Annotated in this window: 42 protein-coding genes and 4 pseudogenes; 29 read left to right on the forward strand and 17 right to left on the reverse strand. The window is 65.5% G+C overall.

Translation table 11 applies throughout. The features are described from left to right. Window positions 1-375 (reverse strand): annotated as a pseudogene (locus tag HWN72_RS21485) (hypothetical protein); the annotation flags it as partial. 589 nt (window positions 376-964) lie between these two features. Between HWN72_RS21485 and HWN72_RS21490 the strand changes: the two are divergent. From HWN72_RS21490 to HWN72_RS21530, 8 genes are all read left to right on the forward strand, one after another. Next, window positions 965-2,671 (forward strand): ShlB/FhaC/HecB family hemolysin secretion/activation protein, encoded by a 1,707-nt coding sequence (locus tag HWN72_RS21490; RefSeq protein ID WP_211151314.1) that lies wholly within the window; start codon window positions 965-967, stop codon window positions 2,669-2,671. Window positions 2,672-2,729: 58 nt separating this feature from the next. Next, the gene (locus HWN72_RS21495; RefSeq protein WP_036527898.1) at window positions 2,730-3,290 is read left to right on the forward strand and encodes a 2OG-Fe(II) oxygenase; all 561 of its coding nucleotides are present in this window, start codon (window positions 2,730-2,732) and stop codon (window positions 3,288-3,290) included. A gap of 364 nt (window positions 3,291-3,654) precedes the next feature. After that, window positions 3,655-4,890, forward strand: coding sequence for an autotransporter domain-containing protein (locus HWN72_RS21500; RefSeq protein ID WP_248006215.1), 1,236 nt, complete (start codon window positions 3,655-3,657; stop codon window positions 4,888-4,890). Between the two features lie 301 nt (window positions 4,891-5,191). After that, on the forward strand, window positions 5,192-6,037 hold the full coding sequence (locus HWN72_RS21505; RefSeq protein ID WP_289357285.1) for a ParB/RepB/Spo0J family partition protein: 846 nt from the start codon (window positions 5,192-5,194) through the stop codon (window positions 6,035-6,037). Window positions 6,038-6,401: 364 nt separating this feature from the next. Next, window positions 6,402-7,943 (forward strand): hypothetical protein, encoded by a 1,542-nt coding sequence (locus HWN72_RS21515; protein WP_248006216.1) that lies wholly within the window; start codon window positions 6,402-6,404, stop codon window positions 7,941-7,943. Between the two features lie 145 nt (window positions 7,944-8,088). Further along, the gene (locus HWN72_RS21520; RefSeq protein ID WP_211151318.1) at window positions 8,089-8,298 is read left to right on the forward strand and encodes a hypothetical protein; all 210 of its coding nucleotides are present in this window, start codon (window positions 8,089-8,091) and stop codon (window positions 8,296-8,298) included. A gap of 154 nt (window positions 8,299-8,452) precedes the next feature. Continuing rightward, window positions 8,453-8,869 carry a response regulator gene (locus HWN72_RS21525; protein WP_036527891.1) on the forward strand — a complete coding sequence of 139 codons (417 nt, stop codon included), beginning with the start codon at window positions 8,453-8,455 and terminating at the stop codon, window positions 8,867-8,869. Then, window positions 8,866-9,729 (forward strand): sensor histidine kinase, encoded by an 864-nt coding sequence (locus tag HWN72_RS21530; RefSeq protein WP_211151319.1) that lies wholly within the window; start codon window positions 8,866-8,868, stop codon window positions 9,727-9,729. Before HWN72_RS21525 ends, HWN72_RS21530 begins: the two co-directional genes overlap by 4 nt. 39 nt (window positions 9,730-9,768) lie before the next feature. Here HWN72_RS21530 and HWN72_RS21535 read toward each other — a convergent pair whose 3' ends face one another. Next, complete coding sequence (locus HWN72_RS21535) at window positions 9,769-11,058, reverse strand: hypothetical protein (RefSeq protein ID WP_231958295.1); 1,290 nt, start codon at window positions 11,056-11,058, stop codon at window positions 9,769-9,771. Between the two features lie 487 nt (window positions 11,059-11,545). On the opposite strand from HWN72_RS21535, the gene cpaB reads away from it, so the two are divergent. The 12 genes from cpaB to HWN72_RS21595 all read left to right on the forward strand — a co-directional run bounded on the left by cpaB (window position 11,546) and on the right by HWN72_RS21595 (window position 22,765). Further along, window positions 11,546-12,487, forward strand: coding sequence for a Flp pilus assembly protein CpaB (cpaB, locus tag HWN72_RS21540; RefSeq protein WP_211151320.1), 942 nt, complete (start codon window positions 11,546-11,548; stop codon window positions 12,485-12,487). Beyond that, window positions 12,484-13,701, forward strand: a complete 1,218-nt coding sequence (locus HWN72_RS21545; RefSeq protein ID WP_036527884.1) for a type II and III secretion system protein family protein — start codon at window positions 12,484-12,486, stop codon at window positions 13,699-13,701. Before cpaB ends, HWN72_RS21545 begins: the two co-directional genes overlap by 4 nt. 1 nt (window position 13,702) lies before the next feature. Beyond that, window positions 13,703-14,869, forward strand: a complete 1,167-nt coding sequence (locus tag HWN72_RS21550) for a hypothetical protein (RefSeq protein ID WP_036527881.1) — start codon at window positions 13,703-13,705, stop codon at window positions 14,867-14,869. Beyond that, window positions 14,866-16,218, forward strand: a complete 1,353-nt coding sequence (locus HWN72_RS21555) for a CpaF family protein (protein ID WP_036527879.1) — start codon at window positions 14,866-14,868, stop codon at window positions 16,216-16,218. The genes HWN72_RS21550 and HWN72_RS21555 overlap by 4 nt, the downstream gene beginning before the upstream one ends. Then, a complete protein-coding gene (locus HWN72_RS21560) occupies window positions 16,212-17,114 on the forward strand; it encodes a type II secretion system F family protein (RefSeq protein ID WP_036527876.1) in 903 nt (300 codons plus the stop codon). Before HWN72_RS21555 ends, HWN72_RS21560 begins: the two co-directional genes overlap by 7 nt. 20 nt (window positions 17,115-17,134) lie before the next feature. Beyond that, a complete protein-coding gene (locus HWN72_RS21565) occupies window positions 17,135-18,025 on the forward strand; it encodes a type II secretion system F family protein (protein WP_248006217.1) in 891 nt (296 codons plus the stop codon). Further along, window positions 18,022-18,705 (forward strand): tetratricopeptide repeat protein, encoded by a 684-nt coding sequence (locus tag HWN72_RS21570; protein WP_036527872.1) that lies wholly within the window; start codon window positions 18,022-18,024, stop codon window positions 18,703-18,705. The genes HWN72_RS21565 and HWN72_RS21570 overlap by 4 nt, the downstream gene beginning before the upstream one ends. Next, entirely contained in the window at window positions 18,702-20,537 is a 1,836-nt protein-coding gene (locus HWN72_RS21575) for a TadG family pilus assembly protein (protein ID WP_036527870.1), read from the forward strand. The genes HWN72_RS21570 and HWN72_RS21575 overlap by 4 nt, the downstream gene beginning before the upstream one ends. 84 nt (window positions 20,538-20,621) lie before the next feature. After that, window positions 20,622-20,798, forward strand: coding sequence for a Flp family type IVb pilin (locus tag HWN72_RS21580; RefSeq protein WP_036527985.1), 177 nt, complete (start codon window positions 20,622-20,624; stop codon window positions 20,796-20,798). A 10-nt stretch (window positions 20,799-20,808) separates the two neighbouring features. After that, a complete protein-coding gene (locus tag HWN72_RS21585; protein WP_036527869.1) occupies window positions 20,809-21,249 on the forward strand; it encodes a TadE/TadG family type IV pilus assembly protein in 441 nt (146 codons plus the stop codon). Between the two features lies 1 nt (window position 21,250). Continuing rightward, entirely contained in the window at window positions 21,251-21,712 is a 462-nt protein-coding gene (locus HWN72_RS21590) for a hypothetical protein (protein ID WP_008831498.1), read from the forward strand. Window positions 21,713-21,850: 138 nt separating this feature from the next. Then, window positions 21,851-22,765: a response regulator gene (locus HWN72_RS21595; protein ID WP_081799121.1), complete on the forward strand. Its 915-nt coding sequence runs from the start codon at window positions 21,851-21,853 to the stop codon at window positions 22,763-22,765. 26 nt (window positions 22,766-22,791) lie between these two features. Here HWN72_RS21595 and glgX read toward each other — a convergent pair whose 3' ends face one another. The 7 genes from glgX to HWN72_RS21630 form a co-directional block, all read right to left on the reverse strand. Next, on the reverse strand, window positions 22,792-24,591 hold the full coding sequence (gene glgX, locus HWN72_RS21600) for a glycogen debranching protein GlgX (RefSeq protein ID WP_211151321.1): 1,800 nt from the start codon (window positions 24,589-24,591) through the stop codon (window positions 22,792-22,794). Next, window positions 24,588-26,054 carry a glycogen synthase GlgA gene (gene glgA, locus HWN72_RS21605; protein WP_036527863.1) on the reverse strand — a complete coding sequence of 489 codons (1,467 nt, stop codon included), beginning with the start codon at window positions 26,052-26,054 and terminating at the stop codon, window positions 24,588-24,590. Before glgA ends, glgX begins: the two co-directional genes overlap by 4 nt. A 24-nt stretch (window positions 26,055-26,078) precedes the next feature. Next, window positions 26,079-27,341, reverse strand: coding sequence for a glucose-1-phosphate adenylyltransferase (glgC, locus tag HWN72_RS21610; RefSeq protein WP_211151322.1), 1,263 nt, complete (start codon window positions 27,339-27,341; stop codon window positions 26,079-26,081). Window positions 27,342-27,522: 181 nt separating this feature from the next. Next, the gene (gene glgB, locus HWN72_RS21615; protein ID WP_036527861.1) at window positions 27,523-29,697 is read right to left on the reverse strand and encodes a 1,4-alpha-glucan branching protein GlgB; all 2,175 of its coding nucleotides are present in this window, start codon (window positions 29,695-29,697) and stop codon (window positions 27,523-27,525) included. After that, entirely contained in the window at window positions 29,694-32,123 is a 2,430-nt protein-coding gene (locus HWN72_RS21620; protein WP_036527858.1) for a glycogen/starch/alpha-glucan phosphorylase, read from the reverse strand. The genes glgB and HWN72_RS21620 overlap by 4 nt, the downstream gene beginning before the upstream one ends. 219 nt (window positions 32,124-32,342) lie before the next feature. Next, window positions 32,343-33,065, reverse strand: a complete 723-nt coding sequence (locus HWN72_RS21625) for a 4-carboxy-4-hydroxy-2-oxoadipate aldolase/oxaloacetate decarboxylase (RefSeq protein ID WP_036527857.1) — start codon at window positions 33,063-33,065, stop codon at window positions 32,343-32,345. Beyond that, entirely contained in the window at window positions 33,062-34,024 is a 963-nt protein-coding gene (locus HWN72_RS21630; RefSeq protein ID WP_036527855.1) for a hydroxyacid dehydrogenase, read from the reverse strand. The genes HWN72_RS21625 and HWN72_RS21630 overlap by 4 nt, the downstream gene beginning before the upstream one ends. 150 nt (window positions 34,025-34,174) lie before the next feature. On the opposite strand from HWN72_RS21630, the gene HWN72_RS21635 reads away from it, so the two are divergent. Continuing rightward, a complete protein-coding gene (locus HWN72_RS21635) occupies window positions 34,175-35,098 on the forward strand; it encodes an SMP-30/gluconolactonase/LRE family protein (RefSeq protein ID WP_036527854.1) in 924 nt (307 codons plus the stop codon). Between the two features lie 131 nt (window positions 35,099-35,229). Here HWN72_RS21635 and HWN72_RS21640 read toward each other — a convergent pair whose 3' ends face one another. The 3 genes from HWN72_RS21640 to HWN72_RS21650 form a co-directional block, all read right to left on the reverse strand. Beyond that, entirely contained in the window at window positions 35,230-35,649 is a 420-nt protein-coding gene (locus HWN72_RS21640; protein ID WP_036527851.1) for a heme-binding protein, read from the reverse strand. Between the two features lie 87 nt (window positions 35,650-35,736). Beyond that, complete coding sequence (locus tag HWN72_RS21645; protein WP_036527849.1) at window positions 35,737-36,465, reverse strand: GntR family transcriptional regulator; 729 nt, start codon at window positions 36,463-36,465, stop codon at window positions 35,737-35,739. 331 nt (window positions 36,466-36,796) lie between these two features. Beyond that, window positions 36,797-38,356, reverse strand: coding sequence for a carbon-nitrogen hydrolase family protein (locus HWN72_RS21650; RefSeq protein ID WP_069709413.1), 1,560 nt, complete (start codon window positions 38,354-38,356; stop codon window positions 36,797-36,799). 132 nt (window positions 38,357-38,488) lie between these two features. Between HWN72_RS21650 and HWN72_RS21655 the strand changes: the two genes are divergently transcribed. Continuing rightward, entirely contained in the window at window positions 38,489-38,761 is a 273-nt protein-coding gene (locus HWN72_RS21655; RefSeq protein ID WP_008832353.1) for a hypothetical protein, read from the forward strand. A 106-nt stretch (window positions 38,762-38,867) separates the two neighbouring features. Here HWN72_RS21655 and queF read toward each other — a convergent pair whose 3' ends face one another. After that, window positions 38,868-39,326: a preQ(1) synthase gene (gene queF / locus HWN72_RS21660; RefSeq protein ID WP_036527844.1), complete on the reverse strand. Its 459-nt coding sequence runs from the start codon at window positions 39,324-39,326 to the stop codon at window positions 38,868-38,870. Window positions 39,327-39,482: 156 nt separating this feature from the next. On the opposite strand from queF, the gene HWN72_RS21665 reads away from it, so the two are divergent. The 5 genes from HWN72_RS21665 (at window position 39,483) to HWN72_RS21685 (ending at window position 44,358) form a co-directional block, all read left to right on the forward strand. Beyond that, window positions 39,483-40,730: a hypothetical protein gene (locus tag HWN72_RS21665; protein WP_197524487.1), complete on the forward strand. Its 1,248-nt coding sequence runs from the start codon at window positions 39,483-39,485 to the stop codon at window positions 40,728-40,730. Window positions 40,731-40,882: 152 nt separating this feature from the next. Further along, window positions 40,883-42,097, forward strand: coding sequence for a cystathionine beta-lyase (gene metC, locus HWN72_RS21670; RefSeq protein ID WP_375154538.1), 1,215 nt, complete (start codon window positions 40,883-40,885; stop codon window positions 42,095-42,097). Continuing rightward, a complete protein-coding gene (locus HWN72_RS21675) occupies window positions 42,094-43,137 on the forward strand; it encodes a mechanosensitive ion channel family protein (protein ID WP_036527980.1) in 1,044 nt (347 codons plus the stop codon). The genes metC and HWN72_RS21675 overlap by 4 nt, the downstream gene beginning before the upstream one ends. Before the next feature lie 95 nt (window positions 43,138-43,232). Further along, window positions 43,233-43,682 (forward strand): hypothetical protein, encoded by a 450-nt coding sequence (locus tag HWN72_RS21680; RefSeq protein ID WP_155986366.1) that lies wholly within the window; start codon window positions 43,233-43,235, stop codon window positions 43,680-43,682. Between the two features lie 7 nt (window positions 43,683-43,689). Beyond that, on the forward strand, window positions 43,690-44,358 hold the full coding sequence (locus tag HWN72_RS21685; protein WP_256434607.1) for a tyrosine-type recombinase/integrase: 669 nt from the start codon (window positions 43,690-43,692) through the stop codon (window positions 44,356-44,358). 72 nt (window positions 44,359-44,430) lie between these two features. Here HWN72_RS21685 and HWN72_RS21690 read toward each other — a convergent pair whose 3' ends face one another. Beyond that, window positions 44,431-44,631: an AlpA family transcriptional regulator gene (locus tag HWN72_RS21690; RefSeq protein WP_081799119.1), complete on the reverse strand. Its 201-nt coding sequence runs from the start codon at window positions 44,629-44,631 to the stop codon at window positions 44,431-44,433. A gap of 367 nt (window positions 44,632-44,998) precedes the next feature. Further along, window positions 44,999-45,208, reverse strand: coding sequence for a hypothetical protein (locus HWN72_RS31890; RefSeq protein ID WP_155986364.1), 210 nt, complete (start codon window positions 45,206-45,208; stop codon window positions 44,999-45,001). Window positions 45,209-45,491: 283 nt separating this feature from the next. Between HWN72_RS31890 and HWN72_RS31245 the strand changes: the two are divergent. Together HWN72_RS31245 and HWN72_RS31250 are read left to right on the forward strand one after the other, a co-directional pair. Beyond that, window positions 45,492-45,659, forward strand: a pseudogene (locus HWN72_RS31245) (IS30 family transposase); the annotation flags it as partial. Between the two features lie 58 nt (window positions 45,660-45,717). After that, the gene (locus tag HWN72_RS31250; RefSeq protein ID WP_236727412.1) at window positions 45,718-46,218 is read left to right on the forward strand and encodes a hypothetical protein; all 501 of its coding nucleotides are present in this window, start codon (window positions 45,718-45,720) and stop codon (window positions 46,216-46,218) included. Window positions 46,219-46,306: 88 nt separating this feature from the next. Here HWN72_RS31250 and HWN72_RS21705 read toward each other — a convergent pair. Both HWN72_RS21705 and HWN72_RS21710 read right to left on the reverse strand, forming a co-directional pair. Continuing rightward, window positions 46,307-46,479: pseudogene (locus HWN72_RS21705) on the reverse strand (IS5/IS1182 family transposase); the annotation flags it as partial. Window positions 46,480-46,492: 13 nt separating this feature from the next. After that, a pseudogene (locus tag HWN72_RS21710) lies at window positions 46,493-46,888 on the reverse strand (AsmA family protein); the annotation flags it as partial.

Genomic DNA, 46,888 nt, shown 5'->3' on the forward strand with positions numbered 1-46,888 from the left:
GATGGCCGCCATGCCCGGATTGGTCGCATAGAGGAACCAGGCTGCGCTGGAGATGCCGACGATGCCGGAGAAAAAGAAAGCGGTTATCGGCGCCGAGGTCGCGCGAAGTGCCGAGGCTGCCATCATCACCGCGAGCACCGCCCACAGTTGCGTCGCCGCTTCCGTACCGATCTGCAATCCGAAAGCCCACAAGGGAAAGACCCATGCCAATGCCGCAAGCACGGCGCCGAGGTAGAACGACGGCAAGCTCGAAGATAGCTCGTGCCGCGAGCGTTCCAGCCGGGCGGCGTAAAACTGGGCGAGTGCGACTGCGGCAAGCCATGCGACGATCACCGCAGGCGCGGCTTCCCCCGCCAGCAGAATAGCGACGGCCATTGCCGCGAAAGCGTGCATGACCGCGTCCCTTATGATCGGCGCAGAACCGGTCGGGGCTCCGGTAACGGGGTCCGACGCGGTCGCGGTGATCGTCAGTGGGGGATCCTCAGGCAGCATCTTGTTTGCTTCATGCCTTTCTCGTGCTTTCCTTCTAAGCGATAGGATCGTAAAAGTTAGCGGCACGTAAATGCTTGTTAGCGCGATGAATTGATGCGCATCGAAGATGGCGTTCCGAAGAGAATTCGGCAGTAATATTGATGGGGTTTCTGTCTTCCTAGCCCGATCCACCGGGCATCCCGTGCGGTATCGCAACCGATCCGACGCTACCCCTCTGCCCCTGTTCTGCCTGCGATTTTGTATTCCCTGGCCCCGTTTGCGTAACGATCGAGACGGTTTTCCAAGGGTCGCGCCTTTCTTGCTTGCGGGACGGACGGGATTCTGGCGAGCGGCGGCTTTTTGCCAATGTGGATTGCGTGCTCGATACCCTCGAAGCGGCTGCGATTGGACGTGAACGGCTGGCATCGCTTCGTAACCTGCAGGCGGGCAACTTCCGCATCGCAAAGCGGCACAAGGCAGGCAGCCGAAGATCATGAGGGCAATTCCCGAACGCGCGCGGCACGGCGCGAAGTGCAGACCTGCAATCTCCGGAGCGATCCGGCGTGGTCTGCTTGCCGTGGGGGCGGCTTTGACGCTTGTTGCTCCGCATGCGCTGGCGCAGGGCTCGACCGTGCTCAACCAGTCACCGACCATCGATCGCGACAGGCTCGACCGTCAGGACCCGGCGCTCCCGCGCGCCGCGCCGCCGACGGAACTTCCATCCGCCCCCGTGAGCGTGGATACTGCAGCCTCTACCGTCGCGTTGAAGGAGGTACGCTATCTTGGCTCCACGCTCGATCGCAAGGTGCTGGACGCGGCGACCGATCCCTTCATTGGCGGCCCGCTGGACCGGGACACACTGCAGAAACTGGCGAACGCGGTCAGCGGGGCCTATGCCAAGAGCGACATCGCATTCTATGCAGTGAGCATCCCGGCGCAATCGGCGTCCGGCGGTGTGCTGACGGTGCGGGTGCTCGAAGGACGGATCGTGCAATATGCTCTGGCGGGCGAGACCAGCAGCACGCCGAAGCGGCTCATCGACGCGCATATAAAGCGCCTGATGCGTGAGACGCCGACGCACAAGTCCACGATCGAGCGGACACTGTCCCTGCTGCGGGACATTCCGGGGCAAACCGTACAGGCCAAGCTGCGCGGCACGGCGACACCCGGCGAACTTGCGCTGGACCTGGACGTGAGCCGCAAGCAGGTCGAGATCACCGTCAATCTCAACAACCGGGGCGTCTTCAACGTGACCACCGGGGCGCAGGCCCAGGTCGGGGTGGCATTCAATGGCCTGCTCCGCGAAGGCGACAGCACCCGTCTGTCAGGCTACGTTCCGTTGCAGCCACGGCGCTACCAGCTCTACTCGGCAAGTCACCAGACGCCGATCGGATCGAGCGGCACCACGATAGGTGTGAGCGGTGCCTACGTGCGCACCCGGACCCGCGATCTCGACATATTGGGAGAAGCCAAGCAGGTCGGCATCGTCGTCAGCCATCCGCTGGTCCGCAGCTATCAGCGCAACCTTACGCTGACCGCCTCGCTGGACGGGACCAACAGCGACAACTATTATCTCGACACCGCTTTTGGCGGTTTCCGTACGCGTGCCGCCCGTCTGGGCGCAAGCTGGTCGGCGATCGGGAAGACGAGCGGCTACGGCATCTCGCTATCGCTTAGCCATGGCTTGAGCGGACTGGGCGCGCAGGCGATCGAGGGATATTCGCGCACGGCGTTTCGAAAGGCGAACGTTCAGGCCACCTTCGTAACGGAACTCGATTCCAGACTTGCCGCGAAAGTTAACTTGCGAGGCCAGTACAGTCCCGATCGCCTGCCCACGACCGAGCGCTTCGTTTTGGGCGGCGAGGGGGCCGGCCTTGCCTACCGTGACGGGTTCCTGACTGCGGACAAGGCTGTGGCCGGAGGCGCAGAGCTATCATGGCGTGCGCTCGGCGGCAAGTCGAGCGCGAGAGCGCTAACATTATTCACGTACGTCGATGGCGCGCTCGCGCATTCGCGGGCACGTCCGGTTTATGGTTTGATCAGCCAGGACTACTCGCTGGCGTCCGCCGGCGGAGGCATCCGCATTACTCCGCTCAAGGGCTGGACGGCGACCGGACAAGTTGCCGTTCCGGTCAAGAAGCCCTTCGATGGAATGAGCAGCAAGGCGCGGTTCTTCTTCAGTGTGTCGCGGACACTCTAACCTCCGGTTTTGCGTATACGCAAAAATTGCGCACAAGCAGAAATACAGGGGCTCATTCATGCAGAACGTGTGGGAAGCATGGTCCGGCGCGCTGTCGCCGGCCGAATGCGACAAGATCCTTGCGCGCGCCAGGAAATATCCGGAAGCGGATGCGACGATCGGTTTCTCCGATACCTTGCGCAGCGATCTTGGGTATCGCAGCTCGACGATCCGTTGGCTCGACGCGATTCAGGAGCGCGACATCGTGGCGCGCCTCATGACCCTGGTGCGTTCTTCGAACCGAACCAACTTCGGCGTGGACATAGATCTACCTTACGAAATCCAATTCACCGAATACCGGGCCACCAACAACGGGCATTATGACTGGCATCAGGATGTCTGGCTGGAATCCACCCGTCCTTACGCACGCAAGCTATCCGTCGTGGTGCAGTTGTCGGCACCGAATGAGTACAAGGGCGGCGAATTCGAGTTCTTCGGTATCCAGAGCCCCGGCGAGACTTTTGCCGGAAGGGGCAGCGTCCTGATCTTCCCGTCTTTCCTGCAGCATAGGGTGCTGCCGGTAACCGAAGGGTTGCGCCGCAGCCTCGTAACCTGGGTCGAAGGCCCGAACTGGCGCTGACTCCGGGCGGTGCGCAGGAAGGGCGTGCAAGAAGGGCGTGCTCTCGCTCCATATTTCCTTCCATCGACCATTGGCCTTCCTTCGATTGCCTGCCGTTACTGGCACCGATGTGATCCCTTTTGTTCGGGTAGCCCGCAAAAGCGCAAAACGGCATGCGACGAGCGCTCGGGAAGGCTGGGGTCGCGAGCCCAGCCGGGGGGCGAGGCGCGCAAATCCAGTGTCGATGTATGGAAAAGGGATCGAGACAGGCTTTTGCGGGAAGGTCCCGTAGCGAGGGCAGTTCGACTGGCCAGGTGTACGCACCGACTTAAGATCATGGGCAAAGTTCAAGGCGATTCAGAGCCTTGCAGCAACAGCGGAGGAAATGAACTTGCGCCACGTAATTCCCGGCTCGGCGACGCGCCTTGCAATCGGCCTCGCGGCATGCGCTGTCACTTTCGGCATTCAATCCGGATCGGCCTTCGCGCAGAACTACGAAGCCGATGCGACCACGCCCGGCCAGGCGGCAGTGGGCGGCGCGCTGGACGCGGTCGCTCCTTCCGCGGCGAGCGGCTACGCAAGCATTCTCGATGCCATCGACGCTTTGCCGAACGCGGCTGCGCGGGCCGAGGCGCTGGGGCAGCTTGGTGCGGCGGCCTATCGTTTGATGCCGCGACTCTCGATCCAGTCGATGGACGCCACCGATCGTGAAATCCGGGGCTATCTTGCCCAGCGCCGCGAACTGGCGCTCGATGCCTCGCCGGGCGTGCCAGCAAGCGGTGATCGCACCATCAACGTGATGGTCAGTTACGGGCTCAAGCAGGGCGACTATCACGCCAGGCCGGACCGGCCCCGCGCCAATTTCGATAGCCGTTCCATCCGGGCCGGCTTCGACATCTCGCCGGTGCCGGGCCTGATCCTGGGTACGTCGATCGGCATCGACGGCATCGACGCCAACCTCGACCGCAGCCAGCGGCCACGCAGCACGCTCTTCAATGCGAACATCACGCCTTACGCCAGCTATACCAGCGGTCGCTATTACGTGGATGCGACCGCGGGCTATACCCGCAGCTGGTATCAGCTGCGTCGGCAGGTCGGCTTCACCGGTTTCAGCGACCAGCTTCAGTCCGGGCCGAACGGCGATAACGCCGCGGCCACGGTCGAGGGCGGTGGCATCGTCAAGCTCGGCGTCCTTCGGGCGCAATCTTTCGCCGGGCTTCACTACCGTTACGCGGACCTCGGCGGCTTCGTCGAAAGCGGCGGCGCGGCTTCGCTGGCGGTCGCCAAGTTCAAGACGGAATCGGTACGCACCAGTCTGGGCCTGAGGGCGTCGGCATCGCTGACCAGGGGCGCGTGGACCTTGCGGCCCAGCGTGGAAGCACAGTGGCAGCGCGAATTGCGCTCGCGGCCGGAAAGCCGGATCGAGGCGATCTTCCTTCAGGGCGGCACGCCGATCTTCACGCTGCCGTCCACGCGCTACGATCGTGACGGTGCGGTCGTCGGGGCGGGCATCAGCGCAGTGCATGGCGAGCGGACGGCGCTGCGCCTGTCCTATTCGGGCGAGTTCGCAAACGACCGCCGGATCCACGGCTTCGCGGTCACGGCCAACCATCGCTTCTGAGGCGAAAGGTTTTCGCGGCGAAATGGAGCCGATCTGAACCTAGTTCGCCGGGCGGCGGAGCCAATCCTTTCGCTATGTAAGGCCCGGGTTCGGCCCGATCGGATCATAGCAGAGAAGGGGACGCACGGTGGGGAGCTTTGTTCGCGATATCTTGACGACGCTGTCGTACGAGCCGGAACCGGCGGAGGCCTTGCGCTTCGAGAGCGAGGAGCTTTCGCGCCTGGACCAGCGGCTGGCTGGCGTCGCGCAGGGAGGTGGCAGGGGACGGACGGCGATTTCGATCCGTCCGTCGGATTGTTCGGTGTGGGACGGTAATCCGCGCGACGTCCCGGGCCTTTCGGCCGAAAGTTGCCGTTCCTTGATAGAATCTATCGCGCAGGAGGATGGCAACCGCATTCCGGTGCTGGTCCGCCATAATGCGCCGGGGGCGGATTGTCCTTATGAGCTGCTGGTCGGCAGTCGGCGGCGTTTTTGTGTCGAATGGCTGAACAACAACGGGCGGCCTGAAATCCGCCTCAACGCGATGATTGTCGATCTTACCGACGAGGAAGCGTTTCGCCTTGCCGACATCGAGAACCGCGAACGTGAGGACATCACCGAACTCGACCGTGCGCGCAGCTATCAGAGCGCCGTCGATCGCTTCTATGGCGGCGTACAATCCCGCATGGCAGAGGCGCTGAACCTGTCTAACAGCCAGCTCAGCCGGCTGTTGTCCCTGGCACAGATGCCGGACGAGGTCGTCGACGCCTTTGCCACGCGTGAGGAACTGCGCGTCCGCCATTCCGAAGTGCTGACGCCGCTGCTTCGCCGCGCCGAGCAGCGGGAGCGCGTGCTGGTTGCGGCTCGGGCGATCGGTCAGGAACAGCAGCGTTTCGCCACGGCGGGCGAGAAGATGATTTCCGCCGCGACCGTCCTGTCCCGCCTGAAGCATGCGGCGGGCGAAGGGGTTTCCTCACACGGTAGCGAAACGGTGCTGATGGTGGGAGATGCGCGGGTAGGGCGCGTCCGCTCCGTCAAGGACGGCTTGTCGGTGGAGCTGACCCTGTCGCTCGACGCGGACATCGATCAGGCGCTGGCTATCGTCCGCGAAGCCGTTCTGGACAGCCGGGCGCGACTCGCCCGGGAGATCGACGCGGCCGCGGATTGAATCGCAGCGGCCCGGCGTCTGAAAACCAGCAGGCACGGATATAAATAGCCTTCATTCCGGCTGCATCTTCCAGCCCGCGCGCAAATTGGGGTTTGCACGCGGGCTGTCGTTTTTTGCGGGTTCTTGCCGGAGTTGAAGCGCAGGATTTCGTCCGATGAGAGCCTTGCGCAAGGTTTTGCGCGGCGCCCGGCGCGGTTTGCGAAGCGCCCCGAACGCGCCGTGCGGCGATGTTTCCTTCCTCGCGCCGGGGCGGCTTCTTCTGGACGCGATGTCTTTCCCGACAGTGTCTTAGCCTTTGCGGACTGGGCATTTCATGGAGGACAACAAGATGCCGCGAAACAAGCCGCGCAAATCCACAAGGCACATGTTGCTTTGTGCGAGCGCAATTCCCCTTCTCCTGCTTGGCGCCTGCGCCGACGGCGTAGGCTTCCGCGTGGGTGCCGGCGGCGGAGGCACCCCGTCAGGCCCCGAGCGGCCCAAGCGGCCCTCCGGTCCGACTGGCCCTGGCGGTCCGACTGGCCCTGGCGGCCCGACTGGCCCCGGCGGTCCGACTGGCCCCGGCGGTCCGACTGGACCCACCGGTCCGACTGGTAGCTACACCGGTCCTGTGGCCGGCGTCGGGATCGGCGGCACGCCCATCCTGGGGCCGAGCGGGTCCGGCACGCTCATCGACGTGAACGTGGCGCCGAACGCCGCCACGGGCAACGGCGGCACTATCGCCGTCGATGTGCTCACTGGCGATGGCCATGTCGTCAACGTCGCTCTGCCGACGACCCCGCAGCAGACGCAGGAGGCTCTTGCTCCTGTCGGTTCGCTGGTCGGGTCCCTGCTCGGCGAACAGATCGGCTCGACCGTCACGCAAGTCACCAACGGGCTCTCCCCGACGGTGTCGGTGGTGACCTCGACCGTCAGCCAGGTGACGACGCCGGTACTCGGTACCGTCGATGCGATACTGGCACCGGTGGTGGGACAAGGCGGCGTCCTTGGTCCGCTCACCGGACAACTGGGCGGCCTGCTCGGCGGCGTCACCGGCAACTTGCCCGGCGGCGGTTCCGGCACGGCACCGACCTATACCGGACCGTTGGTCGGGCTGGACCTTGGCAACAATGTCCTGACCGGACCGAGCACGAGCGGCACCCTGGCCGGTGTCAACGTGCTGTCCAACGCTCCGGGGCTGGTGTCCGGGCAGCTGGTGACGGCCGACGTGCTGGCGGATGGGAACGTCCTTGACGTGACCCTTCCGACGACGGCGGCAGGCGTGGCACAGGGGCTTGCCCCGGTAGGCAACCTCGCCGGCGCGGTGCTGGGAGCACAAGTCGGCTCCACGGTGACGCAGGTTACCAACGGACTTGCTCCGGTGGTGGCTCCGGTCACGAGCGCGGTGGATAGCATCGTATCGCCGGTGCTCGACACCCTGAACGGCACCCTTGGCCAAGCCATTGGCGGCGTGGGTTCGGGCCAGACCGGTGGGACGGTCCTTGCTCCGGTAACCGGCGTTGTCGGCGGTCTGCTCGGCGGTGTCACCGGCGGCAGCGGAGGCACGGGCGACGTCCTTGCTCCGGTAACCGGCGTTGTCGGCGGTCTGCTCGGCGGTGTCACCGGCGGCAGCGGAGGCACGGGCGACGTCCTTGCTCCTGTAACCGGCGTTGTCGGCGGTCTGCTCGGCGGCGTCACCGGCGGTAGCGGAGGCACGGGTAACGTCCTTGCTCCGGTGACCGGCGTTGTCGGCGGTCTGCTCGGCGGTACGGGGCCGGGTTCCGGTGCAGCAGGCCTGCTCGCTCCCGTCACCGGGGCGGTGAGCGGCGTGCTGGGCGCAGCCGGCTCCGGCACAGGCACTGGCAATGTCCTCGCACCGGTCTCCGGACTGGTCGGGGGATTGCTGGGGGCGGCACGGGCAACTGACTGAGGCCGGCGTGTCCACCGCCTTGTTGCCCTCCCCCTGGTTGGACACGCCGCAGCCCGACCTCGGATAACGAGGTGGGGGGAGGGGACGGCCCTTGCCGTGGGTCGTCCCCTCTAACTGCCGGGCAAATAGAAAGGATTTTCCGATGATGACTACCGGATCCCAATCTGCAGGTGACCTGCTTCGTACCGCGCATCGACTGCTTGAGGACGAGCAGGCGTTCACCGCCGCCGCCATGGTCTGCGGAGCCATCGATCTTCTCGAAGGCGGCCTTTCCAGACCGATCGTCATGCGATCCGCGGCACGTCGCTTCGGGCACGCGCCCGTCAGGTCGAGCGCCTATCGAAGCTGCGCCTGAGAGGGCAACGGATAGCCCGGTACGGGTCTGGTGATAACTGATCGATTTCTACGGATATATATGGGGCGTTATTGATTTGGAAACGTAATGCCACCTAAGTGAATGCAACTAGCACCGGATCGACGAAGTTCGGGCAGTGGGAGTGACAAGCTGGATGGGCAACGATCAGGCTTTGGTACTGTTGATTGATGACATTGACGCGATCGTCGAGGAACTTCTGACGTTCATGGCGCTGCATGATATCTGCGCCGTTGGTGTACCCGATCTCGATCAGGCGATGGCCATGCTCGAGCAGCACGCGTCGATCCGCGTTCTCGCCTGCGATGTGCGGCTTGGCGGTGAATCGGGTTTGTCGATCGTTTCTCGCATCCGGGATCACGTCGGGCTTCGCGAGCGGGACTTTCGCTATCTTTTCATTACCGGCGACCAGCTCCGGCCGGATCCCGACCTGGACTTGCCTGCCCACCTGGTGCTCACCAAGCCGGTGCAACCGCAATTGCTGATCAATACGCTGAACATGATGCTTGGCGACTTCGACGAAGTGTACGCAAACGAGGAAGGCCTCGAATGAAACCGAACGAGATCACCCAGCGCGATGTCGAGACCTGGGGGCGCTGCACGCCTGCCAACCAGCTCTGTCGACCTGCCGATCGCTCGGCGGTTCAGGACAGCTGCGATATCGATCAGGCCGAGATTCAGCACTTGTTCGAGGGGATGGCGGCGAAAGCCCGTCTCGCCGATCTGGGCGAGCAGAGTTCCGAACTGGCACACGAACTGCGTCAACCGCTGTTCTCCATTGCCATCGCCAACGAGAACCTGCGGCTCCTGCTCGAGCGCGGGGATGCGATGCACCCTCAACTCGGCAAGGCGATCGAACGGATAGCCGAACAGGTGCAGCGCGCGCAAACGATCATCGATCACACGCTGGCCTATGCCTCGGGGAACAGCCGCGGGGTGGTGAGTGCCGATTTCGGCTGCGCGGCCCGGGATGCCGTGCGGTTTCTCGCGCCGTTGTTCGACAAGACCGACATCGAGGTCGAACAATGCCGCACGCCCGTGCCCGCCAATGTCGGCCTCTGTCAGATCGAAGCGGAACAGGTGCTCGTCAATATCCTGCGCAATGCCGCCGAAAGCATCGAGGCGCGCCGGGAGACCGGCTGGCAGGGCAGGGGGCATATCGCGATCCGTCTCGATATCGCGGAAAACACACTGCGCTGCGTCATTTCGGACAACGGCGCCGGGCTCTCCGGAGATCTGGCGCGGGTGGCGTTCCAGCAGTTCTTCACCACCAAGCCGCGCAACGGCACGGGGCTCGGCCTGCATATCTGCCGACAGGTCCTGGCCAAGATCGGCGGTACGGTGGAGCTTTCGCCCGGTGAGGTCGAGGGTGCCCGGGTGACGATCGAACTGCCGTTGCTCGGCGGGAGCTGACACTCCCGCCCTTCAAGGCCCGCCTTTCAAGACCGGCGTTCAGATGTCGTCGCGGCCGAGCCGGATGACGAACCGCAGCGGCTTGTGGTTGCGCAGGACGCAGCGGAACTCCCCGGATGCCTCCTGCGCGACCTGCTCCACCAGCCAGAGCGTGGCGCCGTCGATCGGACGGGCGGGCATCGGGTTGCCGTCCTCGTCGATGCAATCGACGGTGATCACGACATGGGCCGGGGTGAGGCTGGCATTCAGCAGGACCTCGCCCTTGTGCTTCCTGCCGTCCTTGCCCAGAAAACTGGAGAAGGCGCTGAGCAGGGCCGCCACCGCCATCATTTGTAATGCGCCGTACTGACCGGGCACGAGGTGGGTCAGGGCGGCGCCGCGTACATGTATCGCCACGCCGTGGTGCCGCACGTTGGAGCGGGTCGTGGCGATCGCGCAGTCCAGCGCGCTATGGACGGTCAACGGCGCGTCACCTTCGCGGCCGTCCCGGCCGAACCAGCGGAACAGGCTGAGAATATGCGCCGCGCCTTCGGTATGGGTGGCGATGCGCCCGACACGCTCCTGGATCTGCTGGCGGCTCGCTTCGTCCATGTCGAGGTGGCTGACGATGTAGTCCATGTTGGCATTGGCCATCGAAATCACGTTCAGCGGCTGTGCCAGGTCGTGCAGCATACCGCTGGCGATGCGGCCGAGCAGGAGGTCGCGGGTGACTTCGGCCATGCCGCCGTCGCCCCACGCCAGCAGCCGGGCATCGACCATGGCGAGATGGCGGGCGATCCCGGCGCCGATGAATGCCGCACAAAGCGAGGCGACGATGCCCAGGATCGGACCGACGATTGGCCCGGCAAGGAAATAGAGGAACAGGCACAAGGCTCCGGTCGTCATGGCGGCAGGCCACGACCAGCGGGGAACACGCAGCAGCATGGTCGTAAAGTGCCGGGGCAGCAGCGCAGTCCCGCAAAGGAGCACGAGATCGATCCAGAACATCGACGACGTCACCGCCGCAGGAACCGGAATGGCTCCGAGCCCCAACAGCCCGGCGGCGGCGAGAGACAGGCGCGGGCGATGCAGGACGTAGAGCGCTCCCGACGACGCGGCCGAGATTGCTCCGGCGCCCGGTGAATAGGGCGCGACCAGGCCCAGCACCATCGCGGCTAGCGCGGTTGTCACGGCATAGAGGTGAGTGCCGTCGCTCCATCCACGCCCCTTGCGGGAACGCCTGGGCTCCCGGATTGCCGCCGGAACTTCCGCATTGTCGCCGATCGCTTCCTGGACGGGGATCACTGCCCGTCCCTCATTGATGCTGCATTCGTCAAGGTCGTGCCTCATCGTCAAATCGAGGGCCGGGAACCGCGATCGGCGTTCCGGTTCCTGCCCCTCTGGGCAAGCAAGCCTAGGCTTGCATTGGAGAATTCCTCAGAAGATTCCCGGAATGTCCGTGTCGATGGTGCAGCGGTGCAGGGTCGGTCGGGACGTTCTGGGGCATAGTGTTCTTATTGCCTCGGCTATCGGCGCAAGTCACGAAAAGAACCGAAGTGGGGGTTACTTTTCGTTAATTCCGTAAGGCTCGCATCGCGAATTACGGGCATGTTACGCTTTACACCGATCTACCGGTCCACGCCGCGTAGCAGGCAGCGGGAATCGGCCGCTACGTATCCCCTCGTATCGGCTCCTTCTCCATGAGGGCGGGAATCCAGTCCGGGTTACCATTCACGAATGGAAACGAACCTGTCCCGGCAAGGAACGGTTCGGGTTTTTCCGCGGAGTGCAGGGGCAGCACTCCGTTTGCGTAAGCGCAATGGCAAAGGGGAATTGCATGCGCCTGGGTTCAAAAGCGAAGCTGACGATCACTGTCGGGCTCGTTGCGGCCGCAACGTTCGGCTTCCTGGGCATCAGGGAGCTGGGACGTTCGGCCACGCCGCGCGCCGTGCCGGTATCGGGCATGGCAGCCGGGACTTCGCAGGTCGAGGGGGCCATCCTCGCCGTCGCCACGCGCGACGTGAAGATCGGGGAGACGATCACGGCGGACATGATCCGCAATGCTTCCCTCGATCCCGCACGCGTCCCCGGTGCCGCGACGCCGGCCGAAGTCGTCGGCCGCGTCGCCACCCGCGACATTCGCGCCAACACGCCGATCCCGCGCGAAGCTCTGCAACAGGAGGGCAAGCTGGCCATCCGGGTGCCGGTCGGCATGCGCGCGATCAGCATCGACACCACGGCGGAGATCGCGGTGGCCGGGCTCGTGCGTCCGGGCGACCGTGTCGATGTGCAGGTGGTCTATCCCGGCGAGGATGCGATCGGAGGAGCGCGCGGCAACGGGCGCAGCCGGTCCACCACGCTGCTGCAGATGGTCCCGGTGCTGGCGGTCGGCGAAGTCGTCGTCGGCGAGCCGGTCAAGGACGGCGTGACGGGCGCGGTATCCGCGCCGCCGCCTCCCGCGCGCAACCTGACGCTGGCCCTCGATCCGCAGCAGGTGTCCGAACTCTCGCTCGCGAAGAGCACCGGCGCGCTCTACCTCTCGCTGCGCAATCCCGAGGACAAGCAGGAAGTCGCGACGGCGCAGGTCGCATCCATTCTCGAGGCTCCCTCGGCGGCGGCAAGGCCGACGCCGGCGTTTGCCGCCGCGCCTCCCCCTCGCGCGACGGCAGCGCCTCCCGTCAGGACGGCCCAGCCTCGCCGCGCTCCCGCCCCCCATGCGATCGAACTGGTGGTCGGCGGCAATCGCGAAACGATTTATTCGGGGAGTGGCGCGCAATGAAGCCGCCGTATTCAACTGCACTGCTCGCCTGCGTCGCCGTTCTGGCGCCGGGTGTCGCTCATGCGCAGGATCAGCGCACACTCCAGGTGGACGAGGCGGAGACGCTGCGCTTCACGCGCTCGATCGCCCGCATCGAGGTGAACCGGGACAACGTGATCGCCGTCTCGGCGCCGACCTCGCAGTCGCTGCGGGTCAGCGGGCAGGGAGCGGGCGAAGCGACCCTCGCGGTCTATGCGGCGGACGGCTCGATCATCGGACAGACGCAGTTCCACGTCGATCCGCCTGCGCCGACTTATGCGACTGCAAACGGGCCGCTGCGCGCGGGCGAGAAAGTGGTCGCCGTCGACGTGCAGTTCGCGGCGGTGTCCTCTTCGACGCTCAAGGCGCTGGGCTTCAGCTTCGCCAAGCTGTCGGGCGACATCCAGGGCGCTCTCGTGCCGTCGAGCAGCCTCAACGGCTATTCGTTCAATGGTTCGGGCAGCGGCGGCACTTCGACGCCCGGTCTCAACATCGACGCCTCGGCGCCTATTCAGAGCGCCTTCAACCTGTTCCTGAGCAGCCGCAATCGCGGCATCGGTGCCGTCCTCTCGGCGCTGTCCTCGAACGGCCTCTCGCAGCTCCTCGCGCAGCCGACGCTGCTGGTGCGCTCCGGTGAAAAGGCGAGCTTCCTGGCGGGCGGCGAATTTCCCGTGCCGGTTCCGCAGTCGACCGGGGGCAACGGCAACACGATCTCGATCCAGTACAAGGAATTCGGCGTGCGCCTGTCGGTGACGCCTTATGTGCTGAACGAGAACAGCATCGTCCTGAAGCTGGCCCCCGAAGTCAGCGAGCTGGACTACAACAACGGCGTCCAGCTTCAGGGCTACACGGTGCCCGGCATTCGCCGCCGCTCGACCGAGACGACGGTGGAACTGGGCAGCGGCCAGAGCTTCGTGATTGCGGGGCTCAACTATTCGAACAGCTCGGTCACCAAGGACAAGGTGCCGTTCCTCGGCGACCTGCCCGTGCTCGGGGCCTTCTTCAAGCGGCAGCAGAACCAGAAGGAGCGGCAGGAGCTGATCATCGTCGCAACGCCCCGGCTCGTCGAGCCCGAGGCCGTGAAGCCCATGCTGGCGACCGCCAACAAGTCGGTCGATCCCACCATCGGACAGATGATCGTCGGCAACGACGGGGTCGAGCAAGGCATCCGGACCTTTGGCGTGGTGAGGCGCTGACATGGCACGCATTCATCTTCTTTCGATCGACCGCGCCTTGGCGCAGCGCATCTCCGACGCGATGGGCGCGCACGTGGCGGTCGAGATGGTGCAGTCGCTTGACGGCGCCGAATTCGACGGACCGGGCATCGTCGTCATCGACCATGCGTCGATCCCGGCCGAGCGCGCCATGGCCTCGGTCATCACCGAAGTCTCGCAGGCGGCGGGCGGACGCTCGATCGTGCTGGCGACCGAGGACATGTATGCAGGCCACGTCCTGCAGGCGATCCGCGCCGGTGCGACCGACGTGATGCCGCGCGGCGCAGTGGCTGCGGAAGTCAGCGAAATCCTCTCGCGCGTGCTCAACACCTCGCTGGCGAGCCATGGGCGGCTCGGCCGCTTCACGCTGGTTCTGGGCACCGATCGCGACGCGACGGCGGTGATCGCGACCGACATGGCGCTGGCCCACTGCCTCGACGGCACCTCGACGCTGCTGATCGACTGCACCCTGCCGTCCAGCACGGCCGAGGCCTATCTCGACCTCAAGGTGGACTACGGCCTGGCCTCGGCCATTTCCGACATCGATCGTATGGATGCCAGCCTGCTCGGCGATGCGCTGGCCCATCACGATCGCTCGGGGCTGTCGCTGCTGACGCTTGATGGCGGCACCGGCACGGAGCCGGTCGGCATCGGCCCTGCCGATATCGTGGGATTGATCCAGCTGCTGCGCACGAGTTGCGGCCACGTCGTGCTTTGCGGCGGCTCGCTGCGCAATGGCGGGCTGCTGCGCGAACTGGCCTCGCAGGCGCAGAGCGTCGAAGTGGTCTGCAGCCAGTCGATCCGTGAACTCGACGCGACCCGTCGCCTGCTAGACCGCGTGGCGATGGACACCGCCAGCGCGCAGCGGCTGCGGCTGCTGGTGTGGGAGCATGATCCGCGCATCCTGCTCGACGGTCGCCGTATCGCCGATGCGCTCGACATCGACACCGTGCTCGGCGTGCCGGTTGACCACGTGCAGCAGCGCAACGCGCTCAACGCGGGCCGGCCGCTGATGATGGAGCGCGACGCGGGCAGCTATGCCCAGGCGATCCGCCGCGCCTGCGGCATCGCCACGCAGTCCAAGAGCACGAACTTCGGCATCGACCGGATGCGCCGCGCCATCCTGCGTTCGGTGGAGCGTAGCGCATGAGCCTGCTCACCAACGATTTCGTCCCCGAGGAGGCGCTGTCCGAACCCAAGCGCAAGGCGCCGATCGCCCAGCCTGCGGCCCAGCGGATGAGCGACAGCTACCAGGCGGTCAAGGCGCTGACCTGCGCCCAGGTCATCGAACAACTCGAGACGCAGGGCATCACTGCCGAGGCGCTGGATCGACGCACGCTGCGCCAGGAGATCGAGCAGGTCATCAGCAGCCGCAGCCGCCGCGGCCAGCTTGCGCTCAACAGCGCCGAGCGGTTGCTGCTGATCGAGGATATCGAGGACGAGGTGGTCGGTCTCGGCCCGCTCGCGCCTTTGCTGCGCGATGCGAGCATCGACGACATCATCGTCAACGGCGCCAACACCATCTACGCCGAGCGTGCGGGCATACTGGAGCGGGTCGAGACCCGTTTTCGCGACGACGCGCACCTCATGAACATCATCCAGCGCATCGTCGGCCCGATCGGCCGCCGCGTGGACGAGGCGACGCCTTTCGTCGATGCGCGCCTTGCCGATGGTTCGCGCGTCAACATCGTCATTCCGCCGATCGCGCTCGACGGCCCGCTGGTTTCGATCCGCAAGTTCCGGCTCCAGGCGCTGAGCATTGAGGACTGCGTCGCGGGCGGCGTGATGAGCCCGGCGATGGCCGCGTTCCTGACCAGCGCCGTGCGCTCGCGGCTCAACATCCTGATTTGCGGCGGCACCGGCGCGGGCAAGTCGACCCTCCTCAACGTGCTGTCGAGCTGCATCAGCAACAAGGAACGCCTCGTCACCATCGAGGACGCGGCCGAACTTCAGCTGCGGCAGGATCACGTCGTTCGCCTTGAAACTCGCCCCCCCAACGTCGATGGCAGCCGCGAGGTCAGCGCACGCGACCTCGTGCGCAATGCGCTGCGCATGCGTCCCGACCGCATCATCCTGGGCGAAGTGCGCGGGGTAGAGGCGGTGGAAATGCTGCAGGCGATGTCCACCGGCCACGACGGCTCGATGGCGACGCTGCACGCTAACACCCCGCGCGATGCGCTCTCCCGTCTGGAGATGCTGCTCGGCTTCGCCGGGCAGCAGAACGACGTACGCGCAGTGCGCCGTTTCGTCGCCAATTCGATCCACGCGATCGTCAACATCCAGCGCCTCGCCAACGGTTCGCGCCGGATCACCTCGGTCGCCGAAGTGACCGGCGTGGAGGGCGAGGCCTATACGCTCAACGAACTGTTCCATTTCGAGGAGCAGCCGCCGATGTCGGGCGAGGGGTTGCACCGCACCTTGTCGCCGCGCCCCTACCATGCCGCGCGGCTCAAGGACTACGCCAGCCCGGTCGTGGACAAGGATGGCCCCGCATGGTGAAGGGCGGCGCCTATCTCCTGCTGGCGCTGCTGATCGTTGGCGCCGTGGCGTGGCAGTGGTTTTCCCAGCGCATGCGGGACCGCGTGACGCTCGACCGCCGGTTGGAGGCCATCGCTTCGCCGGGGAAGATAACCGTCCGGCCGCTGGTGGCGGTGACCGTGCCCGAACGCATCGCGCCGCTGCTCGCGCAGGCGCAGGTCGAACTGACGGTGCCTGCGCTCCAGACCCTGATCGGCGTCATGCTGGTACTCACGCTCATCGTGCTCTTGCTGTTCGGCCCGGCCGCTGCCGTGGTGCTGGTGGTCGGCGTGCCGATGGCTGCACTGTCCTGGCTGCAGGGCCGCGCGCGCAAGCGGGTGGACGCGCTGACCGAAGCGCTGCCGCTCTACCTTGACGGGGTGCGCCAGCTCCAGTCGGTGGGCAATTCGCTCTCGCAGGCCCTGACGCGCGCGCTGGCGGATGCGCCCGAGGCGGTGGCCAGCTACTTCGCGCCGGTCGGCCGCCGCCTGGCGATGGGCGCTCCGGTGGCCGAAAGCGTGCAGCAGCTGGCCGACCGGCTGCAGATTCCGGAAGTCTCGATGATCGCCGCCGCCATTCGCACCAACCTGCGCTACGGCGGCTCGATCGCCACGGTGTTCGGCAACCTCGCCAATATCCTGCGTGAGCGCGTGCGCATCCGCCGCGACCTGCAGGCCGCGACGTCGGAGGCGAAAGTCAGCGCGCGGGTGCTGATCGCGATGCCGCTGCTGGCGATGACGCTGCTGGTCGCGATGAACCGCGCCTATATCGACTTCTTCATCTCCGACCCGCGTGGCCGCAACATGTCGATGGTCGCGATCGGGCTGGAGGTCATCGGCATCATGATCATCCGCCGCATGATGAGGCTGGCGTTCTGATGGCCGGGTTTGTCGCCTCCATGTCGATCTTTGCCGCCCTATCGGGCCTCGCCGTGGCGCTGGTCGGGCTGCGCTGGCTGCAGACCGACGCGCGGCTGCGGGCGCGGGTCGATGGCCGGGCGACGTCCGAAGCGTCGGGTAGCGCCAGTGCGGCACGCAGCTGGCGCACCATGCGCGCACCCCGCGCGCTGCTGGCGCAGGGACGCGACAAGGCCGAGATCGAGAAGCGCCTGCGCGCGGCCGGCTACTTCGATCCGGGCGCGCTCGATATGTTCGTGGCGCTGCGACTGGGTGCGACGCTGGCGGTGATGGCCGCATCGATGGCGACCTGCTTCGTGGTCACCGGCAACCCGCTCAAGCCGATCTTCCCGACTTTTGCCCTCACCGGCCTCACCTACATCGGCGCCAAGTACGCGCTGCAGATGCGCGCGGCATCTCGTGAGCGGGTGCTGACGGCCGAGTTTCCGTTCCTCCTCGATCTCATGCTGATGATGCTGGAAAGCGGCGTCTCGCTCGACCAGTGCTTCCGCGGCATCGCCCGCGACGAGCAGGTGGCAGTGCCCAATCACGCGCGGCTGGTGGCGATGCTGGTCGATGATCTCGACCGCGGGCAGGACTACCAGGTCGCGTTCGACCGCTGGGCCGTGCGCGTCGGCGTCAGCGGCGCGCGCGAACTGGCGGCGCTGTTCCGCCAGTCGCTGTTCCAGGGCATGGAACTGGTGCCTGCCCTGCGCGAATACATCCGCGAATTCTCGCAGCGCCGGGTCGCCCGCGCCCGCGAGGCCATCGGCAAGATCACCGTGCGCATGGTCGTGCTCATGCTGGTGTTCTTCATGCCTGCGCTTTTCATCGTCCTGGCGGGGCCGCCGGTCGCCGCCATCCTCGACACGCTGCGGAGTACCGGGAAATGATCCGTCATCTGCTGCCCGCGACTGTGCTCCTGTTCGCCGCCGGTCCGGCTTTTGCTGCCGATCGTACCGCCGAAGTGCAGGAGGAGACCTCTACCCGCACCTTGTACCTGACGTTGATCCAACAAGCGCGCGCCGATGGCCGTGCCCGCGCTGCGCTGGCCTATCTCGACGATTTCGACCGCAAGCATCCCGACGATCCGCAGGCTCGCGTGCTGCGCGTCAACTGCCTGCTCGACCTCGGGCAAGTCGATGCCGCACGTACGGCACTGGGCCACATCCCGGGCAACGATCGCAGCGGCGCCGCGCTTGCCGTGCGGGGCCATGTGCTAGCCGCCGAGGGGCAATGGGCTCAGGCGGCGACGCAATACGCGGCGGCGTCGCAGGCCAGCCCGGCTGACGCCTTCATCACCAATGCGCTGGGCTATGCGCGCCTGCGGGCAGGACAGACCGCCGAGGCGGTCGAGACGCTGCGGGCCGCGCACGACCTGGCACCGGGCGATGAAGTGGTGCGCAACAACCTGGTCCTCGCGCTCACTCTCAACGGGCGGCTGGGCGAGGCCGACGCGCTGCTCTCCGGCATGACGGACGCCAAGGCGAAGTCGCAGCTGCGCCAGCAGGTAGCGGGCGAAGCCGCGCGGATCGCGGCGGCAGGCAGCGGCATCAAGGTGGCCGGGTCATGAGCCGCCTGAGGGCAACCATCCGCCGCCTGCGGCGGGACGAGCGGGGCGTCGTGGCTCCGGCCGTGGCTGTGCTGGGCGTGCCCCTGCTTCTCTCCGCCGGGCTCGCACTCGATGTGGCGCTCTACTACAGCGGCAACCGCGAACTGCGCATCGCAACGGAGGCAGCGGCGCTTGCGGCTTCGATGCGGCCGACTGACGCCCGCTCGCTGGCCGAGACTTACCTTCAGCACAACGGTTACGACCCTTCGGTAATTCGCAACGTTGAAATCGGTTACTACTGCGCGAACGACGACAGAAAAGCGGCGGACAACGCCGGTTCGCGCTTTTTCCTTCCCGGCGCCCTGCCCGCCGATTGCGCCGGCAGCGCGGTGCGCCCCAATGCGGTCCGCGTGACCACGGGCAAGGGCAGCCGACGGTTCCTGACCGGCGTGCTCGGGGACATGAGCCCTATCCCGGACCTCGCCGCCACCGCCAGCGCGGCGCGTATCGACGAGGCCGGGATTTCCGCCACGTCCGGCCTGCTCGACGTCAGCACCATGGGGGTCGGCGGGCTCCTCCACGCAGTCAACGGCGTGCTTGGCGGGTTGCTTGGTGTTTCGCTGAACTTGTCCGCATCGCAGATCGAGGCGCTGCTCGGCGGCAATGTCGATGCCGGGCTGTTCTTCGACGAACTGGCGGAGCGTTCCGGCTTCACCGGGACTTACGGCGATCTTATCAAGGGTTCCTACGACTTGCGCGATATCGTCGCGGCCGCCGCGCAGGCAGCAGGTCCGGGCGACACCCGCAATGCGCTGAACGCTTTCAACAGCTTCGTACCGGGCGGGCATCGGGTGCCGCTGCGGGGACTGTTCAAGGTCGGTGTGTGGCGCAACATGAAAGTGGGCGAAGCCGACGTGGCGCCTGCGCTGCGCGCGGGCCTCAACGCCTACCAGCTGATCAGCTACGCGGTGCAGGACGATCCGGTTGCGGTCGATCTCTCGCAGGTTATCGCCGCGGTATCTCCGCCGCCGCTGCTGACCGGCAGCCAGGTCGTAATCGCCGCCGCCGCCTCCGGGCCGGTCAACCGTCCGCGTTTCTCGTTCGGTCCGGCAGGCGAGACCGAGGTGGGCACCTCGATGCTGCGGCTCAAGGTACAGGTGACGCTGCTCAACCTGCCCCTCGGCGTCGCGCGGGCGAATGTCCCGGTGATCATCGACATCCAGTCGGCCGATGGGTCGATCTCCAGCATCGACTGCGCGCCGGGAGTGGACCAGCAGACCAACACCACGGTACGCGTCGTCGGCCATTCTTCGCTGGTCAGCGCCTACATCGGCGACATGCCGAGCTGGGCGATGGACAAGCCGCTGCTGCCGATCAAGGCGGCGGACATCACCAAGACCGAAATCCTTCACGTCGGTGTCCCGCTGCCTCTGTTGGCCCAATTGGTCAACGTCACCCTTAAGGGGAGGGCGGTGGCCGAGCCGGTGCTTGGCGGCGAAGTTCGCGGAAACACGCTGGTCTTCGGGCCGGGCACAATAGGCGGCCCTACCCGTTCGGGCACGCCGCAGTCGGTGCTCAACCAAGCGCGTATCGGCAATACCGTGCAGGGTCTCGTCAACAGCCTTACCGGGCCGGGAGGCCTGGAGCTGGATTGCCCGCTGCTGTGCGCGCTGGTCCAGCCCGTGGTCAACGGCAGCGGGCTGATCCCGGCGGTAACCCAGCCCGTAACGGGAATCGTAACCGCCGTCGTGGATCCATTGCTCACCAATGTCCTCGTGGCCCTGGGTATTCAGCTGGGGCACGGAACCTTCTGGGTCGGCGGCGTGCGCTGCGGAGTGCCGGTGCTGATCTAGTTTCAAAATATGGCGCTGCGGGAGCCCCTTCGGCCCGCATCCGCCTCTCTCGACCATGGAGGGATTTGGGGAGTGTAAGTCATGATGAATTCGATACTTAATCTCGTTGCGCGCCTTCGCACGGATGAGCGCGGCCTTACCGCAGTGGAGTACGCGGTGCTGGGCGGCATCGTTGTGGCGGCATTGGTAGCGGTCGGTACACAGTTCGACACTGATCTCCGAGGTGCGTTCACCAGCCTGTTCAACCAGACGCCGGGTTAAGGATCCGGCCGTGCGCATATCGGCAAGGGCACCGCTCCGATTGCTGAAGTGCGATAGGGGGCTCGCAGCGCTGGAGTTCGCCCTGCTGGCTCCAGCGCTGCTGGCCCTCGTGTTCTCGGTTATCGTCTATTCCATCTACTTCACGGCCCAGATCGGCGTGAGGCAGGCGGCGGCCGAAGGGGCGAGGGCAGCAGTCGCCGGTCTGTCCATCGGCGAGCGCGTCACGCTCGCACAGGAGCGGGCACAAGCGGTGATCGACAACTACGGCTCGCTGCTCGGCGGGAAATCGCAGCCGCAGATCACGGCGGGTGCAGGCGACACCAGCGGCACTTTCCGGGTCGAGGTGCGCTACGACATGAGCGGCAGTCCGATCATGAAGTACGGGGCCTTCGTGCCACTTCCCGACAGCAACGTCGCAGCCAGCGTGACGGTGACCAACGGAGGATACTGACATGGAAGCTGCAGGATATTTCTATCTTGCCTTTCTTCTGCTCGTGCTCATCCCGGTCGTGGTTCTGCCCTGGGAGGGCCGGACCACCCCGGATTGGCTGTACATGGTGCTCGCCGCGTCTGGGCTTCTCGGCGCGGCGCTGCTGAGCGGTGTTCCGGGGCTGATCCGGGCCTGCGTGGCGGGCGCGGGGAGCCTTGCCATCGCTGGCCTTGCCGTGGCGCTGCTTCGGGCGCACACTGGCGCCCGCGTGCTGACCGGCGGTCAGATCAAGCTGCTGGCCGCGGGAGCGACCTGGCTGGGTTTCAGCGGAACGTTCGCCATGGTGGCGGTAGCGCTGCTGACCCTGTTCGCGCTGGCTGCGTTCCAGAAAGCGGGCGCTGTACGGCGGCGTCCAGATGCTTCGGCGATTTTAGCGGTAGCAATCGTGTCGGTTGCCATGCAACAACATCTACCGGGAATGTGACGGGGCATTCTTAGAATATAACTGGAATGGGAAGACGCGATGCCGAAGAATTGGCGGTCACGCATTGGGGCGCTTCTTGGTCCACAGAATGCCGATGAAGAAGACAACGGAGCGGAGATCTCACAGGGAGCAACGCGAATGTCTGAAATTCCCTCGGCAATGGAAGCCGGTGTATTTCGTCAGGTGGCGCCGGTGCTTGTCGTTGACGACGACACCGACTGGGGCATGGAATGTGCCTTCGCCCTGCGGCAGATGGGATACGAGCCTTTCGTCGCATCGAACGCGGACGAGGCGCAGGCGCTGTTCCGCACGCACGACATTTCCATTGCGATCGTCGATTACAACTTGCCCGGCCTTGATGGCATCGCCCTGATTCGTGAGTTGTCGCGCTATGCCGACGAGCACGAGCGCCAGCTTCGCTTCATCATCGCGACCGGACATGCCACCAAGGATATCGCGATCGATGCCATGCGCGCATCGGCTGCGGACTTCCTTGAAAAGCCGATCAGCCCCGTCGATCTGCGCCGCGCCTTGCAACGCGTGCAGGGCCTCCCCGAAGCGGTGGGTGAGCGCAAGGTGCTGCTCGACAGAATGTCGCAACTGAGCGGAGAATTGCAGCGTCTGGCGGGCCTGATCGATGAGCCCGTGCCCTCGGCCCATCTCGGCCGACCGGCGGAAATCGCGCCGGTACTTCCGGGCGGAGAGGTCGATTCCGCGCAATTGCGAAAGTTCATCAAGGACTTGCTGCGCAAGGAAAGCAAGCGACGGGAAATCGGCGGTGGCGAACTCTTCGGCGATCCGACATGGGCGATGCTGCTCGATCTGCTGCTCGCGAAGATCGAGGCGAGGCGGGTCTCGGTGTCGAGCGCCTGCATTGCATCCGGCGCGCCGATGAGCACTGCGCTCAGACTGGTCCGCCGTCTCGTCGATGAGGATGTGCTATGTCGGCTGCCGGACGAGCAGGACAAGCGGCGGCATTTCCTGGTTATCAACCCGAAGTTCGAACAGCCGCTCATGGTTTATCTGACGGAGCAACTGCACAGCGGCGGATAAAGCTGGCCATCGGCCGCTTCGAGCGATCAAGATGGCCTGATCAGCACCTGCCGGGCCGCACGATCGATTGCGAAGCCGAACTCATCTGCATTGGCGCTGCAACTTAGCCAGTGGGCGCCCGGATGCTCCCAGTCGGCGACGGTCATCGGTTCGCCCTCGCGGTTCTGCCAGGTTACCGGTTCGGGAAACCGCTCGAACAGCGGAAGTCTCGCCGCCCTTGCGGCCGAAAGCGCGCAGGTATGCTCTTCCAGCGCCGTATCGCGTGTTGCCCAGTCGATCCAGCCTATTTCGTTGTCCTGGCAATAGGCGTTGTTGTTACCACGCTGCGTGCGCCCGAACTCGTCTCCGGCGGTCAGCATGATCGTGCCGGTCGAGGCGAACAGGGTGCCGAGCAGGGCTTCAAGATCGCGGTGCCGGGCCGCTGCCACGGCCGGGTCGTCGCTCGGGCCTTCGATGCCGTTGTTCCAGCTGAAGTTCTCGCCATGACCGTCGCGATTGTCCTCGCCGTTGGCCTGGTTGTGGCGCTGCTCGTAGGATACCGTGTCGGCAAGCGTGAAACCGTCGTGCGCGGCGAGGAAGTTTACCGAGCGGCAGCCCTCAGGCGGTGATTGCGAGCCGAAGATGTCGGTCGATCCGGCAAGGCGCGTGGCCAGCGTGCCGATATTGCCCTCGCCTTTCCAGAAGTGGCGGCCGTCGTCGCGGAAACGGTCGTTCCATTCGAGCCAGTTGGCGGGGAACTGGCCGAGTTGATAGCCTCCCGGCCCGATGTCCCATGGCTCGGCGATCAGGACCCGGTCCGCCAGCACGGCATCGGCGGCGATCTCGGCGAAGATCGGTGCATCCGAAGCGAAGCCCGGGCCGCGCGCCATGATCGGGGCAAGGTCGAACCGGAACCCGTCGATGCCGCACTGGACGACGAAATGGCGCATTGCGTGGAGTGTCAGTTCGCGGACGGCGGGATTGGCGAAGTCCAGCGTATTGCCGCACCCTGTGTCGTTGATCAGTTGTCCGTTCGGCGCATGTGCATACATCGCATTGTCAAGACCGCGCAGCGAAAGGACGCCGCCCTGCACGTCGCTTTCGCCCGAATGGTTGAACACCATGTCGAGCAGGACGCCCATCCCCGCATCATGGAGGGCGGCGACGGCCCGGCGCAGTTCCTCGACGCCGCCGGGGCACAGGCCGGGGTCCAGCGCCATCATCGCCACCGGATTGTAGCCCCACGAATTCACCAGCCCCAGCGGGGGCAGGTGCCTTTCGTCGATCCACGCCACGATCGGCATCAACTCGACGGCGGAAACATGCAGGCGGGTAAGGTGGTCCAGTACGGCTGGATGCGCCAGCGCCGCCACGGTGCCGCGCAGGGCCTCGGGGACGTCGGGGTGGAGCATGGTAAAGGCCCGCACGTTGAGTTCGTAGACCAGCCCGCCGCGCGCGAAGCGGCGCGGTTTAATCGGGGCGACCTTGATGGGTGCGGCAACGATCGATCGCGGGATGATATCGGCGGTATCGTTTCCAAAAGCAGCGAGGCGCGGGCTCTGGATAAAGCGGCGATCCAGTTCGACGGCGTAAGGGTCCACCAGCAGCTTGGACGCATCGAACCAGTGCCCCTCGGCGGGTTCCCAGCGCCCTTCCGCGCGATACCCGTAGCCTGCCCCGGAGAGGTCGGCAGGGAGGCTCAGGGTCCAGTTGTCGCCCTCGCGCTCCATCGGGTGGCGGGTTTCCTCTTCGCCGTCGAAGAGGCACAGCCACATCGCTTCGGCGCGGGGGGAGCGTACCGCGAAGCGGGTCCAGCCCGCCTCCACTCTGGCGCCGAGGCTCGTCACGCCGTCAGCGTGCGATAGAGGTCGGCGTAGGCCTTGCCGCTCGCTTCCCAGGAGAAGTCGCTTTTCATCGCGTTTTTCTGGAGGCGCTCCCAGACATCGGGCTGGGCGTGAAGCTGGACCGTACGGGTGATAGCCGCCGCCAGATCGTCGTAAGTGACGCCGTCGAACTGGACGCCGGTGGCACAGCCTGCGGCCAGGGCGGCCGGATTTGCGTCGATTACCGTGTCCGCCAGCCCTCCGGTACGCGCGACGACGGGCAGGCAGCCATAGGCAAGGCCGTAGAGCTGCGTCAGGCCACAAGGCTCGAAGCGCGAGGGGATGAGGATCGCGTCGCCGCCCGCCTGCATGCGGTGGGACAGCGCCTCGTCGTAGCCGATGCGGATGCCGACGCGGCCGGGATGGCGGGCGGCGCCTTCGATCAGGGCGCGCTCCAGCGCAGCGTCGCCGGAGCCCAGAAGTGCCAGTCTTCCGCCGATTCCGACGAGGTGGTCGAGGACGTCCGGGAGGACGTCCATACCCTTCTGCCAGGTCAGGCGGGTGACGACGATGAAGATCGGGCCGTCGCTTTCGTCGAGGCCGAATTCGGCCTCCAGGGCGCGCTTGTTGGCGCGGCGTTTGTCCAGCGTGCGGTGGCTGTAAGGGGCCGCCAAAGCCGCGTCGGAGGCCGGATTCCACACGTTTGCGTCGATGCCGTTGAGGATGCCGTGAACCGCCGCGCCGCGCTCCACGATCAGGCCTTCGAGGCCCATTCCGAACACGGTGGAGCGGATTTCGCGGGCATATGTCGGGCTGACGGTGGTGATCGCATCGGCGCTGGAGAGGCCCGCTTTCAGCATTCCCACGCCGCCGTGGTATTCGACCCCGTCGAGTGCCCATGCGCTTGAAGGAAGTTCAATTCGATCAAAGACTTCGGGAGCAAACCAGCCCTGAAAAGCCATGTTGTGGATGGTGATGACCGAACGGCACCCAGCGGCACCCAGCGGCACGTAACGCAGGTATGCGGGGGCCATGGCGGCCTGCCAGTCGTGCGCATGGAGCACATCGAAGCCCTGTGGCTTGCCCCGCTTGATGATCACCCCGCCTGCAATCTCGGCAGCGGCTTTTCCGAGAGCGGCGAAGCGCTGCCAGTTGTCGGCCCAGTCGATCCCGGCAGCGTCGGAGTAAGGGCCCCCCTCCCGTGTATAGAGAGCGGGGGCATCGAGCACCAGCAGCGGGTGGCCATCGGGCAAGGTGCCCGCCAGCAGCCGCGCCGGGGTGCCGAGCAGCGAGTCCCATGCGTGAACCACCTTGGGCCGCCGTCCCAACGCCGCCAGCACCGAGGGGTAGCCGGGCAGCAGCGTGGTCATCTCCACCCCGTGCGGGGCGAGGGCGCCGGGCAGCGCGCCCGCGACGTCGGCAAGGCCGCCGGTCTTGACCAGCGGCACCGCCTCGGAGGCAACGGACAGGACTTTCAGCGAGGTCACGGTTTCACCATCACAGTTTCACCATCACAGGCCCAGCCGGTCGATCATCGGCTTGGTGATCAGGCATACGCCGTTCTCGGTGCGGCGGAAGCGGCGGGCGTCGAGTTCGGGGTCCTCGCCGACGACCAGCCCCTCGGGGATGCGCACGCCGGAATCGACGATCACGCGCTTGAGCTGGGCGCTGCGGCCGATGTTGCAGTAGGGCAGGATCACGCCCTCTTCCACACTGGAGAAGCTGCCCATCTTCACGCCCGTCATCAGCAGAGAGCGCCGGGCCAGAGCACCCGAGACGATGCAGTCGTTCGAGATCAGCGACGAGATCGCATGGCCCCGCCGCCCGTCTTCGTCATGGACGAACTTGGCCGGCGCGGCGACCACCGAGTCCGACCAGATCGGCCATTCGCGGTCGTACATGTCGAGCTTGGGCACGGTGTCCGTCAGGTCGAGGTTGGCGTCGAAATAGGCGTCGAGCGTGCCCGCGTCGCGCCAGTATTCCTCGATCTCCTCGGCCGCACGGATGCAACTGTTGGTGAAGCGGTGGGCCTGTGCCTTGCCGTTCTTGACGATGTAGGGGATGATGTCGCCGCCGAAATCGCGCTTGCTGTCGGGGTCGGCGGCGTCGCGGCGCAGCTGCTCGAACAGGAAATCCGTGTTGAACACGTAGATGCCCATGGAAGCCAGCGCCATGTCCTCCTGTCCCGGAATGCCCGGCGGATCGGCGGGTTTCTCGACGAAGGCGGTGATGCGGTCCTCGGCATCGACGTGCATGACGCCGAAGGCCACCGCCTCCATGCGCGGCACCACGAGGCAGCCGACGGTCACGTCCGCGCCTGAGTTGACGTGCTCCTGCAACATCAACTCGTAGTCCATCTTGTAGACGTGGTCGCCCGCCAGGATCACCATGTACTTGGGCGCGTGCGGCTGGATGATGTCGATGTTCTGGTAGACCGCATCCGCCGTGCCCTCGTACCACAGCAGCTCGGAAATGCGCTGGCTGGCGGGGAGGATGTCGAAGCTCTCGTTACGCTCGGGGCGCATGAAGTTCCACGCGCGCTGCATGTGGCGGATCAGGCTATGCGCCTTGTACTGCGTGGCGACGCCGATGCGGCGGATGCCCGAGTTGATCGCGTTCGACAGCGCGAAGTCGATGATCCGGGCCTTGCCGCCGAAGTAGACGGCGGGCTTGGCGCGGTTGTCGGTCAGCTCCCTCAGGCGGCTGCCTCGTCCGCCGGCCAGGACATAGGCCATGGCATCGCGCGCGAGCGGCGAGCCGGAAGCTGGTCTCATTTTATGTCTCTCCGTAGTTATGCGTATGATTGGAAACTTGATGAGGTAATTCAGGGTATTCCCGCATCAGCCCCCTCGTTCGTCATTGCGAGCGCAGCGAAGCAATCCAGGGCGGCGTAAAACGGCCCTGGATTGCTTCGCTGCGCTCGCAATGACGAACAGGTGAGGCGGGTTCATCGTCTTATCCGGCGTATTCGAGCATGATCGTGGCCAATGGCGGCAAAGTTACCGTCGCCTGCCCGTCCAACGCCTTCACCTGACCGAGGTTGCCCTTGCCGGTGCCCCCGTAGTGGACGGAATCGCTGTTGAGCACTTCGCTCCACTTGCCGTCGATCGGCAGGGGGATGCGATACTCGACGCGCATCGTGGGCGTCATGTTGGCGATCACCGCGACAGGCTTCGCCCCCGGTGCCTTGCGCAGCCAGGCGAAGACGCAGTTCTCCTTGTCGTCGACGATCAGCCACTCGAAGCCCTCGGGATCGCAATCCCCCGCGTGAAGCGCGGGCTTGGTGCGATAGAGGCGGTTGAGATCCTTCACCAGATTGCGCACGCCTTCGTGCGCGGGGGCATCGCGCAAATCCCAGTCGAGCGCGCGCTCCTCGCTCCATTCGCGGCGCTGGGCGAATTCCTGCCCCATGAACAGCAGCTTCTTGCCCGGATAGGCCCACATGAAGGCGTAGTAGGCGCGCAGGTTCGCGAACTTCTGCCAGTCGTCGCCGCTCATCTTGCCCAGCAACGAGCCCTTGCCGTGAACCACTTCGTCATGGCTGAGCGGCAGGACGTAGTTTTCCGAGAAGGCGTAGACGAGGCCGAAGGTCAGGTCTTCATGGTGATACTTCCGATGCACGGAATCGCGCGCCATGTAGCGCAGCGTGTCGTGCATGAAGCCCATGTTCCACTTGAACCCGAAGCCCAGCGCGGTCTCGCGCCCCTTGCCGTCGCCTTCGTAGGCGGGCTGGGTGACGCCGGGCCATGCCGTCGATTCCTCGGCGATGGTCATGAAGCCGGGGTGCTCGCGGTAGACGGCGCGGTTGACTTCGCGCAGGAATTCCACCGCCTCCCAGTTCTCGCGGCCACCGTCCTGATTGGCGATCCACTCGCCCGCCTTGCGCGAGTAGTCGCGGTAGAGCATCGAGGCGACGGCATCCACGCGCAGCCCGTCGACGTGGTAGCGCTCGGCCCAGAACAGCGCGTTGTTGAGCAGGAAGCTGGCGACCTCGCGGCGGCCGAAGTTGTAGATCAGCGTGCCCCAGTCGGGCTGCTGGCCCAGCTTCGGGTCCGCATGTTCGTAAAGCGCGGTGCCGTCGAAGCGGCAGAGGCCGTGCTCGTCCTTGGGGAAGTGCGCGGGCACCCAGTCGAGCAGGACGCCGATGCCCGCCCGGTGCGCGCCGTCGACGAAGCGGGCGAAGCCGGCAGGTTCCCCGAAGCGCGAAGTCGGGGCGTAGAGGCCGGTCGTCTGGTAACCCCACGAAGGATCGTAGGGGTGCTCGCTGATCGGCAGGAACTCGATATGGGTAAAGCCCATCTCGACCACGTAGGGGATCAGTTCGTCGGCCAGCGCATCCCAGTCGAGGAACCAGTTCCAGCGGTCGCGCTTCCACGAACCGGGGTGGACCTCGTAGATCGAGACCGGCACCTTGCGGGCGTCGACGGTGGCCCAGTGCTCGCGGTGGGCCTTGTCGCCCCAGTCGAGCTTGGCCGGAACGGCGGTGACCGAGGCGTTGTCCGGCCGGATTTCCGACATGAAGGCGAAGGGATCGGCTTTCAGCGGCTGCACCATGCCGTCGGCGCCGACCACGTGGTACTTGTAGGCGCGGTAATCGCCGATGTCGGGGATGAAGATTTCCCACACGCCGATATCGGCGCGGGCGCGCATGACGTGGCGCTTGGCGTCCCAGTCGTTGAAGTCGCCCACCACGCTGACCTGCCGGGCGTTGGGCGCCCAGACCGCGAAGTGGACGCCGTGTGCGCCCTCATGCTCGATCAGGTGCGCGCCCAGCTTGTCGAAAAGGCGGTAATGCGTGCCTTGCGCGATCAGCAGGTCGTCCACCGGGCCGAGGACCGGGCCGAAGGTATATGGGTCGGTTACAAGCCAGTCATGCCCGTGCGCTGTGCAGCGGTAGCGGATCGGCTGCGGCTTGATACGTAGCCGTCCTTCGAACAGGTAGCGCGGATCGACCTTGTCGAGCTTGCCGAGCCAGTGCCCGTCGAGGCTGAACGCCTCGACAGTCTCGGCGCCCGGAAGGATCGCCCTCAGGTGCGTCCCGTCCGGCCCGGCATGGGTGCCGAGCAGCGAGAACGGATCTGCGTTGGTTCCTAGAAGCAGGGATTCGAGAGCGCTTTCCGTTGGCTTCACAGAACTTTCCAGATGTCCTTGGCGTACTCGGAGATAGTACGGTCCGAGGAGAACCAACCGACGTTGGCGATGTTCCGGATTGCCGAGGCGCGCCAGCCCGCCTTGTTCTCCCACCGCGCGTCGACTTCGCGCTGGGCGGCGGTGTAGCTGTCGAAATCGGCGGCGCACATGAACCAGTCATGCTCGTAGATGCCGTTGACCAGCCCTTCGTAGCGGTGCGGATCGTCGTGCGAGAACACGCCCGAGGCGATGGCCGACAGGGCCTGCCCCAGCTCGCGCGATTCCTCGATGATGGCGCGGGGGTTGTAGCCCTCGGCGCGCTTGGCGGCGACTTCCTCGGCGGTGAGGCCGAAGATGACGATGTTCTCGTCTCCGACGTGTTCCTTGATCTCGACGTTGGCGCCGTCGAGCGTGCCGATCGTCAGCGCGCCGTTGAGGGCGAATTTCATGTTGCCCGTGCCCGAGGCTTCCATGCCCGCGGTCGAGATCTGCTCCGACAGGTCGGCGGCGGGGATGATCCGCTCGGCCAGGCTGACATTGTAGTTGGGCACGTAGACGACCTTGAGCAGCCCGCCCACCGAGGGGTCGGAATTGACGCGCCGGGCGATGTCGTTGGCCAGCTTTATGATGAGCTTGGCGTTGTGGTAGCTCGACGCCGCCTTGCCGCCGAAGATCTTGACGCGCGGCACCCAGTCGCGCTCGGGATGGCTGCGGATCTGGTCGTAGAGCGCGACCGTCTCGATCAGGTTGAGCAGTTGGCGCTTATATTCGTGGATGCGCTTGATCTGGACGTCGAACATCGCGTCGGGATCGAGGCGGATGCCCATCGTGCGCTTGATGTAGTCCGCCAGCGCGACCTTGTTCGATCGCTTGACCTCGGCGATGCGCTCACCAAGCGCGGCGTCGTCCGCCAGCGCGTTGAGGTCGGACAGCTTCGCCGCGTCGTCCAGGAATTCAGGGCCGATGGCGTCCCTGATGACCTTGGTGAGCCCCGGATTGCACTGCTGCAGCCAGCGGCGCGGGGTGACGCCGTTGGTCTTGTTGTTGATCCGGCTCGGGTAGAGCGCGTGGAGATCGGCGAAGACCGTCTCCTTCATCAGGTCGGTATGCAGCGCGGCGACGCCGTTGATCGAGTGCGCGCCCACGAACGCGAGGTTCGCCATGCGCACGCGGCGCTCCCCGCTCTCGTCGATGAGGCTGATCGCGGCGATCTGCGCGTCGGTCAGGCCCGCCTTACGCGCTTCGCGCAGGACGCGGCTGTTGATCGCGTAGATGATCTGCATGTGGCGCGGCAGCAGGCGCTCGAACAGCGGCAGCGGCCAGGTTTCCAGCGCCTCGGGCAGAAGGGTGTGGTTGGTGTAGGAGATGGTCTTCTTGGTGACCTCCCACGCCTCGTTGAACTCCAGCCCTTCGAGGTCGACCAGAACGCGCATCAGTTCGGCGACGGCGACCGAGGGATGCGTGTCGTTGAGCTGGATCGCGGCCTTGTCCGGCAGGGTGCGGATATCGCCCTCGTACTGGACGTGGCGGCGCACGATGTCCTGGATCGAGGCGGCGGTGAAGAAATACTCCTGCCGCAGCCGCAGTTCCTGGCCCGCCGGGCTGGAGTCGGCCGGATAGAGCACGCGCACCAGCGCCTCGGCCCGCACCTTCTCCGCCAGCGCGCCGAAGTGGTCGCCGGCGTTAAAGGCGTCGAGCTTCAGCGGGTCGATCGGGTTGGCGGTCCACAGCCGCAGCGTGTTGACGCGCTTGCCGCGCCAGCCGACCACCGGGGTATCGACGGCGGTGGCGTCCACTTCCTCGGCCGCGTTCCACATGACACCGTCGCCCTTGGCGATTACCTCACCGCCGAAGCCGATGCGGTAGGTGCTCTCCAGCCGCTCGAACTCCCACGGGTTGCCGTGAGCGAGCCATGTCTCGGGCAGTTCGACCTGCCAGCCGTCGTCGATGCGCTGGCGGAACATGCCGTTCACGTAGCGGATGCCGTAGCCGTAAGCCGGAATGTCGAGCGTCGCGAGGCTCTCCATGAAGCACGCCGCCAGACGCCCGAGGCCGCCGTTGCCGAGCGCCGCGTCGGGCTCCAGCTCCTCCAGTTCGGCAAGGTCGAGGCCGAAGGAAGCGAGGGCCTTCTCCATGTCGCGCGTGACGCCCAGGTTCGAGAGCGCGTCGCGCAGCAGGCGACCGATCAGGAACTCCATCGAGAGGTAGTAGACGCGCTTGCCGCCCGCTTCGTACGTCCGCTGGGTCGATTCGATCCATGCGTCGATGATGTGATCGCGCAAGGTCAGGATCGAGGATGCGTACCAGTCATGCTGCTTGGCCGCGCGCTGATCCTTGCCGATGCGGCGACGCAGGACGCGCAGGATGTCCTTTTCCATCTGCGAGACGGCGTCTTGCTTGATGTCGGACACGGGTTCGCTGGCCATGAGCACACTCCATAGCAGGCCATGCCGACGTACCGAATACGGCTCGACGGGACGGGCCGGTTGATGCCAGGACGAAGGCGACGCCCCCTTCCCGTTCCTAAGGAGTAATGGCTAGCACAGGCTTGCGATGCGGCAAGAGAGATTGTGCAGTGCGGCAATGATTTTCCTGCCCGGGAAAGACCGGAGCCGCGCAAGGCAGCCCCGGCCTCCTGCATGGACCTAGCGGTCCTCCTCCCAGGTGCAGTCCTTGATCTCGATGCCGAGGTCGGCGACCAGCTTGCGCATGCCGAGGACGTCGAACAGCACTTCGCCCTCGCCGATACGGCGGCGGAACTCGACCTCGTTGGCTGCGCGGGCCTCGGCATTCGTGACGGCCAGTTCCAGCAGCGCGCGCGGGATCACCAGAACGCCGTCCGAATCGCCGACGATCAGGTCGCCCGGCTCCACCAGCACGCCATCGACCACGATCGGCACGTTGACCGCAGCCGGGCCGCGCTTCTTGGGGTGTTCGGGAGAGACGGCGGTAGACCAGACCGGATAGCCGAGGTCCCGGATCGCATCGACGTCGCGCGTGGCGCCATGGACGACGGTGCCGACGAGGCCCTTCTTCTGCGCGAACGTGCAAGCGACGTCGCCCCACAGCGCGCCTTGATGCCCGCCACCGTTGGTCAGGACCAGCACGTCACCCGCCTCGGCGGTATAGAGTGCGGCATGGATGGCGAGGTTATCGCCCGGGAAGTTCCACGCCGTCACCGCTGGGCCGCAGACCTTCTGGCCGGGCGCGATGGGGACCATGGCCGGGCTCATCAGGCACATGCGCCCGGCGATCTCGCCAAGGCCTTCGTGCAAGTCGGCGATGCCGAACTTCGCGGCGCGGGCGATGAGCGCCGGGTCGGGGCGGTGCACCCTGGCATAGATCACGGACTTGGTGGGCACGGTCACGGCAGAACCTCCGGGTTGAGCAGGGTGGCGGGGACTTCGCCCCGGCTGACGGTGTCGATGACGGCGGCGACATGAAGCGCCATGTCCTTCATCCCCGCCTCGGTCACGCCCGCGACGTGGGGCGAGAGCAGGCAGTTGGAGAGGCCGAACAACGGGTGGTCGGCAGCGGGCGGTTCGTCGGCGAAGACGTCGATTCCCGCTCCGGCGATCTGGCCGCAGCGTAGCGCCTCGGCCAGCGCCGCCTCGTTGACGATCCCTCCGCGAGAGCAGTTCACCAGCAGCGCGTGCGGCTTCATCATGCCCAGTTCGACGGTATCGATGAGGTTGCGGGTGCCCTCGGTCAGGGGCACGTGAATGGATACGATGTCGCAGCCGAGCACGCCCGTCAGGTCTGCCGGTTCGACACCTGCGGCGCGCACTTCAGCATCGGACACCACAGGATCAAAGGCCAGCACCTCACACCCGAACCCGGCGCCGCAGATCTTGGCGACTTGCCGGGCGATCCGGCCGAAGCCGATCAGACCGACGCGGGCACCGGTGAGGTCGCCGAGGCGGATGCCCCAACGTTCGTCCCAGCGCCCCTCGCGCACGAGGGCATCCATATCGCGCGTGCGGCGCAGTAGGCCGAGCATCAGCGCCACCGCGCCTTCCGCGACAGCGGTGGAGTTGTTGCCGCCCGGCGTGTTGGCGACCATCACCCCTTGCTGGGTAGCGGCGGGAATGGCGATGTTGTCCACGCCGGCACCGTGCTTCACGATGGCTTTGAGGCTGTGCATCGCCCCGAAGATTTCTGGCCCCAGCGGGCTGGTGCGGATGACGAGCACGGTCGTTTCGGCCACTCTGGGATCGTCGAGTCCGATGACGTCATGCGCCGCCGCGATGCGCTCCACTCCTGACGGATGGATCGGGTCGACGATGCAGACGCGCTCTCGGAAGGGGGTGGGGGTATCCTTGGACATTGTTGTTGATGTATACCATCGGGACGATTTCGGATGGCCTGACGGTGAAAGGCCTTTGCCGCAGGGTCAAGCTGCAATACGGTTGACGGCCCATAACATGTATCCGATCCCGGCACTTCCCGTCCGGGCGATCAATCGAAGGAGAGGACAATGTTCGCCGCCCCGCCCGCCGTCACCGCGGAAGTGTTCTGCCGTATTCCCGACAAGTTCCGCCGCTTCGGCGAAAGTACGCAGTGGGCGCAGGTCCAGCTTCACGGCGCCGCCGCACCTGTGTTCCTCGAAGGTCCGGTCTTCGATGCGGCGGGCAACCTGTGGGTCACCGACATTCCCTGGGGCCGACTGTTCCGGATCAGCCCGGATGGGACATGCGAGGTGGGTTTCGAATACGACGGCCAGCCCAACGGCATGAAATTCCTGAGCGACGGCCGCCTGCTGGTGGCCGACCACCACAAGGGCATGGTCATCTGCGACCCCGCCACCGGCCGGTCGGAGACGTGGTTCGATCGCTATCTGCTCGAACCGTTCCTGGGCTGCAACGACCTGACGATCGCGAAGAACGGCGACATCTGGTTCACCGACCAGGGCCAGTCCGGCTGGCAGAACCCCAAGGGCCGCCTGTTTCGCGTCCGCGCCGGGACCGGGCGGCTGGAATTGATGCTGGACGGCATTCCCAGCCCCAACGGCCTCGTGCTCAACAAGGCGGAGACCGCGCTTTACCTTGCCGTGACGCGCGCCAATGCGGTGTGGCGTTGTCCTCTCGTCAATGGCGGCGAGGTGATCTCCAAGGTCGGGACCTATATCCAGCTTTCCGGCGGCTCCGGTCCGGACGGGCTGACCATCGACGAGAACGACAACCTCGTCGTCTGCCATGTCGGCTTCGGCGCGGTGTGGCTGTTCTCCGACCGGGGTGAGCCGATGCTGCGGATCGACGTGCCGGAAGGGCGCTACACCACCAACGCGGCCTATGGCGGGCCGGGGAACAGGTGGCTGTTCTTTACGGAATCGAGCACCGGGACGGTCTACAAGGTCGAGATGCCGGTGGCCGGTCGGGCGATCCACGCGGCAACGATCTAAAGTTCCTCACCGAGCTTGCTCGGGGAGGGGGACCGGCGACGTAGTCGGTGGTGGAGGGGGAGAGTTCGAACAATTCCCCCTCCGTCAGCCCTGACGGGCTGCCACCTCCCCGAGACAAGCTCGGAGAGGAATTAGGCGGCTGTCAGGCCTGCCGCCGCAATCCCCGCGAAGGCCGCTTCCTCGTCCTTGTCCGAGAGGTCACCGCTGACGCCGACCGCGCCGAGCAGCACGCCCGCCTCGTCACGCACCAGCACGCCGCCTGCCGCCGGGATCAGCTTGCCGTGCCACGCGGCCGACAGCGCCGCCATGAATTGCGGGCGTTCCGCCGCCATGTCGCCGAGCTTGCGGCTGGACACGCCCATCGCCAGCGCGCCCGCCGCCTTGCCTGCGGCAATGTCCGGGCGGCCATAGCCTGAGCCGTCCTCGCGCTCCATGGCGACGAGGTGGCCGCCGGCGTCGAGCACCACCACGGTCAGCGGATTGAGCCCCATCTCGCGGCCCCTTGCACGGGTAGCGGTGATCAGGCTGCGGGATTGTTCAAGGGTAATCATGCGCACGGGTTCTCCGGAATCAGAGGGCGAACCTTGGGAAAGGCGGCACTTGCCTGCCCATCCAGTGCGGATTTTACAAGCGCCCGCTCACTCCGCCGTGAGCGGTATCGCCCCCCCGTCGCCGATCATGTGCCCGTAGCGCAGCAGGCTGGTGCGGGTGCGGCGGATGTGCATGACGAGGGCGGCCTGCGCGGTCTCGACCTCGCGCTTGGCGATAGCGTCGTAGAGCAGCTGGTGCTCCAGATCGTGCGTGCGTCCAGACGGGCTTTTCGTTCCCGGCGTGGGGCTTGCCGCTGCCCCTGACATCGCCAGCTTCATGTAGGCGCGGCGATAGCTTTGCGTCGTGTCCCAGACCCGCTCGACGATCTGCGCGAGCAGCGGGGTCGAATGACGGCGATAGGTGATCCAGTGGAATTCGCGGCCCAGCGCGATCGCCTCGTCGATGTCGGCGGTCTGCTCGTTGCGCTCCATGACGTCGCGCAGGTCGGCAAGGTCGGCTTCGGTCAGGTGCGGCACGCTGTCGGCGAGCAGCAGCGGCTCGATCCGCTCGCGGATTTCGTAGGACACCTCGAGGTCGCGCCGCGTGAGGCTGGTGACGCGCGCTCCGGCATTGGCGCGCATGGTGACGAGACCGCGCGCTTCGAGGATGCGCAGGGCATCGCGCACCGGGATGCGGCTGGTGGAGAGTTCGTCCGCCAGTTCGTCCTGTTTGATCCGCGCGCCGGGGGGGAGGGCGCCCGATAGGATACGTTCGGCGAGGATGTCAGCGACGCGCTGGCTGGCGACGCCCTGGGGTACGGCAAGGTCTTTGGTCATGGCGTCGCTTCGCGTTTTGGATACGATCCGGGGCATAGACCGTTATGAAGGGGTGCGCAAACGGGTACTTAACGGCACCCAAGGGTGCTCTAAGCGTGTCCCAAGGGGCACTCAACGGCACCTAGGAGTACTCTAAGGGCGGCCTATGCAGGCGATCCGGCATGCCTGAGCCACCGAGTCATCGCACATCCGTCATCCCGGACTTGGTCCCGGGACCGTCGAGTGCTCTGGAGACGAGAACTGGCGACTGGAGCCTGCAAAGCCGCGCCATCTATCGAGTTCACGCGGCTCTGCCAGCGATCCCGGCTTTCGCCGGGATGACGATCTCCGCTCAGTGCTGCGCCCACTCCACGCGGTAGAGATCGAAGCGGCGGTCCTTGAGGTTCTGCACCGCGCCCGACTGACGCGCCGTCAGCAGGGCATCGAGGCTGAGATCGGCGATCGCGATCGTCTCGGTATTGGCCGCCGCTTCCGCCGCCACGCCATCGCGCGAGAACGGGAAGTCGCTCGGCGTCAGGATCGCGCTTTCGGCATAGTGGACGTCCATGTTCTCGACGTTGGGCAGGTTGCCCACCACGCCCGAGGTGACGACGTAGCACTGGTTCTCCACCGCGCGGGCCTGCGCGCAGTAGCGCACGCGCAGGTAGCCGCGCCGCTCGTCGGTGCAGAACGGCACGAACAGCATCAGCGCGCCCTGGTTGACGAGGTGGCGGGCCAGTTCGGGGAACTCGCTGTCGTAGCAGATCATCACTCCGATCGGCCCGCAGTCGGTGGGGATCACATTGGCGCCGTAGCCGCCCTTGATGTTCCACCAGCGCCGTTCCGAAGGGGTGGGGTGCAGTTTCTGCGTCTCGTGCACCGCGCCGTCGCGCAGGAAGGTATAGGCGATGTTGCGGATCTCGCTCTTGCCGCCCTTTAGCTTCACGCGGGTGGGGTGCGAGCCGCCGATGATGTTGATGTTGTAGCTGACCGCCATGCGCGCCATGAACTCGACGAAGCGCTCGGTGTATTCGGCGATCTTCTCGATCGCCTCGACCGGCTGCAGCTTTGTCTCCTCGATGGACAGCAGTTCGAGGGTGAACAGTTCGGGGAACACCACGAAGTCGCTCTCGTAATCGGCGGCCACGTCGATCCAGTATTCCACCTGGGCCTCAAACTCGTCGATGGTGGCGATCTTGCGCATCTGGAACTGCACGGTGGCGACGCGCACGCTGGAAGGCACGCGCTCCTTGAGGCCGGGCACCGACTTGCCGGTGTCCAGCGGGGCGAGCGGGTTGGTCCAGTACATCAGCACCGCATTGCCGCCGCTCTCGCGGTCGGTGGGGATGTAGTCGGGCAGGATGCCGCGCGGCTCGTAGCCCTCGTTCATCTGGAAGTTGATGACCTGGTCGCGGATCTTCTTGTCGCGCACCGCCTGCACGTAGTCGGCCGGATCGGGATAGGCGCGCTTGCGGCGGTAGTAGCCGGGCATGCGGCCGGCGAAGGCGATGCCCTTCAGCTCGAAATACTGGCAGACCTCGCGGCGCTTGCGGTAGAGGCGCTGGCCGATGCGCAGGCGGCGGTAGTCGGGATCGACGCAGACCTCGAAGCCGTAGAGTACGTCGCCTTCGGGCGCAGGCGGGCGGCCGTAGCCGCCGTTGCTGATCTCTTCCCAGGTATGCGGCTTGAAGGCGAGGTCGGAGGTGACGATCATCGTCGCGCAGTGGCCGACGACCTTGCCTTCGTACTCGGCCACGAACTGGCCTTCGGGGAAATTGATGACCTGCCCGCGGATTTCGGCGCGGGTGAAGGCATCGGCCTTGCCGTAGACCTTGACGGAGAGACGGGCGATCGCGGCGGCGTCCGCGACGGTCGCTTCGCGGATGATGAGCTTGGCTTTGGTCTGGTCCATGAGCGCTGTTCTACGCATTGCGGCGCGGAAGGTTCCAGTCCGTAATCCTCTGGAGCGGATTCATTTTTTCTCAGGCGACGCGGGATACATGGGGCGCCCGGGCCGTTGTCTTCCCTGAAAGGAGACTGCCCCATGAGTGCAACCCTTTACGCTCTCGCACTGTTCGCCTGTTCGGACGACGGCACCGCCTGCCAGCGGCTGGAGACGCCGGTGCGGACTTACGAGACGCGCGGTTCCTGCGATGCCGGTATCGACAGTGCGCTCGATACCGAAGCCGCCCGCAAGGCCGAGGCGCCCACCGTCTACGCGCAGTGCCTGACGAGCAGGCAGATGGCCTCGATCGGCAAGGGCACCATCGACCTCACGCGGGTCAATGGCGCGCGATTTGCCAGCGCCGGGTTCTAAGGCCGGTTCTTTTCCCAACTCGTCATTGCGAGCGAAGCGAAGCAATCCAGGGCCGCGTAGACCGCCCTGGATTGCTTCGCTTCGCTCGCAATCACGAAACTGAGGATCACCCCCGGCCGCGATAACCCGGTACACCCTGATCGGGCACCCAGAGCCCGGCGGGCGGTGCGTCCGATTGCCAGAACACGTCGATCGGGATACCGCCGCGCGGATACCAGTAACCGCCAATGCGCAGCCACAGCGGCTTCATCTCGTTGAACAGGCGCTGGCCGATGCCGACGGTTACGTCCTCGTGGAAGGCGCCGTGATTGCGGAACGAGCCGAGGAAGAGCTTGAGGCTCTTCGATTCGACGATGGTTTCGCCGGGCGCATAGTCGATCACCAGATGCGCGAAGTCGGGCTGTCCGGTCACCGGGCAGAGCGAGGTGAATTCGGGCGCGGCGAAGCGGACGAGATAGAGGCTGCCGACGCGCGGGTTCGGAACGTAATCGAGCTGGGCTTCCTCCGGCGAAGCGGGGAGTCCGCTCTGCTGGCCGAGGTGGAGGGGGAAAGAGGTGTCAGTCATGACCCGGCAATGCCGCCAAGGACGCGCGAACGCAAGTATGTCGCAGGTGGCCCATATGTCACACCGGCGATGGACGATGGCATGCCACGTCTTGTCGTGTGGGCGGGAGGCATTAACTGAGGGTTCACACGAAGTTTGGCGAAGACCGAAGATACCATGAGGGGCACGAATTCAATCATAGCGCGCGCGGCGATCTCGACCGCGCTGGCCGCAATTCTCGCGGGGCCTGTCGGTGCCCAGTCGAGCGGCACCACCTGGAGCCTTCCCGAGCCGACCGCGACCCCGAGTTCGCGGGCACAAGGTCCGGTCGACGCGCAGAACCCGCTTCTGCGGCCGCGCAATGCCGCGCCCGAACCGGTGCCGACCATTGCCGCACCCCCGCCGCAGGTCCAGCCATCCGCTCAGCCTCCGCGCGTCCAGCCCACCGTGCAGCCCTCCGCGACGCCGCGCCCCACGCCGACGAGAACGCCGAACCCGGCAGCCAGCCCCAGCGCGCCCGAACCGCGCGCTTCGGCGACGGCCGAGCCGCAGGGCACTCCCTCGGCTTCCGCGCCGGTCGCGCCCGAACCGTTACCGACGCCGATCCCTGCGCCCTCGGCGGTCGAAACGCCCACGACAGCACCTGCCCCTGCGCCTCTCGCTCCGGCCTCGCAGCAGGGCTTGCCCATATGGGTATGGGCAAGCCCGGCAGTGCTAGTCGTCCTGGGCGCCCTTGCGTTCTTTCTGCGGCGCAAGCGCCCGGCCGAGGAAGCGGAAGATTGGCCCGAAGTGCAGGAGGTCGCCGAACCCGTCGCGCCTCCTGTTCCGAAGCCTGCCCCCGTTCCGCAGCCGGAATTCGCCAGCCCGCCGGTCCCGCCGCGCCCCGCTCCGGTCCCGCCGCCAGCCGCTGCGCCGGAAGCCGTCGACATCGCCTTCGAGCCGGTCGGCCTGCGCCTCTCGCTGGTCTTCGCGACGCTGCAGTACCGGGTGACGCTGACGGCGGGCACCGACCTCCCGGCCGGCCACCTGATCGGCGACATGATCGGCGCACATGGCTCGCTGACCTCCGAGCAGCAGCTTGCCCCGTCGCTGGAGACGATGATGCCGCTCAAGCCGGTGCCTGCCCTTGCGGCGGGGGAGAGCGTTACCCTCACCGGCGAAGTGCAGTTGCCGCTCAGCGCCATTAGGCCGCTGCAGCGCGCGAATGCGTCGTTCTTCGTGCCGCTGCTGCGTGTGGGCGTAGTCTTCGCCGAGACCGTCGCGCCCGTCCGCCGCGTCTTCACGCTGGGCATCGCCGGAGGCCCCGCGCTGGCGCCGCTGCGGCTCGACACCGGCCCGATGGAGCACCGCGATCTCGGCGCGCGCGAGGTGCCGGAGGCGCGCGCCTATCCGGTTCTGCCGGGCACGCTGCGCAAGGCGGTCTGAGGCGTACCGATCCTAGCTCCGTCGTCACCCTGAAACACGTTGAGGGTGACGAAGTGAAACAGCTCAAGGGTCTGGCCTCTCCTTCACCTAACCCCTTTCCCGGAACGCGGAAAATGGCCTAGGGTCTGTCTGCCCAGCCAGCGGAGATCACAGTGAACAGCAGCAAGCGCCTCGAAGACCTTGAGGCTGCCACTCGTATCGTCGGCGCCGGGCGGCGTAGCGAATGGACCGGGCCGGTCGTCAACCCGCCGGTCTGGCGCGCCAGTACGCACCTCTACGAGAATACGGCCGCGCTGGCGCAGGGGCCGCGCACCAACGAGGACGGGCGTTTCTTCTACGGCCGCCGCGGCGCGCCGACGCAGTGGGCGCTGGCCGACGCGCTGACCGCGCTGGAGCCCGGCGCGGCAGGCACCGTGCTCTATCCTTCCGGCGTCGCCGCCATTGCCGGGGTCATGCTGACCCTGCTGCGGCCGGGCGACGTCGTGCTGATCACCGACAATGCCTACGACCCGACCCGTTCGATGGGCAAGGGCCTGCTGACCGACATGGGCATCGAGCCGCGCTTCTTCGATCCGCTGGACCTCGACGCTTACGAAGCCGCCTTTTGCGACCGTACGCGGGCGGTGCTACTGGAAGCGCCGGGCAGCCTCTCGATGGAGGTGTGCGACCTGCCCGCACTCGCCCGCATCGCGCGCGAGAAGGGCGCGGTCTCGGTGCTCGACAACACCTGGGCCAGCCCGCTCGGCTTCGCCGGGCTGAGCCACGGGATCGATGTGGTGCTGATGGCGCTGACCAAGCATGTCGGCGGCCACTCGGACCTGATGATGGGCAGCGCCAGCGCCGGGCCGGAACTTTACGCAAAGCTGCGCGGCCGCGCGCAGCAACTGGGCAATGTCGTCTCTCCCGACGACGCGGCGCTTGCGCTTCGCGGCTTGCGCACCTTGCACCTGCGCCTTGCCCACGAGGCGCAGAGCGCGCTGGAAATCGCAACGTGGCTCTCGAAGCGGCCGGAAGTGGCGCAAGTGCTCTGCCCGATGCTGCCCGGCGCACCGGGCCATGACTTGTGGAAGCGCGATTTCACAGGCGGCTGCGGCCTCTTCAGCTTCACTTTCAGGGGCGGCGATGCAGCCGCGCGCAACCGCTTCATCGATGCGCTGACGTTGTTTGGCATCGGCTATTCGTGGGGCGGGTTCGAGAGCCTGGCGATCCCCATCGAGCCTTCCGCCTACCGCAGCAACATGGCCTGGCCGCCCGCTCCTGCTGCGGAAGGCGACCGCCACGGCGTACGCCTCGCCATCGGTCTGGAGGCGCCCGGGGACCTCATCGCCGACATCGAGCAGGCACTGGAAGCATGGCGGGGGCAGTGACCGCGCCCCTTGTCGCGGCCGCCACGGCGAGCCCGACGCCGACCGCGACAGCTACCGCCGTCGTGGTCAAGCACGCCGAGCCGGTCGCGGGCGCGGAAGGCATCAAGAACGTCGTCTCCGCCCGCAGCGACACGATCGGCAACATCGTCGACACGCTCGACAAGCTGGCCGTGCAGGTCGGCTCCAGCCGCATTTCGCTGTGGGACTTGACCGTCATCGTCGCGGTGCTCGCGTTGGTGATCTCGGTGGCCTGGGCCGCCAGCCGGCTGTCGAGCCGGGTGCTGGCCCGTGCGACCCGCCTCGACATGACGCAGCGGTTGCTGACCGAGAAGATGGTCAGCCTGTTCATCTGGACCGTGGCTATCCTTGTCGGCATCGACGTGCTGGGGATCGACCTGACGGCACTGACGGTATTCTCCGGCGCCTTCGGCCTCGCCATCGGCTTCGGCCTGCAGAAGACCTTCGGCAACCTGATCGCCGGTATCATCCTGCTGATGGACAAGTCGATCAAGCCCGGCGACGTCATCGCCATCGCCGACCAGAGCGGGCAGTACACCTTCGGCCAGATCCGCCGCATCGGCATCCGCGCCGTCTCGCTCACCACGCGCGACCAGAAGGAATACCTGATCCCGAACGAGAACCTGATGATCAATCAGGTCGAGAACTGGTCGTATTCGTCGAAGAACGTGCGTATCCAAGTCCCGGTCGTGGTCCCCTATGCCTCCGATATCGAGCTTGCCGAGAAGCTGATGCTGGAGGCAGCGGGTGCCGTGAAACGTGTCCTCAAGGCCCCGCCGCCAACCGTCTGGCTCGACAGCTTTGCGGAGAATGGAGTCGCGTTTGTGATCCACGTTTGGATCACCGACCCCGAAGAAGGCACCGGAAACGTGCGTTCTGATGTCCTCAAAGGGCTCTGGAGGCTTATGCGCGAGAACGGCATCAAGGTGCCTTTCCCTCAGCGCGATCTCAACCTTCGCGATACTGAGACGATGCGCGAGTTGATCGCCGCGCTTCGCTCCGACGAGGGTAAAACCTCTTAGACTGATCGCAGTATACCCACCTGCTCGAGTCTTATCCGGAGGCTAGCCGGTAGAAGGTCGAAGAAGGTCGGTTCGAGGACGGACGCGGGGTATCCTTGGCGGCAGCCCGTGCATGGGCAAATGGCATCAATGCTCGGGTTGCTCGCGGCGAGAAACCGTTTGAGGACGACGAGGGCGCAACCGATGGGATTGTGCTTGCCCAGCCGACCCGGCCGGTCATGACCTGTCAGGAAGCGTGGACAGCCTATCTTCGCGAGTCCGGTGAATTTGGCGGCAACGCAGAGAAGACGCTGATCGACAAGCGCCAGACGTGGGATCGCCTTTTTGCTCATACCATCGGCGAAAGCCTTCTCACGGATGTGACGTTTCTTGAGCTGGCCGACATTGTGGACCCGCTGAAGACGAAGGGGAGGCGGACGGCCTTCAACAATGCCGTCCGGTATGTGAAAAAGTTTTTTCACGGGGGCGGAAGAATCGGAAGCTCGCACTGGGCTGTCGGATTCACCGGCTCGACGGCTCAAGACAGAAAAGCAGAACACGCATGATCGTTATCTGAACGAGGTTGAGGTCCGATGGCTGTGGGACATGGTTGGCGAACTTGACGCTACGTCCCGTGCCTATTTCCTTGTTCTACTCCTCACCGGCCAGCGCCGCGATGAGGTTCGTGAACTGGTCCGCGGCGAATTGGACATGAGCCGTCCTTGGATGGACCTCTCCGAGGCACGGATGAAGTCGGGGTATCCACACATTACGCCTTTTGCTGACAAGGCCCGGGACCTCATTGCCGGTCCGCTCGCCGCCCACAACTATCGTTACGTGTTCCCTTCGTTGCGTGCATATGTCGACGAAGCGGCATATACGATCTATGACTTGGGAAATGCGCTGGACTTTCTCAATGCGGCGATGGAGCGAAAGGCGAAGGCGGCAAGATCGGCCTATGAGCGCTGGACCGCACACGATCTCCGCCGCACGTTTTCAACCCTTGCGAACGGTATTCTCGATGATGAGGAGAACGCTGTTCTTGGCGAGAACCACATCGAAGGGGTCATGGGCCATAAAGTCGGGGGAAGGTGTCAAACACCTATAACAAACATCAATATGTCAAGGAGAAGCGAAGGGTCCTTCGGGTATGGGAGGACGAGGTTCGCAGGATTGTCGGCAACGAGGCGTTCAGTCGCTACTGACGTGGGAGAGGTCAGGCTCGACCCTAACACTTCATGATCGACATTCTACAGGGGCCGGGCGCGAAATGGTCGGCCCACACCATGACCGACGGGAGATGCACGAGGGACGCTATTCCCGGTTCGCATGGTAGGCCGCAGGATCGCGGCACCAGAGCTCGAATTCGTCGGCTCGCCAACCGACAACTCGGGGACCAAGTGGTATCTGGCGAGGAAAGGTTCCGCTGGATATCTTGCGATACAAGGTTGTCCGCGAAAGCCCGCTTCTCGCAAGAACGACCTTCATTCGCAAAAAGGCAGGTTGTTCCATCATAGCTGTCCTTCGTTCGGGAGATACTAGAGTACCGCCAAGCACAAACACGGGGAAGGGTAGGGGCACTTCAGTGCCGGTTTGCGGCACCGCATTCAGCACGATCTGGTTCCAACGCCGCCGCACTGACTTGGGTGCTGACCCCCTCCACACTTTTGAGAGGACGGCCAGAGTAACGTCCACAACGTGGTGGAGCGCGACGCGATCGCTTCCAATCGTCGCTTGTATCGCCAGCCGCAACACCGGTTATTATATTCTTAGCACAAGGCCCGCGAGTTCTAGACGCTTGGTGCGGCTTTGGGATATCCGCTTGGTCAACCCAGACCGCGAGCAAAAGTCCTCAGGCTCCGAAACGACGTTCGACAGGGACCTATTTGGCAGCAATGAAATCGAACCGGGGCTTCTTGGGCAAGCTGACTATGTCTTGGCGTGGTGCGAGCGGGCTTAAGCATTTAGTCGCACCGTAACGGTCAAGGTCAAGTTCGCGGATTTTCAGCAGATCACTCGCAGCCGCATTTTCACCGCTGTCGTCGACAGGCAAGGCGCGCTGCCGATAGGCATCGTCTACGTCAGCAAGCACGATTTAAGCCTACTATCTTGGCGTGCCGAAGCGCAATGAGTGGCTAAGTGGCTGCCCGGCAACGGCCGGTTTCAGGCAGCGCCCTTCGGAGCTTTCATGACCATCATGGGCGCGAGGCAGCACGACGGTTTGTCGGCCGGCAATGGCGGTGGGTTCGACGGGTGGAGGCAACACTTTAATCTTTTGCGGAAGATGGAGTGTCGCGATGAAGCAGCGTCGTCGGATCTATTACACGGCCAGCCAGCGAGCAGAGATATGGGATCGCTGGCAGCGCGGGGAGTCGATGAGTTCGATCGGACGAAGGTTTGATCGAGAATCATCTTCGGTATTTTCGGTGATTTCGCCGACCGGCGGTATCAGGCCCGCCGATCGCAAGCGGAGCATCCGTGCACTGAGCCTTGCCGAGCGCGAGGAGATTTCGCGGGGCCTGAGCGTCAGTGAACCCTTGCGTGCGATAGAACGGCGACTGGGCCGCTCGCCCTCGACGATCAGTCGCGAAGTCAGGCGCAATGGCGGCCCTGCACGGTATTGCGCTACTGCGTCCGATCAGGCGGCATGGGACCGTGCCTTGCGGCCCAAGCCCTGCAAGCTGGCTTGCTCGCCGCCCACTGGCCCGGGCAGTATCGGCCAAGCTGCGCCGCAAATGGTCACCGGAACAGATCGCGGGGTGGCTCAGGCGCAGCTTTCCCGAGGAGCCGCACAGGCAGGTGTCGCACGAGACCATCTACAGAAGCCTGTACATACAGGCGCGCGGAGTTCTGAAGAAGGAACTGCTGGAGCATCTGCGCGCCCGGCGCACGATCCGCAGGTCCCGGCACGCCAGCCTCAAGCGTAACGGACATGGCCAGATCAAGGATGCCGTCTCGATCAGTGAGCGCCCCGCCTCTGTCGAGGACCGCGCCATTCCCGGTCCTCAACACCACTTTTTGGCACATTGCGATGCCGTCTGGGGAGGGCGGCAACCATCCCATCTCGAAGAAATGCCTGATGTTGGCATGATTGCGGCGTGAAGGCTGGGGAGCGGAGTATGAGCCTTGGTGTTGGGGGCTGATCCGCTGGTTTTGTGGGGGAGGCGCCTGCGCAGGCTGTTTTTTGGCGTCACGTGGGCGCAATTCGCCCCACGAGCCAGGCCAGGCGCTGGAAGTTATAGGCAAGGTTGGTTATGCCGATCTTGATGGGGCGCGAGCGATGCCGACGGTGCGCACCACGAGGCCCATGCGATGCTTCTGTCTCGCGAATCCGCACTCGACGGCGGAGCGGACCGCGGACCGGTTCCGACCCTTGCTAAGGGTTCTTCTTCGCAGTGCCGTTGCCGACGTCGTCGCGCGGCTTGCCCTTCGACGTGCGCTGGGCGCTGGCGTTGGCGCCAGCAAGAACAGGCCCGCAGGCCGCAGACTTGGCATCGCCTGGATCGACGAAGGCGAGCAGCCCGGCCACCGGAGTCGCCACGATTGCAAGGCCGAGACCGGCACCCGCGCGGCCGACAAGTTGCGGGGTGATGACCTGCAGCTTAGGCTCGGCGAAATGCCCGCCCAGACCAACGGGCGACTGGCCGGAGAACAGGCTGATCTTCTTGCCGTCGGCGCGAAAGGCCATGTCTACCGCCTCGGTGCCGAAGCTGAAGCCGCCGCGCCCGGTGACGACGTTTTTGCTGGTATCGATCAGGATCGGATCGGCAAT

It is taken from the genome of Novosphingobium sp. HR1a (genome assembly GCF_015594425.1).
GTDB lineage: Bacteria > Pseudomonadota > Alphaproteobacteria > Sphingomonadales > Sphingomonadaceae > Novosphingobium > Novosphingobium resinovorum_A.

What these genes read in the sequence shown, in the direction of transcription:
- HWN72_RS21535 (WP_231958295.1), bottom strand. Translation starts at nt 11,058, where the DNA reads ATGAGGCACGACCTTGACGAATGCAGCATCAATGAGGGACGGGCAGTG.
- HWN72_RS21570 (WP_036527872.1), top strand. Translation starts at nt 18,022, where the DNA reads ATGATCCGTCATCTGCTGCCCGCGACTGTGCTCCTGTTCGCCGCCGGT.
- HWN72_RS21565 (WP_248006217.1), top strand. Translation starts at nt 17,135, where the DNA reads ATGTCGATCTTTGCCGCCCTATCGGGCCTCGCCGTGGCGCTGGTCGGG.
- HWN72_RS21665 (WP_197524487.1), top strand. Translation starts at nt 39,483, where the DNA reads ATGAGGGGCACGAATTCAATCATAGCGCGCGCGGCGATCTCGACCGCG.
- HWN72_RS21495 (WP_036527898.1), top strand. Translation starts at nt 2,730, where the DNA reads ATGCAGAACGTGTGGGAAGCATGGTCCGGCGCGCTGTCGCCGGCCGAA.
- HWN72_RS21630 (WP_036527855.1), bottom strand. Translation starts at nt 34,024, where the DNA reads ATGTCCAAGGATACCCCCACCCCCTTCCGAGAGCGCGTCTGCATCGTC.
- HWN72_RS21620 (WP_036527858.1), bottom strand. Translation starts at nt 32,123, where the DNA reads ATGGCCAGCGAACCCGTGTCCGACATCAAGCAAGACGCCGTCTCGCAG.
- HWN72_RS21520 (WP_211151318.1), top strand. Translation starts at nt 8,089, where the DNA reads ATGACTACCGGATCCCAATCTGCAGGTGACCTGCTTCGTACCGCGCAT.
- HWN72_RS21550 (WP_036527881.1), top strand. Translation starts at nt 13,703, where the DNA reads ATGGCACGCATTCATCTTCTTTCGATCGACCGCGCCTTGGCGCAGCGC.
- HWN72_RS21635 (WP_036527854.1), top strand. Translation starts at nt 34,175, where the DNA reads ATGTTCGCCGCCCCGCCCGCCGTCACCGCGGAAGTGTTCTGCCGTATT.
- HWN72_RS21500 (WP_248006215.1), top strand. Translation starts at nt 3,655, where the DNA reads ATGAACTTGCGCCACGTAATTCCCGGCTCGGCGACGCGCCTTGCAATC.
- HWN72_RS21590 (WP_008831498.1), top strand. Translation starts at nt 21,251, where the DNA reads ATGGAAGCTGCAGGATATTTCTATCTTGCCTTTCTTCTGCTCGTGCTC.
- HWN72_RS21655 (WP_008832353.1), top strand. Translation starts at nt 38,489, where the DNA reads ATGAGTGCAACCCTTTACGCTCTCGCACTGTTCGCCTGTTCGGACGAC.
- HWN72_RS21645 (WP_036527849.1), bottom strand. Translation starts at nt 36,465, where the DNA reads ATGACCAAAGACCTTGCCGTACCCCAGGGCGTCGCCAGCCAGCGCGTC.
- glgC (WP_211151322.1), bottom strand. Translation starts at nt 27,341, where the DNA reads ATGAGACCAGCTTCCGGCTCGCCGCTCGCGCGCGATGCCATGGCCTAT.
- HWN72_RS21580 (WP_036527985.1), top strand. Translation starts at nt 20,622, where the DNA reads ATGAATTCGATACTTAATCTCGTTGCGCGCCTTCGCACGGATGAGCGC.
- HWN72_RS21545 (WP_036527884.1), top strand. Translation starts at nt 12,484, where the DNA reads ATGAAGCCGCCGTATTCAACTGCACTGCTCGCCTGCGTCGCCGTTCTG.
- HWN72_RS21690 (WP_081799119.1), bottom strand. Translation starts at nt 44,631, where the DNA reads ATGATGGAACAACCTGCCTTTTTGCGAATGAAGGTCGTTCTTGCGAGA.
- HWN72_RS21530 (WP_211151319.1), top strand. Translation starts at nt 8,866, where the DNA reads ATGAAACCGAACGAGATCACCCAGCGCGATGTCGAGACCTGGGGGCGC.
- HWN72_RS21650 (WP_069709413.1), bottom strand. Translation starts at nt 38,356, where the DNA reads ATGGACCAGACCAAAGCCAAGCTCATCATCCGCGAAGCGACCGTCGCG.
- HWN72_RS21555 (WP_036527879.1), top strand. Translation starts at nt 14,866, where the DNA reads ATGAGCCTGCTCACCAACGATTTCGTCCCCGAGGAGGCGCTGTCCGAA.
- HWN72_RS21640 (WP_036527851.1), bottom strand. Translation starts at nt 35,649, where the DNA reads ATGATTACCCTTGAACAATCCCGCAGCCTGATCACCGCTACCCGTGCA.
- HWN72_RS21525 (WP_036527891.1), top strand. Translation starts at nt 8,453, where the DNA reads ATGGGCAACGATCAGGCTTTGGTACTGTTGATTGATGACATTGACGCG.
- HWN72_RS21560 (WP_036527876.1), top strand. Translation starts at nt 16,212, where the DNA reads ATGGTGAAGGGCGGCGCCTATCTCCTGCTGGCGCTGCTGATCGTTGGC.
- HWN72_RS21575 (WP_036527870.1), top strand. Translation starts at nt 18,702, where the DNA reads ATGAGCCGCCTGAGGGCAACCATCCGCCGCCTGCGGCGGGACGAGCGG.
- HWN72_RS21515 (WP_248006216.1), top strand. Translation starts at nt 6,402, where the DNA reads ATGTTGCTTTGTGCGAGCGCAATTCCCCTTCTCCTGCTTGGCGCCTGC.
- cpaB (WP_211151320.1), top strand. Translation starts at nt 11,546, where the DNA reads ATGCGCCTGGGTTCAAAAGCGAAGCTGACGATCACTGTCGGGCTCGTT.
- HWN72_RS31250 (WP_236727412.1), top strand. Translation starts at nt 45,718, where the DNA reads ATGGCGGCCCTGCACGGTATTGCGCTACTGCGTCCGATCAGGCGGCAT.
- queF (WP_036527844.1), bottom strand. Translation starts at nt 39,326, where the DNA reads ATGACTGACACCTCTTTCCCCCTCCACCTCGGCCAGCAGAGCGGACTC.
- HWN72_RS21595 (WP_081799121.1), top strand. Translation starts at nt 21,851, where the DNA reads ATGTCTGAAATTCCCTCGGCAATGGAAGCCGGTGTATTTCGTCAGGTG.
- HWN72_RS21490 (WP_211151314.1), top strand. Translation starts at nt 965, where the DNA reads ATGAGGGCAATTCCCGAACGCGCGCGGCACGGCGCGAAGTGCAGACCT.